Source organism: Prevotella veroralis DSM 19559 = JCM 6290 (genome assembly GCF_000377625.1).
GTDB classification, from domain to species: domain Bacteria; phylum Bacteroidota; class Bacteroidia; order Bacteroidales; family Bacteroidaceae; genus Prevotella; species Prevotella veroralis.
On record NZ_KB898334.1, the window covers coordinates 46,662 to 97,268 of the forward strand.

Genomic DNA, 50,607 nt, shown 5'->3' on the forward strand with positions numbered 1-50,607 from the left:
TTCTCAAAAGGTTACATAATAGTTCTCAAAAGGTTACATAATAGTTCTCAAAAGGTTACATAATAACAAATAAACAAAATGATAATCAAGGAATTACAATCCTCTAAAATAAAGCTTATAAATAAAATATATAAATAAAGCTTATAATGTGCGTGCGAAAGGAAACTTTAACTAAAGGGAAAAGAACATTAAGGTTTACATTTCCTTTATCTATGTATATCGAGCAAAAACAAAGATGAACCTGATAGAATAAGAATTTGAGACATTCTTAATAATAAGATTTGCTCTACCATCTCTTACCTTTTTACCTTTTATCCATATATTAACACTTTAATATTACAACACATTTTCTATATCGTTTCTGGTTGAATTTCTGCACACGGAAGGCATAACTATGACTTTCCCTTTAGTTTTTTCTCAAAAGGTTACATGAATATAATCCTTTTTCCCCTATAATGTTTTGTTATATCTATAATAAAGAAATAATATCATATTTTATTATTCTAATCGTGTATTATAGTAATCATATAATCGTATTATGAAAGCATAAAATATGCTTACTTTATAGATGTATTTTATTATTGTCATATTTTAATAGTGTGATAAAGGAATAAATTCATAAAGGTATATTATAAAAGTGTAATATAGCTATTTATAGAATATCGGATAATAGGTATAAAGTAATAATAGAATAAAGCTATATAATAATATTAGCATAGTTTATTATTATCACATTATAATCATAAACTACTTATCATTTTAGTATATTAGTATAATGTAATACAATTATACTGATAATAAATATTATTATCATGATGTTATATAGAAAAGAAAAATCATTTAAATGGTTTATTAGTATGGTTTATACTTGGTAAAAGTGTTGATTTCAATCGGAAGCAAGTTGTACCTTTATGCACCTATTTTTCAAATTGGAGCATAAAGGTTACTTGCCCACAGAAGTGGGAAAATATACTGTCGCAACTCCAGTATAAGAACAAAGAGGAATAAGAATTTTATAGTTTGAGCAATTTTTTAAAGATTGCTGATTGCTGTTTTTTCACATCATTTGTTAGCTCCTGCAATACTTTTACTTGAGGGAGAAATACATTTTCATAATAATCCTTGTCTAATTCGCCAATATAAATAAGTTCATTTGCACGCTTAGTTATTTGATTTAAGTTACCTCCTTGCTTAGAAAGTTCAGTAGAAAATTTGGATATAAGTATAGATAATTCGGTCAAAGATTTAATCCATCCTTTTGTTTTTGTGTCATCTAATTGAGATACGGCAGCTCTAATCATTGCAGACATATTGCTATAATTAGTGGCTTTCTTCTTAAATAATTCTAACTCACTATCATTTAGATTGAGAGGAACTCTGTTAATTCTTTTATCTTTCTTCATTGTTATTTCTTTGATAATTACATAAGTAAAGATACAAAATTCCATCCAAATTAAATTATTTTCTTTACCTTTGTATCATCACTTCAAGAGGCTTTAATATAATTGCTGATATTGCTGACAGTAGTCTTCACAGTACCCTTTAACATATGTCTTTAAGTGAGTATAAGTATAATCAAAGGGTAATTATGATTGCAACTATTTTAAGGTCAAGTTCAAGTTTTAATGCAGTAGAATATAATGAGGCAAAAGTCTCAAAGGGAGTGGCAGAGCTTATTGAAATTAAGAATTTCGATCTTCTTCAAAATACAGGTAATGTAACAGCTTCTAATTTACAGGAATATCTTATTAATTATTCTTCGCAAAACGACAACATAAAAAAGCCACAATTTCATCTTGCAATATCATGTAAGAAAGATGAATGTGATTATGATGAGTTGGTTAGGATTGCACACCAATATCTCAAAGAAATGGGTTATGGTGAAGAGGGGCAACCTCTTTTAATCTATGCACATTATGATACAAGTAATCACCATATCCACATTGTGACAAGTAGAATTAATCCCCAAGGAAAGAAGATAGATCATGATAATGAAAGATTAAGGTCACAAGCTGTTATAAATAAAATAATGGGGGTTAAGCCCAAGCAAGATGTAAAAAGCATAGTACAACGGTCTTTAGGTTACTCATACGAGAACCTGGGACAGTTTCAGGCAATTCTTGAATCGAATGGATACGAGAGCTATACAGAGGGAGACAATTTGAATATAAAGAAGGGAGGAACTGTAATCGAAAATATATTGATTGCAGAGATAGAAAAACATACACAGAAACGTTCTAAAGAGGAAACGCAAAAGAGACGTATGCAATTAAAAGCTATATTGCTTAAATATAGAGATATTACATCAAATAAGGAAGAACTCAATGCTGTTCTTAAAAAGAAGTTTGGTGTTAGTTTAGTTTTCATGGGGAAGAAGGATACACCTTATGGATATATCATAGTAGATCATAAAGAAAAAGCCACCTATAAGGGTAAAGACGTATTAGGTATAAAGGATTTACTTCGCTTTAAGAAAGAGGCTGTAACAGAAGAAAATAAGGACGAAATAGCAACTTTCATACATAATCTTCTGGAGGAAAACAAGAAGCAAACAATAGCTGAGCTGAATAAGAAATTATGGAGAAAATATAAAGTTAATGTTTATCATGATGGTTTTGTGCGAGATAGACATTACAAGATGGTTTCACAAGTAAATGCTAAGGACTTTGAAACTTTAAGATATAATTTTAAAGTACAATGGATTCAGTCGTTTAATCCTTCAACCGAGGAAGAACGAGCTATTCTATGTAAGTTTGGGCATATTGAAGATGTAAATGACATTCTAATAAAGGAAAATAATGATGTGGATAAGATAAACTCAACAATTAACCATATCAAGAGTATCGTAGATTCAGAGAAAACAGATTCTATATACAAGGAACTTAATAGGACAAAGATAGTTATTATTAGAAAAGAAGATACTTTACACGCAATTGATATAGGAGCTTCTACTATCGTAAATCTAAATGAAACAGATATTGATATAACTAATCTTAAACGGCATAGTTCTGTTGGAGTAAATGCTTCTGTTGGCATTATAACAAATAGAGACAGTGGGCAAACGCAGATAGCGAAAGTTGAGAGCTTGTTAAACTCTAAAGATACTGGACATCATTCTAATAGAGAGTGGGAAGTTGGTGGCTCTGATAATTGGGACGATATAGATGATGAAAGAAAATTGCATCAATAAGTTATCACCATGTGGTGATTTTTTGTTCTCTCTCTGTCGGTTTGAAGTATTTTTCTAAATTTGAATATGACAACTCCTTTTCATTAAGAAAAGAGATAGATACTGTACCATTACTTGATATACCCAGAACTATTTCCATACCATTTGATTGCCATTTTGCTCTTGGAAGGGAAGCGCCTGAATTGCACAAGGAGTACCATTGTGCATTATACTTTTGAGACGTATTATTTTGCTTTTGAGAGAGTTTCTTAATTTCATATTCTTCGATTGGTTTCCCATATTTCTCAGAGAGATATATAAACAAATTGTTTGCTTGATTTATGAGCTTATTGTGAAGGGCTACATTTGATATATCAAACACAGCACGATTTTTAGGTAAATCCATAGTAGAAAGGAAATTAGGCATATAACACATCATACTCTCATCCGATGGGAGAGAGTTGATAGTTATAGACATCAGTTTACCATCAAGGAAGTATGAATCTCCTGTAAAAAACACAGGTGAACTGTTACTGCTGTATTGCTCGAAATCCATTGCACGTACATCATGACAAGATGAAACATCTGTACAATCCATATTGAACTTAATACCATTAATCAATATTAAGTGTCGAACAATTCCAATAGAGTCTTTCATGGAACACTCTTCTTTCATCTTGCTTGCCTGATTATAGTGTTCTTCATAGGTCATATCTAACCTATAATATCCTAAAATCGGATATTGAGAGAGGAGAGTATCTGTTTCCTGAGAATGTACAGATAAGGTAATAAATAATGAGAATACTATTAATAGACAACGCATATTCTTTATATTTTATGGTTTATTTAATAATAACGGCATGATAAACATTTTATTTCCTTCAATCAATTATTTCATTATTTTATGTATGACAAACAAGACTTTAACACAACTTTAACATATTTATTAATTAATGTTTGCAAATTTAGTTTTCTATCAGTTTTTGTGGTATTGGTCAAGCGTGTGCTTGGTGGTGGTCTTCCATAACATAGGGGTGCGTTCATTTAGCATAACATCTTTCCATTAACATACAAATGTAATCAGTATAATCACGCACGTCAGAGAACGTAATAGCATGCTTTTTACAATCACTATCAACATAGGACAATGTATAAACAAATCCTAATTCTGTGTGAGTAATTAAGAGGGAATACTCAACAGTACCAATTTTCATTGTTTCCATATTACAATATTTTAAATTACATTGCAAATATATAACTTATTAGATAATGGTTTATAATAACTTAGTCTGCCTTTACATTACCATTACTTTTGTATCCTGTATAAGTAGAAATTACACATATTAGTATAATCGTGCAATATAGAAAAATTAACCCTAATAAATATAATCTTTTCATATGCGCTTTATGTAAGTTGATATATTATATCATCATATGTCTGATGAACGATAGCAGATAAAACTGCTTCTTTTTCTTCACAAGAGGGCAATCTGAAATAATAGCCACCAAGGATACTTGATATTTGTTGCTCTGGGAGAGAATAACCATTGAAAATAGCAGAAATAGTAAAAATACCATTCATATGTTTGCGTATTATAGTATTTATATACGATATTTCTTTCTTATATCTAATATTTAGAAAACTTTCTTTAAGTCCCAGGCAATACAATGGCTCGGCTTCCGAATAAGAGATGATAGAGATATTACTTTGTCTTTTGAAAAGGTTGATAATCTGTGTTGGACGAATTACAGCACATATATTTCCTCTTACTCCAAAAGTTCTAATATCATATAGAAAGATGTCGCTTAACAAGCTATGTACAACAATTGCATCATCATCGAACGTCAAGTAATAATCCTTACATCTTACACAGACAATATTTTCGTTATGATTTTCAGCCTTCTTCTTTAAAAAAAAATTATGCAATATTGAATTTTTTGACTGCTGAGTTTTCACTGCAATATTATAATGTTGTACCATATATAGAATATATGTATATTGCTCTTGAAATAAAACCTTTAAAGATTCCAATATAGTTTTCTCAGTTTTACTAAAATTCCATTCATATTCATTCGCTAAGGTGACTGTCTCATAGTTATCTATTAATACAGAAATATTATTCCTATCTATGTGGAGTGAAGAAAGGCGAAGTGTCCTTATAAAGCTCATGCCCTCCACAGAAAGATTTTTAGCAACAATAGGGTAGTCTATACTCTTCTCTGTGGAATTAATTCGCAAATAGTCCAACGATTGTTGTAACTCGGCAACTGTTGAAAGTATATCATTATGATAGATAATACTATCATATTTCACTATGTTATATTTCATGGACTCCAATACCTTTATACCATACTGATTAATAATCATAAAGGAATATATAGTATTATCGTCCTCGAAGTCAATTAACTCCCAACCCATCTTTATATACAACATGTCAGCCTCATTATTGATAGCGACACAGCATACACCAATATTAAAAAGCACAAGTGCCTTCTGCTCTTTAATCAGATTAGAATGGCACTTGTATAAACTTTTAATAAGATTTGTAATATCTTTCTTTAACTCCATTATGGCAAAGGTATCTCAAAAGTTTTAATTACATTCTTACCATCTTTATCAAAAAAGACCCATCGTTCAGCACGATATTTTAGTCCGTCTTTATCGACGCATTCATAATCAATTTTGACCTTCCACCCTGACCATTGTCCTTTTGGTACATTCTTGAAAATCATGTTTTGCACTTCTGTTGCAGCATTCATTTGGCGACGCATTAATCCAACAGTATATGCATCGCTATTAGAAATATCACTAATATCTTTTGTCTTAGCCATAAGTTGTTTAGTAACAACAGCCATAACCTTCAGCATACCAGTAATTTCATTGCGAGTGAAATAGGTAACTCCAAAAGCAGAGTCAGGTTGTGAGTGGGCAATTATCTTTAATTGCTTTGGATAATCAAGCGATGCTTCAAGATTCTCTTTGGCTCTGTGTGTCATTTCGGACTTAGAAGACCGACACGAAGCAATCATCAATGCAGCCAGAAAGATAAAAATTATTGGTAACTTTCTCATTGAAATTAGTATTTTATGTGATATAAAAAAATGTTCTTAGAGGGCTTAAAACGAACTATCTGATGCTTTGGAACGATAACAGGTGTATTGTGTGGAGGAGGAGGAGTAACAGTACGTTCCTCTATTGTTCTTACACAAAAACTACCGAAATTATCTAAAGATACTCTTTTACCTTCATCTAATGCTTCACTTGTTGCTCCTAAAAGCGCTTGTAAACTCTTTCGTAAAGTTTCTTGTGATAAACCTGAACGTGTCTTTGCAAGACGAATAAGTTCATTTAATGTAATAGTTCTTTCTTCCATGTCTTATCTTTATTTATTTGAAACTATTTGTATCTCGTTGTGACTTCCCAACTGTAAATTAAGTGCAAGAATGTGACCATACTTATCAAAAGCCGTGAAAGGCTTTTGTAAGTGACCATTGGAGAGAAGTTCTTTTGCATCTTGCAAATTAACTTTGTGTCCATAATAATGCTTCCATATTTTGAAGTTACAACCATGTTTATAGTTTGAACAGTTGAAAGCAGTTGTACCAACAAGAATATCACCTCCACATTCTGGACACTTGCCAACAAATGATGTCAGTTCAACCTCTCCATGTGAGCCTCTCGACAAATAGGCACAAAACCACTTTCCTTGCTTATTATAAAACCCATCAAGTATGTCTCCTCTTCCATTGCAGAAGGCTTCTGCTTCGTCTGGAGATATAAATCTATTACAGATGAAATTTGAAATATGAAAGGTACAAGTCGGATTTATATTAATACTATTCTCACACGCATATCCAAAGCGAGTTAATACAATCTTACCACCACAGTCAGGACACACAGCATTGAGTGTTATCTTTTTTGTTTCTACACTATATCCTTTATCCTTAACAATAATAAGGTGTCCCCTATATGAAAAACCTCTTTGATCAGATAATGTCAGTTCCTCTGTTCTACCATTCTGTATCAGTTGGTGTATTATCGAATCTGTAATTTCGACACCATGCAAATGTAATGGCAGCGAAAAGCGACAAGATTTTCCATTACCTGATGGCTTTAGTTTGTTCGTACACACATAATCCTTGTTAGTCTTAATAATATGTCCTTTACCACACACAGGACACAATCCTAAACCTCTTTCTATTTTTTCCATTTAAAGTACCATTAAATAGGATATGATTATTCTAAATTGAAATTATATTTTCGCAAGTTGTAGTTCCAATCAGAAACGACACCTTCTACAATGTTTCTTCCTGACATTACAGCAGCCCATCCTTCTGGGTCAAGTTTGAAAAACAAATCTCTCCAACGCATAGTTTGGATTTCCCATGCAAGAAGATATAGCGATGTGTTGATATTTTCTAACTTGCTTAATACAGTATTACAGATGTAATAGCGTTCTGCTGAGTTAAGTAGGTTTACCTTATGTTTCTTATCTATTATATTTCCATTCTCATCAAACTCTTTAGTATTGTACGTACCACTGGTAACGAGCTGCTCTAAGAAAGGATATAAACTCATCATTTCTGTTGTCATGTTAGTAAGTTCACTACCAACCACAGTAGAAAGGAAAGTTCCTTGAAAGCCACCAATGCGAATAGCCTTACGAACATTCCCAATATTAGCAGGAATATCTTTCGCTACTAATTCACCGGCTCGTTTGATTTGGTAAAGGTTTTGAAAAGCTCCTTGTACATTTGCCATATATCCAAGTACTTTATCTTCTACCTTATGCATTTTGTCTAATGCTACTGTCACAGCTGCTTCTGCTGCTATAATCTTCTTTTGAGTTTTATCACGTTTAGAATAAATACTTTGAAGAGTTGTCATTTGAAGGGTTATAGCACTTGTTAAAGCTGGATCTACTTGTATTACAGAAGCAGATATAGTTGTTCTATTGAGACATAGAAAAATAGCAATAATAGCTATTGTTTTATTGATTTGTAATTTCATATATTCTTTTGTCTTGTTTACATTTTTCTACTCGATTACGAATTATCTGTACCAAAGGGAGAGTAGTCTTTACTCCATATATGCTCATTAAACTATCAGTTTTGTCTGTTGAGATTATGCTGATAGTCTTAACTTTCCATATCTTTTGCCAGAAAGTTTGTGACTCTCTATAATCCACAACACGGTAAAGTTCAATATAGTCCGTATGTCGTGAGAAAACACCTTGAATACGGCTCAAAGTAGAATTACCAACAATCCATATAACAGCTGTAAGCATAATGTATCTGACTATGAGAACAACTGCCAATATCAAAGAACAAAAAGAAATACCTATTTGAATATATTGGCTATCTATTACCCTTGACAAAGGCATAGCAACAATACTTATGAAGAAAAGACAGCATATCCCTAAGTTTTCTGCAAGGAACTCTCTATAGTTTGGCTTTATTGATATATCCATAATACATTTACATCTTAATTCCTCCAGTCCTTCTTTCACGAAGATTTTCGTCTCTCTCATACTTATTTTTTGAAAGTATTATAGTGGAGGGCTTATTCTGAATAACATCATTCCAGTCTTTGAAGGCTGCAGGAGCCTTTTCTATTCCGTATTCTCGTTTGAAAGGAATAATAGGGCGCAAACTATGTAAGTTGGCAGTTTCTGCATCAAGGATATGAGTTACTCCATTATAGTTTACATCTATCATTTTATCATGCTGATTGATTGAAAGAGGTACTTTCTCAACAACACCAACCATTCGCATTCCATAAATACGACCAGGAATGTCATTGTCAAAGCAATCTACAGCACGGGCATGTGAATAATAGTTCATTATTCCTGCAACCTGTTGATTAGAGAATGTTCCACCAATAGATACAAAGACAGACTTGTCTAATTCGCCCTGTAGTTTTGCTTTGTTTGCTTGATAGAAAGCCATGATATCATAAGCACTTTCTGCAAAAAATACGTGTTTTATATCTTGAGGATTATTGTTTTTGGAGAAATCAACAATCCATGCAGCCGTAGTAGAGTTTGTTCCAGTTGCTTTTCGTTTGAAACTCCCATAACCACGTATCTCATAGCCTTCAATTTTATCACCTCCTGGTTGTTTATAAGGAAAACCTATATTGAAAAAATCCTTCTCAATTCGATTGTCCTTAATCTGCTGAATCCAAGGAGCAAATGTTTCTACAGTTTCTCGCTTTATACTTCGTTGTTTGAAGATGTATTGAGTCTTATCAAGATTCTGCATGATAGGTTCTGTCTGATAAAGTTTAGGGTCAAATTTCTTACTATCATTACTTAATTGTGCATAAGGACGAGGGACTCTTTCTTCAATAGGCTCGTTTGCAAACTTTGCCATTACCTTACTGATTAAATCCCAGTTGTTACGTCCCGATATGCCAAAAGAACCAGCATTCTCTTGAATGAAATTAATTACATCGCCACGTTGCCCATTACGACGAAAGAATGTTTGTTGTGCCTTGTCATTTAAATGACTAACAATAATCGTATCTTTCTTTCCGCCAGTACCATCAGGAAGAACAAACTCTACATATCTTCCGAGTCCAGCCTTCCTATCCACTTGATAACCTAAGCTGTAAGCTACGTCATCAACTCCAACCTTTGACTTCAAAGATTTGAAGTCTACTTGATATTCCTTCATAAGCTTATCTTATCTTTAATCCTTGTGAAACATGCTGTGATACTCTTGGCATGGATAATTCTTCTCCATAATGCTTTTTTACAATATCAGAAAGCATCTTATCTTTTTGAGAATTATCATCGATTTTGAGGTAGGTAACAGCTGTTTTGTTATCTATAGGCTTAGGCTCTAATTCTTGACCATCTACAGATGCACGAACGACATAATTACCTGCTGGTTGCTTATATATCCCTGCTGTAATTGAAGACTTTTCGGAATTGCTACGATCTATATGCTGTGAGTTGATATCAGCATAGACGAGTGAAGCTATAAGATTAACATTTTCACCTTTATGCAGTATACTTGGATAACCATTGTTGCGTAAAGTTTCTTTTTCCGTTGAAACATTACTTAACCATGTTTGCAAGGTAGCAGGAATATCCTTTTGGTTCAATTCGCTCATTTTATCATTATTCTTGAAAAGAAAACGATACCCATTTTCGTCCTCTAATATGCGAGCATCAGTAATGTGGGAAGTTAATTTAGAGGCAGCCTCATGTAGACGCTCAGTATATGCTTTTACGTCTTTATCTGTGTATGCTCTATCTGTTTCCATAATATCCCACTTGGGAATTATGGATTCAGTGGGAACCTGCTCTAACTGCTTTTCTTCTTGCTTATTATTCAATATAGGTTTTTCGCCTAAGGCAAGTTTTTGCTCATCAATTTTTTCAAGAATAAGATTTGAAGCCTTATTCACGTCTGCCATCACAGACATGATAAATCGAGGCTCTTCACGAAGTGTATGAAGCCAACCGTCAATATAAGCTGCACTATTATCAGTAATTCGTTTATCAAAGCCCATAGTATTACCAACCATTGCCGCTGACAGCTCTGCAACAAGCTCTTCTTTTGCATATTTAGGATCTCCATAGCGTCCTTCCATATTTCTATTCAGACGCTCAGCTGTTCCTGTAGAGTGTGTCATTTCATGCAAAGCAGTAGAGTAATACTCCATACCATCCTTGTAAATATCACTTTCTGTTTTTCCTATCTTGAATTGCTCTTTTTGTGGAATTACAATAAAATCATGAGTGGGGTTAAAGAAAGCTCCAGCTGATGGTTTATCGCAGTGAATTTTACATAACCATTCCTGATGCTCAAACATTCTATCAAGTGCAGCATTCTTATACATTCCTTGTGTGTCTGCAACTTTAGGGGACTGGAACTGTGCGACAAGTTTATCGTATTTTTCTTTATTGACCTCTTTCATGTTAGTTTGGTCAATATTGTAGACACGGAAGGAGCGAAGGAAGGGACGAGCTTCGCAGTGCTCTCGTTCTTCTTTCGACATACTTCTATAATCAGTCAAAGAGACTTTCTTCCCTTCTGCATCTTTGATATTCCAGTCCCAATACACTACAGGCATAGCTTTCGCACCTTTATTAAGGCGCAAACCTTCTTTTTCTTTCTGTAGAAAAGTAAGATATATAGGAGCTGCATAGTTATTCATTGCGGTGTGCATGAATAGGAATAAAGAATTTGTACCCGAATAAGTTCTACCATTCATATTCTGTGGCATTCCTTGGTATCCATTTCCTCCAATCCACCCTTTCTTCCATTCACTTGCCTTAACCTCTTCAAGACGAGAGATAATCATTGCTGCAAATGCTTCTACAGCCTTATCACTGGAGCTTTGCGAATTGCTTTTATTGTATTGGTATGCCATAGTCCTTACATAAGAAATTCTTGATTATCAAAGAAAGAGGCATCTGTTTGTTCAAGGAATAACTCTGCATTATCCTCATCAGCTTCTGCACCTCTGTCATTAAGCCAAAGCTTGTAGCTCTCTCCATACTCACTTTGCAGGAGAAACTCTACCCATCCTATTCGTCCTTCCTGCTTAAGCTGTTCTAACTCTTCAAAAGATTTTATTTCCATATTGTTTATTGTAATTTTGAAGTTTGCCACACCTCACTTTATAGTGAGGTTGTGGCAATTTGATTTTAAGTTTCTTTGCGATTGCTTACGTTTATATTTTTAAGCCTTGTGATCGTTCTAAGGGCTTACTTCGAGACAAGTCCTTAATATCCTCGGTCAAATACTTTGCAGCCAGTTGTTCTCTTGTAGCTGTTTTAGACTTAAAAAGAGAGTAGAGGTCATTACTTGAAACTTTACGTTCAGGAGTCTGACCTTTATCTCCTAAATAGGCAGAAATAAGCCAGTCTTGATCAGGTACTTTTCGAATACGAACTTCCTGTACTGATATATTCTCTGGTAATTTGTATTTCTCATATGCTGACTTTAAATGTAGTTGTTCACCAATTACCTTTTCTGCTATTTGTCCTTTACTTTGAGTTTTATCAAAGTAGGCATCTAATAGGTCATGACTTAAAGGAGTAGCATGGAAACGCTTATTACCCATTTCGGCATACAAGAGATATTCTCCGAAATGCGATTTATTTTTATCACGTTGTTTATATACTCTAACCTTTGTTAGTTCGTTCCCATCGGAAAGTCTGAGACTATCAAAGTCTTCTTTACTCAACTGCTTTGCCATCTTAGTTGGATAATATTTTTCAAACATATCCTTTACAGATAGTTCTTGCTTCATAAAGGCTTCTACATCCTGTGACTTAACTGCTTTTGGATGTAAACCAACACCATCAAGGCGAGCATAGAAGAAGTATTTGCCTTCCTGTTTCGGTGATTCATAAAGATTTGCAGATGTAACTTTCTGACCATTCTCTGTAATAAGCTGTGGAGCAGTAGCTTTCTTTACTTCGTTAACAAGATAGTCATAAAATTCAGGACGTATATTTTCGGGATGATAGTATCTACGCTTTTGAGCATCATCACCTGGAACTGAACCTGCAAAAGAAATGTTGTCATTCCAAGCATATACACGACTTAGAGATATACCCTTATCTTCTCCAGTACCTGCAACAACACCCTTTTGAGTTCCAAAATCAGGAAGAACCACCATTCTTGTGGTGCCCATGGCAGCTTTAATATCATCTATAAATTTTTGTTGCTGAGCCGATGTCGCACTTATTGTATCTGATACTTTTTGAGAACTTTGTTGTCTATCGAGCTTTATATCTTCCTCATGTCTTTTACTTGGATTTTCTTGCTTTCTCTGTACCATTTCTAAATGATCGACAATTGCAACACGTTCACCAGCTTTAATCAACATTGGAAGATATTTATCGAGGGCATTGTTAGGGAAGCCTATTACTTGTGTTCCATTTTTCTGCATTGTTAAGTCAATGCCAAGGTATTTCGAGGCTTTCACAGCATCTTCTTTGTATGATTCATAAAAATCACCAACTCGGAAAAGAAGTAAAGCGTCTGGGTGTTGCTCTTTCAGTGAATTATACTGCTTTATGATAGGTGACACCGAGGCGTTATCAGATAGCTTTTGTGCATGATGTTCATTTGACTGATAGAGTAGTTTTACATCATTGGTTGCGTTTTCGGGCAATCCATGACGTTCTATGTTTTTCTTTACTTCCTGTTCTTGAACTTTTCGGAAAACCTCATAAGAACCTCCTTCTGTGTTGTTGTACACAACTGCATATTTTTTATTTTCACGCAAAAGCTCGTCTCCTTTTTTCTGTAATGGAGACTTAAAGATGTTATCTAATGTTATGGCATTGCCTTGGTCATAACTTGTAACTGTAGTAAGCAGTTTGTTTAAATGACCTCTTTTGTGCATTGCACTGATGTCCTTCGCATCCTCTCCAGCTTGTAGATGTACAACCGAGAAATAAAAGACTTCTGATTTCTTTGCAGTCTTTTTATCAGAAAGACTCTCTGAATCTCTCCGAACGGCTTTTTCCTGCTCCACCAACGGTTTTACTTTTTCTTCCATAAGAATGATTGTTTATTATGTGTAGTTGAAAGAATCCTCCATTCGCAGCGCACAAGTATATCTATCATATCCTGCCAGTTCAGCCACGATGTGGACATATTCTTCCCATTCTGTTTCTTTGAAATTTTGAAAAGCCCAGTATTAGAATCATAGCTTTCAATAGAAAGCAAATAGTTGCCGTTTTGAATATTTACATTAGCATACAAATTACCAACAAGTGCTTGTAAACCACTATCAGGTCTTAACTTATAATTACGGCACTGTGCTGGAGAAAGTAAATGATCAAAAACGACTTGCCCAAATATAGTTCCTGAGTCTTGATGACGTACGAAACCAAATTCGGGCTGTGTATCTCTACCATATGGACGTGCCATAAGGGTATAGATATATTCTTGCTTATCAGAAAAACCTTTAAACTTCTGATAAGACTTTAATTTATATAATGATTGTTCCCCTGCGACAGGAGATAAGTCTTCTCTGGGCATAAAACAAAATCTTATGCTCCTTGAACAACAGTCTTTAAAACTGGGGAAATATATTAAAGACTACCGAGAAGACTACTGTCAGCTAATTCGGTAATTGTATTAAAGTGTCCCTATCAAGGGTGAATTAATTATTATCTTAATCCTTAATAAAATATAGGACTATACTTGTGTTAGTAACAGGATATTTAGTGCTAAATCTTAATACCTGCTGGCTTTTTTTGTCCTTCTTTGATTTCCAACTTATTTTCTTTATGTTGGAGTTTATCAACAACCTTTTGATATTCCCATCGGTTTTGATCGGTGAGAACATAACCCATAAAGCCCTCATTCGCCATATCGTATTTAATCTTTTGTTGGCGTTCCCATTCCGTCATGTCTCCTTTTACAATTTTGAAACCTTGTGGTTCTTTCAAATCAACACCAACGGAGACTTTCTCATGACCAATCTCCAGTTCGATAGGCTTCCCCTCTTTAATGGCATTTTTCTGATTCTGACCAAGCTGAATATCATTAATCTTCTCCATTTGTGCAATCTGCTCAGGAAGGCGTAAATTACTCACATTCCGTTTAATAAGGGATTTTGTCTCATTATCCATTTGAATGAATTGCATTCGACGAACTCCATTCTCCTTTATCTCCTTGCGAATGGTATCACCCTGTTGCAGTCTCTCTCTCTCATTTTCAGAAAGAGAAATATCACTCATTAAACTCTTTCTGACAGGGTAAGTCATCAAATCTATCTTTCCCTCTCGATCTCTTATAAGTTGCAGTTTAAGTGGAACTTCATAAGTTATTCCACTTTCTGAACGAACATGAGCTTGAACGAGGGGAGTAACTTTACCACTCATCAAACTCTCTAATAAATCTTTTGGCATAGATAAAGTCTTTTCTCTATCAATACCAAGATTGGCTAATTTGCCGTATGGAATGTCTTTTTCCAAAAAACGATTTACCATTGCCATATCCATATATTTGTATTAATTTTGATTCAAAATTAAAAAAAAACATTGTAAGATGAAAGTAAAATCGTTGATAATTGGTACGACCTCTTTAGTGCTATTTCCATTAACAATGAAAGCACAATTCTACACTATCATGAGGGAAAAAGAAATTAAAATTACTAATAACACTGCTACGAAAAAGAAAGCTGTACGTGGTAGTCATGAAGAGTATTTCTATGCTTATCAAGACTCTATGAAATCAGTAAAAGCATCTACGAAAGAAGATGATTATCTAATCGACTTCTTTTCGACTACAGAAGGGCATGAAATCTCTATAGAAAAAGATGTTCCAGTATTTGTCAATGTTAAAGATAGTCTATTATTTGGTTTGATAAAGCAACGTATGGACGTCTGTCTTCCTTTAGATTTTATTAGTGTTACGTCTAAATATGGCTATAGAAAAGACCCTTTTAAAAAGTGTTCTGCCTTCCACGATGGAATTGACCTTGAATGTAATATGAAACATGTTTATTCGATGCTTCCTGGTAGGGTCTTAAAGGTCGTGTATAGTAAAAAAGGATATGGTAATCATGTTATCCTTGATTATGGGCATATACAATGTCTTTATGGTCATCTTTCCACAATAACGGTAAGGCAAGGTGATGAAGTATATGCAGGGACTATTGTAGGAATATCAGGAAGTACAGGACACTCTACGGGTCCTCATTTACACATTAAAATTTCTTCTAATGGTAAAAGTCTTAATCCAGCTCCTTTCATAGCATATCTGAATAAATATATTACAAGTTTACGTGATAAAATTGCATATGTTAGATTTGGAACAAGACCACCTAAAGAGCTTAATATCAATAATTTATATCAGATGTTAGATAAATATGGTATTCTATATCCAAAGATTGTAGTAGCACAAGCGATACTTGAAACAGGGTACTTTACTTCTAATATATGTCTTAATTATAATAACTTGTTTGGTTTACGTCACCCATCAGATGGCTCTTATTATAGATTTAATAACTGGGAAGAATCTGTAAAGGCATACAGGGATTATGTTCAGTATAAGTATAAGGGTGGAGATTATTTCGGTTTTCTTAATAGAATAGGCTATGCTTCTGACCCAAATTATTTGTCTAAAGTAAGAAGTATCAGTAGCTCATTATAATATGTTTTAGTTGTTGCCATAAATGAGTGATGGGGAGTAGTTTTTGTGCTACTTCCCATCTTTTTTACCTTAAAAAAATATACCAGTCAAGTCCACAAAAGGAACCAGATAATAATAATATCTACTTATTGACCTTCTTAAACTACCATATTATTGAGGGCTAAAAGTACTTATTTTTGCTATTCCAAATTTATTTTTTTGATAATATTGGTAAACCTTACTATATATAAATCTTATTATACGAAGAGCAATCTTACTTATAGCCAAAACGCTTTTTAATAGCATTTTTGCTATAGAAACTAACAATAGTATCATAAAAACAATGACTTGGACGATGAATTTACCAAGACAAAAACCAACTATACAAGCAAGAAGAACTATCATAATATTCTTTTTTAAGTGCAACGATTGGCTTTTAGAGCCACGATGTGATATATTTGTCTATCAAATATACAAATATATTTCAGTAAATACTACTGTTTCCCCTTAAAGTAAATTAGCTGTTTCTGTGAGCTTCTGTATATATTCAGACTTTAACTTAGATAATTCCTTTTCAAATTCTTCTCTTATCACTTCTATTTTTGCTTTAACAATAGTGTTTAAGGAAAAAGATTTAGTATAATTATCAGCATCTGCAACATTGAAATCTTTTGCAAATAGGAAATCCGCTGATATGTAATTAGAGTAAAAAAGTAGTAAACGCAGGAATGAGTCTGAATTAACTACCTTATCGTGTTCTATCTTAGATATTGTGATAACAGATATATCAGTTTGTTCAGCAACTTCCTGCTGCGTCATCATTAAATACCTGCGCACATTCTTTAAACGATTACCTAATTTCTCTTGCAGCAAATCACTTACATTTTGTGTCATATGTTTCTTCATTATTTTACAGGTTTACCAGGCGGTAAAAGTTCATTAATCATGTTTTCTATTTCAGACTCTATTCTATTAAAGTTACGACTAAGTATAACTTTCATATTTCGGTCAGAGCCAAAGTCATAAATAGGTGGAATCTCCTCATATTTTTCTTCCTCTGTCTTTATCCTCTTCATGTCGAAGTCTGTCTTACAGAAATACTTTGAAGTTTTAAACTCTTCTGAGTTTTCTATCTCAAAAGTGTTCATAGCTCCATTAGGAGTAGGGGTAAAATCTCGAGCAACTTGCCCTGCCAACCACCCAGTAGCCATATCTGCTATTTTTGCAGCAGGAAGTAGGTGATCCATTTTTTCAGATATAGAAGTAGAAACCTTTTGGTCATTAATAGAAATTGATTTACTTGTCTGTTTTACTTTTCCAAACACATCATTCTGTGCCCATTCAAGCGTTTCTTTGTTGCGTGCAGCACCCATAAATATATTACCACATGTAGCTATGATAGTTTGCATACCATTCTTTCCATAATCAGCTTCGAGTTGAGGTAGTTCCTGGAAGCCGAGTGTAACAGATACTTTGTTACTTCGTGCTGTACCTATTAATCGATCTATCTTATGAAAATAAAGTGTTGGCAACTCATCTATTATCAGACTACAGGGATAGTTGTTCTTACTATTAATCTTAACCACAAGGCGGTTTAGAATTAAAGCATTTAATGAACCTATAACCTGTTCCTTTTCAGGGTCATTAGCAATGACAAGATAACTTGGATTTGTCTTATCTGATATTTTTAAGTCAAAGTCATCACCTGTAAAAACCCAGTAGGCTTCCTCTGTAGCAAGGCGACCAGCAGCAACACGAAGTGTTCCTACCATACCTTCCAACTGATCCATAGCTTTATTTTTAAAAGCTGATTCAAAAGGAGCCATAAGGGGCTTGATAGCATTATCGCTCATCAATATCTTGAACACACTATCATATGATTTATTTAGGAATTGAAGCACGTGAGCCATATCAGAATATTCTCCTGTTATAGTGTCAGGCGTAACTCTATTCCCTTTACTATCTTCATACCATGCTTCAGTAATGGTAACAAGACAATTATCACTGTCTTTGTAAGAAAATCCCTCAAGTTCTACGAAGATTCCATCTTTGTCTAATGACATATTGACAAACTCTTCATTGTTAAAATCAAGTATAACTTCTCCCTTTTCGTTAATACCAGCATAATCCGTCCATTGTTTATACACAAGTTGCAATGTACCTTCTTCAACTTGGTCAATATTGATTATTCGTGTATAGTGGAAGAAGCGTTTTAGCTTTTTTCCTTTCAGATAACCTGTAGGATGAAAATTAACAAAGAAGTATATGATAGCTGCAAGAAAGTTTTCAGAAGCATTCTTAAAGAAAGCCTCTGAACCACCTTTTTTATCTCCACCTCCTTTGTTGAGAGACTCTAAAAGCGTTGCTGCTGTTTCTGATGCTGCTGCAATATCAGGTATGTATTTCTTTTGAATAGGATTGATACGATTCGAATATCTTACATTTGCAAAATTGATGATGCGGAATCCACAATTCTCAGGTAAATGACCATACTTCTTGTTCTTACAGTACTGATATAGTAGGTTCTTTGCAAGAGTTGGAAATTTGAAATCATATACCATCATTGTAAACCCTTTAGCTGAATGTTGACGAATAAAGGGGTCTATGATTCCAAATGACTTACCTGATCCAGGAGTTCCTAATACAAGAGTTGCACGAAAGGGGTTAATAATATTTATCCAACCATGGCGCATACGCTTCTTAAAGTAGAAAATCATTGGTATGTTTACAGAATATGGATTATCAACCTTATTCTCCATCTGTTGAAAGCTCTCATTTTCAAAGTTGAAACGGTCATCTCCAAGTTTGTGATTGAAGTACTTACTTATAGCATCCAATCCCTGATGAACAAGCATGATACCAATGACAGAACAAAAGGCATATATTATCCTATTGGTAGGTAAACCTAATATTGTTCCACCCCAGTTATCCTTATGTACCAATACACTTGTTAGTAGGAGATAAAAGCCAATACCTAATGGTATGACAACCATTGTCTTCATATTGAATTTCAACTCCTTCTTTGCCCTTGTTCCTGTACACGTAACTGCTATGCATACCAATTCCATAAACTTACAGCCAATAACACTATTAAAGAGCTTTAGCTTGTATAAGAAGGATAAAAGAAATTTTGTTATCGGATCACCTGTAAGAATTGGTAAATTCATAACAAGTTCAAGGATAAGGATAATATAGATACAACTTCTAAAAATATTGTATATCTGCTGCTGTTCCTTAGTTTCTTCTATTGCCATAGGTTAAAGTGTGTGTTTATTTATCTTACTTTTATTCTCAACACAGGACGTATTTGTGCCGCATCTGTTTTAAGGATAGACGAAACATAACCTGATTGAAGTGTTATACACTTTGCGTATAATTCTTCTGTCTGCGAAGAAGATCCGTCTGGTGTAGAACTTAAATAAGGAGAAGTTGAGAAAACATCTCCTTTGATAGTCTGCATAGATTTTCTAATAGTCTCTAAATTAGCTGATAGAGGTTCGATAATCATACTCATCTTTCTTACAAAGGAATTTTAATTCCTACAGTTAGTCCATTTCGGAAGGTATCTCCATGCATGAAGCATACATTGTTTTTCTGTTTGAGAACGAGTTTTACTCCACTACGTAAAGTATAGCTATATTCAAAACTACCTTCTGCACCAAAGAAATAATCACCACGTACAGCTCCTGCTATGGGACCGACATTGAGACGCAATGTTGAATTACGCCAACGGACGAGACTTTTCTTATAAACTATGCCACCATTCCAGTAGTAGTTTTTCCAAAAAGACTTACTACACACCTTACCACATTCGGGGTCCCTTTCCCAACGGTTTCCAGCTTCACCAAATATCTCGAAGGCGTTGTCATAACTCAATTCTTTTTCATAGCCAAAACTGGCGTTCAGAGTGTTTCTAAACATAATACCAGTGTTTAATGTAAAGAACTGGTCTCCATCACCTGCATAGGTATTTAATGTTACGGTGAGTAGTAACATTAGGGGTAATAGTATTTTTTTCATGTTCATATATTTTTCTCCTAAATTATCTATTACGTGAAAGACTCTTCATTAGATGTTCGTCAAACCCATCAGCATGTAATATATCTGAATATTCTATTGGAATATACAATACACGCCCTGATATTTGATTTTCAGAAATTTCCAAATTGAGTATCTTTTCATCAGGGAAAGTTAGCTTGTTCAACACAATAACATTACGATACCCTTTTTTGAAAGAAGTTGCTTTGTTAAGTTCATATACAGGAGTTAGCTCTATAGTTTGAGTATTAGTAGCTTTACTTTCTTTCTTATCTGTTAGCTTAACTCTTATCTCATCAATATCAAACTTAATGTTAGTGTTATTATACAAAGAGAAGTCTATGAAGAAATAATCATCTATAGAGTAGATATTATTAACAACAGCCTTTATCCCATATTTTTTATAATGGATATTATGGAAACGAGCAGATGTCCCATAGATAGCCCATGCAAGACGTGCCATATCAGCCTCTGGCATCATCACATCGGGATTAGTGTAGCGTTTAGTATCATATAAATCTATATTATAGATAGAATTTGCAAGTGCCGGACCTTTCACATAGACAATATTTAATTGTGCTATATGGCGTTCTCCAATAACAGTCATTGTACCTACAAGTTCATAGTTATACATTTTCCCTGCAGGTTTAATTCTTACAATATTATCTGCACATTGGTTGCCAATAATATTATTTGTTGATATATCTACGAGCTTAATATTTTCGGGCATGATAATGTGAGTCGTAACTTGCTCATTTACATATACAGTATTTTTGCGAAGATCGCTATCAAAGATATAAGCATCTTCTACACTCCCACGTTGGATATAATGCACCTTTGCAGTATCAGGTACAATTTCTTTATATCTCTTTTGCGCCCATACTGTTATTGTACTAAGGCACACTAATGATAATAGCATTATTTTTCTCATTACTTTTTCTTTTATTAAGTTATTCTTCATTTGATGTATTGATAAGATAAACGATAGTATTGTACTTAATACGTGCTTTGTTCTTACGCATATTGGAAGAAAGAGCACTGCTTGCCGACTGATAAATATTCTGTAGGGCTTGTAAAGCTACAGATTCTCCATTTACAGTACTTCCTGTATTATTGCCAAATTGCATATTCTGTTGAATAGCCTGCGCACCAGCTTCTTTCATCATGTCTCTAAAAGCAGACTCAGGAACATAAAATCCCTCCATACCATCATTGTCATATACTGATAAATTCACTTTAATGAATTTATTACCTACAAGAACACTTGTGATGCTTGCAAGTACACGTTGCTGACCAAAGCCTGTAACAAGTCCATACAAATATGTACCTTTTTTTAAAAGGATTTTATTAATCGTTACATCATCAAGGAGTTTGAAACGTAATCGAGTTCCCTCATGTGCTTTAGTAGTCTTATCTATCATTGCTTTGATTAGAGGGGAATCAATACTTTTGTTTGCAGTAACAGTATTGAACTTATCTGCATTTTGACTCTGTACCTTTTCTACCGTTTGTGGTTTTTCCTCTTTCTTAGTCTTTTTATTCTTTGAGGAATGTGAAGGACGTTGTGATTGCCCATTTCTATATCCATAGCTTGGAACATCATAATCATCATAGCTACCTCCATTATAACCATTATCTTCTCTAAAGTTATCCTCTACGGCTTTCTGTGCAGCACGACTTCGTTTCTGAATATATTCAAGTTCCTTTGCATAATCATCTAATTCGTCTTGACGACTACGAGTGCTATTCCTGCTTGATACTCTTCCTCCTCTATTATAACTATTATACCCTCCGTTAGCATAAGAGTTAATATGCTTACGGGATTCAGCAAGACTTCGCTCCATTTCCTCCTGAGCCTTCTGTTGTGCTTGTCGTTCAGCATTATCTTTGTCTATCTGATTCATTTCGTCCTCAGAATAGGCATTGCCAAGAGAATCTTTCTGCTCTACATCTTCTCCAAATCCTCCAATCGCAGAATAGCCATCGGCACCCATATTTAAATCTTCCATACCTGCCATCTTATTTTTCATCTCACTATTCTCTGCATCAGGAAGAGCCATGTTCAGAGAATCGGTAGCTACTTTCCCTGTTGTTGTATTTCCTCCATCAAATACTGATGAAATCTCATAGGCAAAGAACGTTAAAGGGAGAAATATTACCAGAGGAAAAATATACTTAGGCTGTTTTAAATTTAGCTTTCTCATTATTTTCCTTTCTTTAAAAAATTGACAATACGTTGTAATTGACGATAATCCTGTACTATACGTATAGAATCTTCATGACTTTTATCTTTAATCACCAAAAGAGAATCAAGTTCTCGATGAATAGATACTCCTTTATCAGTAACTTGCTTAAACTCTAATTTGGTTGTCTTCTTTGTTTCTTCAATCTGTCTAAGCCCATTCATCATAGGAGATATATCTTCGATAGAGTTCTCTTGCTTACTCATTTTCATCTCTATATTATCAGAAGACTTATCTCTTGTCATATCATAGACAATAGAAATAGCAGTTGTCACAAAAGCAAAACTAAGAGTACCTACAACTAAGGCAAAGAAAGTCTTTCGATTTTCTAATGCCCATTGGTTGCCTTGGTCTATTCTATCTCGTAGTTTCCAGCCATTGGACGCTTGCCTGCAAAGATACCGCAGCTGACGTTTGTATCTTGGCATATTCTTTTCGTTTTCTTTTCCTGTCATAGCTTTAATATTCAAGATCTGTATTCTTTAAAGTTCTCCAATGTGTTATGAGTAGTCCATGTGGATTATTCTGAGTGCGTGGTACAGTTTCTATATCACCTGTAGTAATGAGCGAACGTCTTATACTCTTTGTACGTCTCTTGATATTTTGGGTCCCATAATATGTGAATCTTCGTGTTCTTTCATCCAATTTTATACTATCACACATAATTGTACAGGTCGCAGAGGAAGATACAATATCAGAGAAGAAACCATTTTCTTCCATAGCTTGCTTCTGCTTCATAGCTGTGCCATCAGCCATATACATCGCTTTCCCTAATGTCCATTTGATGTAGTCATCATCAGGGGGGAGCGTGAAGAAATATTGGTGAAAGAGCTGTATATGGGCTTTTGCTTCCATAACGAAATTAGCTTCCTGTTTACTACGTTCAGCAAGGAATGGTATATCGCCATCAAGCACATATACTTGATTACGTTCATCTGACAAGACCTTAGCTCCATATATAATAAGCATAGCGCAGATAACTACGTTGCCGGCAATAGTCAGCAACACAGTCATCAAGGCAAGTTTTGTCTTCTTTTCTAAACTTTGTATTAACATATTCAATTAATAATCTACAATTCTATTTTTTCTTTCCACTATTATTAAGTTTTTCTGCTCGTTCTGATCCTGATATGAAACTCTTACCAATACTTGAATTACTAATTGCACTATTGACAAGAGAACCAGTAACAGAACCGCCACTTGAACGGCTTTGGTTATAGGCTCCAGCAACACTTGCAGCAGTACTTGCACCACCTGTTGCAGCTCCAACAGCGACACCGACTGCTGCACCAGCAGCACCAGCAGCTCCACCTGATGTACCGGCAGCCATAGAACCAGCACCAGAAGAAACACCTCCAGGAATGAGCCAAGAACATACCTCAGGTACCATACTTAGAATCTTGGCACCTGCTAACATTCCGACAACATACATGCAAGTCGTTCCAATCGCTTGCATACCAAGTGCACCTATATTATTCCAGCCAGCTGCGTTATGAAGAAGTTGATTATACGCTGTTAAATCTGACTTTAAATAGTACATTATTAGGAAGTCTATATAATAGACTATCAAATAAACAAGAAATCCCCATAGAGAAATTGTTAGATACTTTGAAATCCATTGTGACCATGCACTTCTCCAGGGTGGGACTATTGAAAGCGCAAACATAACAGGGCAGAAGAGTTTTAATACACTTAGAAATATACGTTGTCCAACCAACATTCCATAGTAAGTCATTTGGAATATTATTTCTCCTATAAAACGAATGATGTCATTTGCCCACTCGCTTATCTTCGTTTCAAGTAATACAGCAGCTTGTTTTGCAAAGTTCTGTATACTTATACCAATATTTTCTACTCCATGCTGAATTTTATCCCAAATCCCATCTTCTGTTGCAGCATCTTGGGCAGCCTTTTGCTCCTCTTGCTTTGACATTTGACTTCGAAGAGAATCCATGTATTCTTGTTGTTTTGTTGCAACAGCTCTTTCTAAAGTTGCAACCTGCTTATTTGCAGCTTTTGCCATTCCTTGCGTTCTACTTTCAAGCCAATTGCCTGGGACATCTAAAGCACTACAAATCAAAGGAGAAAATTGAATACAAATAGCAAGACCTAAAATACGGAGTATCTTTAGTACGTCCATAGCACGTCTTCCAAGAATCATCACCCAGCATTCGTATGAGCCAACGCACAAAGCAAGAGTTATTCCTAAGCCTCTTGCCATACTTTGCATTTCTCCAAACAATCCATTTGTCGGAGCAGACTTCATAACACTCATAAGTTCAGCCAAACTTTCATCTATGACAGGTAAGCCCATTGTTAGAAGCTGATTAACAAAGGCTGTCATCATCATATTTATGCTCAATAATTGGTCTATCATAATCATCATTCTTATGAATTAATAAAAAGCTTTTGCGAAACGTGCAAGAGTTGTTACCTTCTTTACAAGTTCTTCCATATCTTTCTTTGCTTTAGCAAACCCTCTTTCTCTTTTTGCATTTTCAAGTTCATATCCAACTCCTGTTTTGCGAAGGTAGGCTATGTTTGAAGTTATCACTTCATTTCTATCTGTGAGTTCTTTAATACTTCCAGCCATCTTACCTTTACTTTTTATCATACAATAAGTCAATCCTTCTGTAATGGACGATTGCATGTCCGTGAATAACTCCTTATATTTCCCATATACCAGGTCAGAGTTTCGGTCAGCTGCACGTGCTATTTCTTCATTATGGAGTTCTTCTATCTTTTTACGTTCTTTTTCTATAATTTGTTGTTTTAAAGCTTGAACAGCGACCTGCTTTTCTCGACGTGGGGCAACAGTTTTAACGTTAGAATCACTTTCCTTGAAGACAACACGCCAGCCTGATTTAAAGCCTCTCCATTCCCATTTTTTGCTTGCGCCACTATAATTTTTATGGAAAAGAAGGTACCACCAATCGGGAGAGAAATCCCAATGTCCTTGTTCCATAGAGCGAATCTGATGCTCTTTCTGTGAATCGTGAACAGGCTGCTGAGCTGTTACAGTTAAAGTCACAGTTAAGAAGATTATAAAGAAAAGTATTCTTTTCATATCTCTGTAAGATTTTTATTCCATGAGTTTATTATATCGTTTGCTATGCCTGTATAGACTTCGCTGTTGAGAATGTCCCATATATAATCGTATTTAAATCCTCCAATGGCAACACAACGACTCCAAAAAAGTGCTTGGTTGATAATACCACGTATGATTGCTACCTGCTCCTGAATATTAAAGATAATCTCCATACGCTCATCCATTGATGCTTTAAGAATGTTTGTTTCAGAAGCAACGAGTAAAGCTACAGATTTTTTTAAGAGCGACACTCTCTTACTTACATTGTAGTTCGCCTCTGCAAAATACCATGCTACCTGTGGTTTACGTAGTAGATTCTTTCCCATTAATTTTGTGAATTGTATATATTCCTTTACTGTACTTCCTACATCAAGTGTTGTCTTTGACATAGCAGCAGCAAGAACTATCCATTGATGTGCATTATTGAGCTTTGTATTTAGGGTGGTTCTAACATCATTAAACTTAGTAGCATTATCTGTTACAAGTTGCTGTTCTATATAACTTGTGTTCACTTGATTTACAGAAGCATCCTCGGCTTTAGCCATTTTCTTATGTAGATTTATAAGTGCTGTTATTGTAGGCATATCAGCAGGAAACTCGATTCCAGCATGACTATATGTAAAGGAGCCAACTATAAAAAGTAGTATAAGCAGAATCTTTTTCATTCTTTACAGGATAAAATGAGAGTGATAAACTTTATTAACCTTGCATTTCATACTTCCAATCATTGATAACACCTTGAACCATGTTTGCTCCCTGGAAATATGTAGCCCAAGTCAAAGGGTCTATATTGTACATGAAATTACTGAATGTACGACAATATTCGCATATGTAGACGATTTGGTTAAGCCGTGTGTTAATATCAACGATATGAGCTAACAATTCATTAGCTAATGTAAGGCGTTGATACCGATCAAGGAAGTTATATCCATCTCCTTTCCCTAAGTGAGCATTTTGTAACAGGGTGGATATCTTGTCGTTACTTTTCCCACTTGTAAATGCGGAAAAATCAACTTTACCATTATTTACTATGTCTACAAATTTTTCTACTAAACCTACAACATCTGTCTGAATATTAACTATTTCATTTAAACTATTGACGTAGTTAATACCAGGACAACGATTAATAGCCTTTACAGCTCTTGCAGTGTTACCAGGTACTTGTAAGAAGTTGTCAACCATTTGTCTATAATAGGCTGATTCTTCTCCAAATCCGCTAATATTCTGCATTGACATGCGATAAAGTTCTTTTATGGACTCCATCGAAGCTGTATAGGACATAATCTTTTCTTGCTTCTTACGTATTTCCTCCAATGTCTTATTATGGATAATTTCTATGGAACTCTGAATAGCAGTATTAGCCGTTACTGCTGCTACACTTTTCTTATCAATTACTAATCGCACTACAGTAGCATTACTTGAAACGCAGTATAATAATAAGACAATTAAACTCAATAATATTTTTTTTATTGATTCCATAAGCTCATAATATTTTGATGTTTATTAACGAGGACTGCAAAGTCAAAGTACCTACTAATTTTCATAGCTTTCCTGTCAGCCTCTATATGGGCAATTGCTTGCTCAATATCATCATTGAAAACTCTTTCATAGACTTTTAAAGCCTCTTTCTCAACACGTTCTGTGGTAAAAGCCCAGTACCATTCTGGAGGGACTTCTACAGAGTACACATCAGAGTATTGCCCACGGCTTATCCATACTTCTTTATGATAAGGGATACCTTCTTTGGGAGGTAAAGCATTAACAGTAAAAATCTGTTGTCGTTGGACATCTGTTAATCCAAGGATTGCTGAAATATCCTCATATCTATCCTTAAATTTACTTTGATCCAAAAGTATTTTTACATCAGAGTTATTGATGATTGCCTCCTTAACAATAGGAGAATCTATCACATCATTGAGTTCCTGTGTAACGACACCTGCAATACCATTGAACTTACGAACTGTTTTGTAGAGATACTTAATATATCCTGCCATTGTAGGGGAAGATATTGCTTTCCACGCTTCTTCAATGATGAGAGCCTTTCGACCTTTCTTTAGACGCATTTTCTGTAAAAACACATCCATAATAATCAAGACGACAATAGGGAAAAGAATAGGGTCATCTTTTATCTTATCTATCTCAAAGACAATAAACTTTTCATCAAAAAGAGACTTATCAAGGTCATTATTTAGAGTATGCTCCAATTCTCCACCTTTATAGAATTGCTCCAAGATAGCTGCAAAGTCATCTATATCGAAGTCTATTTTCTTTTCAGCCATTATTTGAGGTATACGCTCTAAAGCAAATTCATAATATGTATTGAATGATAGGTTGGTTACGTGTAGTTTACGACGTTTCTTTTCCATTCTATCAATCTTCTTTTCAATACGCATCAGATATTTTCCCTCGATAAGCTCTGGCATTAGGCGAATTAGTTGTCTATTAGCATTCTGCTTTTCACCATCAGATGCAGCCTTATCATTAACTATATTGCGCAGCTTATTAACTTGACGTTCTACTTTTGCGTGATGATTCTTTTCTTCCGTAGTAAAGTCAAAGTCATCAGCGTTATTTTCAGAATTAGTTTCTTCTGAAATATTATCATTGTTCACATCGTCTATATTTCCCTCCAGCTCATCAATACGATAATCATCACCGTACTTTTCCTCTAATTTCTGCTCATATTTATCAAATTCTCCATTCTTTTTTTCTTCAAGCAAAAGACGTTCACGTAGACGTTCCCTTTCTTTTTCAGAGAATTTTTCAAATGGGTGAAAGTACTCTTCATAATACTCAACAAGAGTTTGATTGATAATTTTATCTTCAATCTTTGTTGGTTCTTCATTTCCTTTGAATATAAGGAAGATTAGAGACTTTAAGAACTGCTTTTTCTCACCAAAATTTAGATTATACTCATCAGTTGTAATACTGAATGGATTCATTGAGATTGGTTTTTCTTTACTATAAGTTATGTAAGTGCCATGGAAATAATGGCTTATACCTTCATAACTATCTCCTGTATCAATCATAACGACATCAGTATCTTGCATGAGAAGCTGTGCAACAACTGAATTCATATGGAAACTCTTTCCACTTCCACTCGGACCCAGGCAGAAAAAGTTAGCATTGTCTGTCATCTTAATCTTTCCTTCCTTTCCTGTGATATCTATAGAAACAGGTATTCCTTGTCTATCTGTATAATAGACATTCAGCCGAGACTCTTCGCTATGTTTCATATGTTCTTTATAGAACAAACATATTGCTGCATCTGCAAGGGTAAGAAATAAATCATACTCCTTATTGAGAGAATAGGACATGCCAGGGAAAGAGTTTGCAAACAACTCTAACTGGTTATAACAAGCCTTTGATGGCATAATACCACAATCATATAGTTTTGTCTCTAAAAATGAACTTACGTCGTTTATTTTGGCAAGCGGACAAGATGTTATAATATTAAAGTTACAATATACAAGCAGCTTGCTTTCTTTGGCAAGTAGGTCAAGAACGAGGTCTATATCTGCTTTTGCAATCTTGTTACTTGGGTCAGGCATCGAATCATGACGTTTTGCCTTACTTTGTAACTTGCGCATTAGTGGACGCTGTTGGGGTATCTGTATAACCTGATTATAGATAACACAGTCAGTAGATGGTATATCTGCAAGAAATGATAGTAGGTCAGTTGCTATATTAAAGCCATTGACAGGCATTGTATTAAATGGACGAATGAATGTAGGTAAATCTATAGTGTCTATATTAACCAAAGAAAAAGATTTGATGGCTCTTTCTCCTGATTTAATATATTCATCAGTTACATTCATATTATTCAAAGAGAAAGGCTGTGGTTTAAAATCGAAAGCAAGAAAACGGTGTACATATTCTGCAACCTCCTTTTTATTGAGTTTGTAATGTGGTATGTTTTTTTCGGATAAGATATTAATGACCTTACCGACTTTTGAATGAAAATCAAGCCATGCTTTAGGGTCGTACTTCACGAAGGAACTCTGCTTGAATTCCTGTGTAATGATTAGGAATGTGCGAATATTAGTATATTCACGTCCCTTGAAGTAATTAAAATATGATTTATAGAGAAAGCTCATGTCATCAGTGATAGCATGATTATATCCCTGCTTGCAGAAAACATCTTGCTTTTGTATACAATAGCCTTCTCCTAATGTTTGGATTATGTTGCTTAATATATCAGCATAGCTATAATAAAGCTCAGCATCCGTACAATATTGTTGGATGGGGTTCTCTATCTCGATAATAACAGACCAATTACCATTCTTTGAAAAAAGAACGGTATTCATGACTTCTCCACGTGCATCCTTGATTTCTTCAAGTTCTGCATACAGCTTATCAAATGGTCTCTCTTTTTTCTTTGCCATAGCTAATAATCAAATAATCCTGTGTAATGTACAATTCCTTTATAACGTTTCTTTGCGTGTAATCCAAGTTTTTGCTTGATAAAGATGATGATAATTCCAGTACCAGCAATAACTGCAAGGGCAATAGCACCGGCAAAGAAATTAATTATAATGTTAAATACAAGAAAGCCAATAAAACCTAATAAGAATGTACCAGCAGCATAATAAATAAACTTTCCACGAATTCCCATCAACTCTAATGGCTTTTGTAGCCCCTTAAAGACAGGATAACTATTGAACTCTTCCATATCAAACAAATAAATATAGATTGATGAGATATACACCGATATAGCTTAACAATTTCTATATCGGGTATATCCTGCTCAACCTATTTGAAGAACATTGGGAGTGCTGTAGCCATAGCTACCATAGCAACACAACCTCCAATAGTCATCATAATGGTCTTCTTCACATCTTGGTCACCATTCTGCATCTTAAAGTAGACATTAAACGCACCTACCAAAACAATGACAGCAGAGATGGCATACATCAGCTTTTTCACGGGTTCAGCATAGCTACTGATCTCTGTAGTAGCTGACGTAAAACCACCAGCACCTCTACTCTGTGCAAAAGCTTGTACACCGCCCATGAAGCCGAGCATGAAAAGGGCGAATCCACGATTGAGAGAACTCTTTGATTTTCCTGCCATCTTCTTGGCAGAGTTAAAATAATGCTTTAATTGAAACATTTAAATTATATTTTTTGATATTTCGAATTAAAGTACCGATAAAAGAAGCCTTTTAACAATTACCGCATAGTGATAAATCGTCTGGACGGCTTAGAACCTATTGTGTATTTTAAATGAAGATATTATATAGAGGAGGGTGTCATAGCTTTTACTACAATATCAAAGTTAGAGCCTTCCTCTTTGTTTTCTAACGAAGTTATCAGAGTAGAGAGGGTGTCAGCTTTAATACCTCCTGACATTGCAAAGGTAGTCCCACCTTCATCATTATTAGAATTTTCTGTAGCTTGTTCTACAGTCTTACCCTGAATGACATTTGAAGGAGAAGTCAATACAGACTTATCTTCTTCACTCCTGTCTTCATCAGCATTAAACTGGGTGAAGTCTCCTAATTCATCTTTAATATCTACTTCCTGCTCATCAACAGCAGCAGTGGTCACCACTTCACCTGACTTGTCGAAGTAGAGGTCATAAACGATATTGTAACCATAATAGCCAATATAGCCAATTATGATAATGGTCATGAATGTACCAAACATAAATTTAAATCTTTTAAATATCTTCGTTTTCTACAAAATTTTAAAGTTCAGGTGAAGTGCTTTGCAGAAACTTTCACAAAAGTATAGCTTAATTTACAACTACACGTTTCCCAATGAAAAATACAACAATGAGGGAAATGAATTAGCTATAAAATAACATTTCACATAGTTTAGAATGCAATAATAACCACTTATAGATACAAAAGAAAAACGGACTACTTTTCAGTAGTCCGCTTAAATTAATTAACCATCTGGTTATTGCTGCTTCTTGACAACTTCCCATGGACGATTAGAGGGATAATAGTTACCACTCTTTTCTGTAGAACGCGCTGTATATTTTACAGTCACGACATCACCAACATGTACGTCGAACTTACTAATATTTTCTTCTCCAAAGGTTTCAAGTACCCAATGCTCGGGATACTGTTGCCCCTGTTCTTCAACAACCCATTGTTGAGAAGACCATTTCCCTCTCTGACTCTCACCAGTTTTTACTTCACCGATGGCAATTACCTTTCCATTACATTGTGACATAATTTTCTATATTTAAAGTGTTTATTGATAAAGTTAGTTCCTTATAAGCTCTTCTGCTATTTGATTTTCAGCCTCTCCATTCTCAAAAACAAAATCTATAGGATAGTATTCTTTGATTGGAGTAATGATATTGAAACCCAGCTTTTGAGCTTCATTTTCAATGTTATCGTGGCGACGTGTTTCGTCATCTATATAGACATTGATATCATTTCTTTCTACATCATATCTACATCGCTTTAAGCGGTCACGCATACGATATTTCTGTTTATTAGGGAATACTTTTAAGTTTGTCTTAGGGTTTAAACCAAAGATTGCACGAGCACGTTCCTTCTTGATAAGACGAATACGAGCTTCTGACATTATTTTTTTTGTTGCTTCCTTGCTACGTTTCTTATAGCCCTTATTGGTCGCTTTGTTAATAATACTCTTTACTGATGACAATGATATATCCAATTTATCTGCAATGGATCTATAAGAGTTTAGTTCAGACATTTTAAGTACATTTGCTTCCAAAGCAGAATGTATCTTGCGTTTGGCACACACTTTCTTTAATCCTAACTCGTAAGCCTTCTTTTTCACCGAGGGAACTGAAATACCGAGGTGCTTTGCTAAATTTCCATTAGTTTTAAAAGCATAGTTCTCTTTCAAGAACTGCTCCTTCTCTTCATTCCATATTGTTGTAGTCTTGCTCATTTTTCTTCTTTCTCAATTATGTTTATGATAGAACTGTCACTATTCTCTTGATAAAACATGGTAGAAGGACTTGGAGCTTTTTCCTCATTATAGAATAGCTTTCCTTGTTCATAAAGTTGCTCTCCTCTTTTGTACATAGACGGTGAAATGGCTACAACCCATGTCACACCAGCAATTAATAGTACTAAAATGTATTTTGCCATTTTTGATACTATCTTTGTTCCATATTTTTGAAAATAGTTCTTAATCATAGAACGTACATTTATAGCAATGATTTTTCAGACTTCCTATACTCGTTAAAATTCTTCTTATAATGAAGTATAAAACTTCGAAGAATAGCATTAACTACTGTCTGAGTAGTATAGCCTCCAACTACGTACTTCTTGAAAGTTGCAAGAATATCTTTGTCTACTTTGCAGAAACTTACATTTCCATCTTTCCCTACAGTTTTAGGCTGTTGGCTCTCTGTGGCACATTGTTCCCAAAAGGCTGTCCATAAGGCATCACCATTAACTATTTTTGGTTGCTCAAGCACCTTGGCTGATGTCTTGGAACTGTTCTTTTTTTTAGCTTCTGTAGGGGATGTTGATGATGCAATAGAAGGAACTGCTGCTGGTGATACTTCTACTTGACCATGAATGTCATGTAACATTCCCTCGAGTGTTCCCGGAAGTTCCATCATTGAAGATGCTGCTGCTGCGATATCTGTTTTATACTTAGTCATTGTCGTTTACTTTATAAATGGTTTTAAAGATAAAATCAAAGCACTGTTTTGTGAGTTTATCAGCTTTATCACTATTACTGATAGTATTGTAGCGTTCCAAATCGGCATAATTACCAATGCGAGGAGCAAGAATACCATATTTTTTGAAAAACTCATCTACAATCTTCCATGCTTGTAATTCACTTCCTTTACCTACTCGTACATCATACTTATTGCATACAAAGATAAATTGTGCTTTAATCTGTGGATAAGCTTGTTTTAAACGCAAGACTGCAAGAATAAATGCACGTGTCGAATCTATCGTATTCAAGTCATAGTGATAAGGACAAACAATATAATCCGCATTAGCAAGTAATTCTTTCATTCCCTCCTGTGTCAAACTTCCTGGGGTGTCTATGATTGTTGTTCCTGCTAATCCTCTTAAAGTTAGCATGATGTTTCGTGTGCTGGAAGGGTCTTTTATCGTAACAGACTGTACGTTATAAGGTATATCTTTCTGTCTACGACTATCATCTTTACGACGACTGGCAAAAGTTTGCTGGGGATCTGCATCAATGACAAGTAGAGACACGTTGCGTGTGTCTGATAGATAATTAGAAAACAAACCACATATAGTAGTCTTACCAACTCCGCCTTTTTGATTGGCAAAGAGGATAATCTTATTATCTCTGATTTGATTAGAATTGTCTACTTCCATATCAATTCCTCCTATTTTACTTTTGTAAAGCCATTCTCTGGGATAAAGCTGACACTAACGATATTATCTGTTGGCTTTATACTAATGTTAAGATTTTCGTTTCGGATTAACTTATCATCCTTGAAAACCTTTGCATGAACAGATACCTCTCCACTTTCTTCCATTGAATTAGTGAGAACAAGTGCTGCTGAGAATGATGAATACGCACCCTTTATTTGAGCTGATGCATACGAAAAAGGAGTATTCTCATAGACTTGCTTCCAAATCATATTCACGTCCTGTCCAGTAGAGGTGTGCATAGTCATGCCTTTCCCCTTTAAGTCCCATACATGAAACTCAAGAACTGGATTAAACTTAGCATAGTCGCCCGATAAAGACAATTCCATTTTCATGACAGAATTGCTGTTGTTGATAACTTCCTGCTCATCGTCTGATTTTGAACTACACGATGTTAGAGCTATTGGCAAAGATGTACATACTACCAACGCTGCAATAATAAAATAAGATTTCTTCATTTTTATCATATTTAAAATACACATTACTTTACTATGAGTTCTTAAAGAACTTGATTGTTGCGGTTTTAATGAAAAACCTGCTAAAACAACAATCTCCATAGTTTGGTAGGTCACTTGAACAAATGTTCAGAGGAGCGGGACCCCATAACATGTAATTCGCTGACAACAGTACAAGTCTGCCTTTACACCTTAACAATAGGGGTCAGCAATGAAATATGATACTGCAAATATAGGTATAATATATGAAACCTGCAAGAGATTACACGATTATTTTATGATTGAATTAAATTATTATGTTTTTATGAATATTCTGTTATACTGTCATATTATTATAACATCATCAAGGCATATTATAATTGTTTATGACTTGATGATGATTGTAATTTCTACTATCTTTTAAAGCCAACTCTGCCAGTATTAAGGTCTTCTTTTGTCTGTCGCTCATTTCCTTCCACAATACTGTAATCGTTTTCTTTAAGCTTTGCAAGAAGTAACTGACCTATTGGTTTTACCTCATCTATTATATCAGAGCAAAGTTTATGAGACATTTGTACAGATGAACCAGCCTCAATGAAGTCCTTTTCTGTCGGATTTGCTTTATACCCAACGCTTGTTGCATGCTGTCCTAAAGGACTATCATGAGTCATATCGTAAGCTGGTGAGAGCTTCCACTTTCCATCTACATAAAGGAAAGAGAAATTTCTTGCATGATCGTCAAAATTTTCAGCATAATAGTTGAACACCATTCTACGAAACTGTTGTTCCACTTCAATATGATCTTGCGTAATGTAGCCTGTCAATGCCAAAAGAGTTTTGTAATCCATTTTGGGAGGATTTATACCCTCATCAAGAAGTCCACTGGCTGTGACCATGTGTATACGCTCACCATCGGGAGAAAGATCGAAACGTTCTACTCCGAAGTATCGGTCATTGAAAAGCTTAAAACGAGGAACAATAATACCAGCTTCCTTTGCTGCATGACTGTACATGTATTCTATCTTACCTGATTCTATTGGATCATTTAGATGCCGGAATTTCACAATCCAATGAGACCCGTTCTCTTGTAGCAGTATTTTAGGACGGACACCACCAGAGTTACCGCTATCCACATACAATCTTCCTGCATTCTTATCGGTTTTCCCTGATAGTATATCCAATGCAGCTTGCTGTATTTTATCAAGATCTTTAAACTTGCTTGGAATCGTTATCTTATTATCAGGAATATAGCATAAAGCTCCCATACCAGATGAGCCGACAATACTTAGTTTCTGTAAAGGGGTGAGAGACTGATAGTTTATGCCTTCCTTATTCAGTTCTTTTTGTAGTACATACTCCCCATATCCTCCAGGCATACAATCTTCAAAGACACCGAAGTTACCCTGGAACGGTAGGTAAGGGGCTTCAAATAAGTCCCCTTTCAAAGGTAATTTCAATGGGGATATTGAAAAACCAGTGTGTAACCATTCGTTGCAGTATTGGAAAAGACAAGTATCATTGATTCCCATGGTAAGTTGTCCAACCAGTCGATCATGATACATGACTTTTAATGTTTCAAATCTTCCCATCTGTTCCTCTCTTTCTGTTCCTGTTTTTGTTAATCCTAACCATTTCATCAAGACTTGAATACTTTGGTTTTCCTATTAATTCCATCATATCCTCAGCATAACCAAGTACACGGGCTATCTTCACGAAGCTGGCAAGCGAAATTTCACCTATATGCTCAAATCGCTGTATTGTAGACAATGGAACACCACTTGTCTCAGATAGAGATTTCTGCGACAGGTTCTTCTCTAATCGACGTAGCCGGCAATTTCTTGATAGACGCCTTAAGATGTCCTCTGTGGATATAGGTTCAAATATATACATTTATAATAACTATAATATTGATTGTTATATTAAATAACATCACTTAATAACTAATATATAAGTTACTGCAAATATAATATATATTTTTTTATCCTGCAAGTTTTTGTGCCATATTTTACAACTGACTAATCAGTACACCAGCACCAAATTCCATCAAAGTTGCGTTGCCCATCATCCTTGAAAGCCAAATGCACTTCTTCTATATAAAAAGGGGAATCTAAATCGTTCCAATCTTTCCAATAGAATTTTTGACCTACTACTGGAATAAAAGGCATATCCTTATCAAAGAATATTTGGTGGGTACCAGTTGGATCATATACAAACCTGACATGAAACATTTTGGGTTTATTATTAAGAATCCCTTGAATATCCTCATAGTTCTTTATAGCCTCTATAGTCACCAAGTCTTCATTGATTTTATTCCACAGAAAGTTCTTAAGGAGCTTATAACCTTTTCCTTCTTGTTCTTGCAGGATCGCTTTGAAGTCCAAGACTGCCTGTTTGTAACCATCCATAAAACCTGGCATTTTCAGAGAACCATAATCCTGTTTTGATTGCGTATATTGATACAGCTTTTTTGTAAAATTCTTGCAGACCATCTTATTTTGTTCTATAATATTTATCTAAACATTTGAAGACTCCAAAAAGTATTTGGACAACAAAAAGTTTACATACTCGCTTCCATTTACGCAGAAACAGAGGTAGCCCCTTTGCTGGGTTACGATATTGTTTGTCGACCATCAGCAGCAGTAATAAACAGGTGGCAAGATAATAGAAAGTTGTACCACGGGAAGGGTCATTAACTTTCGGGACTATTGCTTTATTTTTTGAATTCATAAGATTCATCTTTATAATTGTTCTGTTGCTTCAACCAGTGCCGGACGGATACGCTCCAATAAATTTCTTGCGTGTTCGACACATGGGTCTTTCCTATCAGATGTATGTTGGGTATAGTCAGATAAGAGTTTCTCAACAATAGCAAGTTCACCCCATTCTGTTATTTCAACTTTTGTCATTGTCTTGTGATTTTTATATTGATTTCTATATTGCTATTGCTTTGGAAATAAGAGCTGCGCAAAGCGACTCGCAGAGTACCCTGCTCATGTTCACTTCAACGGCATTACCGATATACTTCTTCTGTTCGGTCTGGGTTCCCACAAGGATATAATTGTCAGGGAAACCCATGATGCGTTTCAGCTCATTTATATTCAACATGCGCATCTTGATGTCTATGATTCCGTACATGGTCATGAACTCCTTTATCTTGCAAGTCATTTCACTGTCCGTTTCAAATATCCTTATACCGATACCTTTTTCTGTGGAGATAAGGTAAGGGGGCATCTTATCCATCCGGGCAATCAAAGTGAAGCACGGCTTATTGATATCTCCACCTGCAGAGTTGAACTGTGGGTTCATCAAGAAACAGTCAACTACTTTTTGCTTCGGTGTTGTCAATACTGCAGGGCAAGGTGCATCAATGCTGGAAAGTTGACCACCAGCGGAGTATTCATTTGCCAAGAAACGACTTGAAACCAATCCCAGCCTGTCTTTTGCGGTAAGCGTAGGGCATGGCGATTCAGTAGAATGGTTCCCTCCATTGCCATAGTAAGCAGTAACAAAGAAATGGTGATCCTTAGTGGTGACAGTTCCGGCAGGAATGTCTATCGATTGGTTCTTGGAATACGGATCTCCACTGAATGCTTTGGACATGAAGCTGACATTGGCAATACCCAGACGATTTTGGCAAGCAACAGTTGGGCAAGGCTCGTCAATTCCAGGAGCGGTGTATTTTCCTGTCTGGTTCATTGAATTATACTTAACAAGAAAGGTTTCCTTTCCACCGGCGACGAATTTGATTAGCCCTGCGTAAATTCGCTTTAAGGTTTTCTCGCATAGTGGCTTCTTCCTGTCAAAGATACTTTGACCTGAATCATCCATGTCAAGCACTTCTCGAACAGGCTTCCATTTCTTGTAGGTATGAAACATGCCACTATCACCATTCTTAGAAAAGGTAGGTACAGGAAATGCTATGGGAAGTCCTTTCTTCGCAAATTGACCGAAAAACCTCTTGCGTGAGGTATATGCGCCGAAATCGGCGGCATTCAGCAAACGCCAGTCATAATGATAGCCGTAAGAGATAACTTTATTTGTCCAACGAATATAGCTGCATCCTTTTAACTTCGAGATAGGGTGTCCTTTATCGTCCATGTCCCCCCAGCTCATAAACTCTTCCACATTTTCAATCTGTATGTAGTCAGGGTTTAGCTGCTCGATATAACGGAAAAGATGTTCTGCAAGCGTCCGACTGTCTGCATCGCGTGGTTGACCGCCTTTGGCTTTACTGAAGTTGGTACATTCAAGGGAAGCCCATAAGACAACTAAAGCTGATGGATATTTCATTCTCATTCGATTTAAGTGAGCTGTAAGACCGATAAGGTCAAGTGTGCGAATATCCTCGGTGAAGTGTAATGTGTCAGGGTGGTTTGCCTGATGCGATGCGATTGCATTCGCATCATGGTTGACACAGGCGATCACCCTCGCACACTTTGTTCCATCTAACTTTGCATGTTCAACACCGGTGGATGTTCCACCGGCTCCGCAGAACAAGTCTATATAGAGTAATTTGATGTTTTCCATTTGCTATTCTATATTACCTTCTACCTTGTAACCTTTATTCCGAAGATATGTAGCAATATACTCATCATCGTCAACATCTTTAAGTACGTCAAAAAGATAACCTTTTACATACTTCGCAATAGCTTCAGGAGAGGCTAAGTCTACGTGTTGTGATATAAACTCACATTTCTTTGTCCTACCTAATTGCTCAAACTCGTATTCTAATCCTTTAGAATTGGTGTCTTCAAACAATTTAGATATATCACCTTGATGATATAGCTTCCCATTAATATCCATTGCTGTACCATCACTGTAGTATTGCTTTAGCTCTACCACTTCACCTGTCTTTCTAAGTTTTGCTTTCATAATTTACTTTTTCAAATCAAGATAACTTCCGTCACATAATGTTGTCTCCAATTTTCTTATACCCTGAAACAGAATCCTGTTATCATGCTTGTCGAGGTAAAACATCTTACCTCCGCAACAGATATCAAGGAATGGACTTTTTATCATATTTGTTTTCTTTTGTATTTAATATTTCTTTACAGACTTCTTCTGCTATTTCCCGAGCTTTGTCCTTGGTTACATACTGGTTTTCCTCGTTACCTGTCTTCTCAATATCGAAAATCAGAAAAAGAATGAAACTTAGGAAAACATATAACGGTATTACTGCTATCCATATCCTAAAATCTGCATTCATAAACCATGCGAAATCCAGTGTCGTCAGTGATGCAGACAGATATGTGATGACCGCTGCGCTTGTAAATGGAAATGAATCTTTCATCTTTTTCAGCTATTCTTAATTTTGCTATTGTTCTTATTACTTAATCTCGTTTCTTTCCGATGTTCTGCATCATAACGATTGTGACATCGTTGACACAAGGCACGCAGATTATCGGGATCGCAATGTTCTGGAGTATGATCAAGATGTGCTATTGTCAGAACAATATATGCTAACTTCCCAGTAAATTCATTCGTCCGATATGTATGGTTCTCAACTCCACAGAACTCACAACAATTATTCGCTCGTTCAAGAATTGAAATTCTGATTTGTTTCCAATTCTTTGGATATCGTGCTTTATTTTCTGGTTTAATCGGCATACTATTGTCCTTTCGTTATTACTAATTTTACAGATTAGAACTTACAATCTGGTCTACAGACTCAAACTGTTGCTCGCCTAATAGTTCCTGGCACACATTGATTATATCAAAAGCCATGTCAGCAGCTTCTTTACTATGCTCGTTGCCAATTTTTTCTATCATTGACTCTTTGATGTATTTTAGTTCCTTATTACTAAACTCATCATCAAATTTAGCCTCAGTCTGTCGTGCTGTTACCTCAATAGTATAGCCATCCTCTCGTTTGAATGACATACTAAATTTACCAGCATTCATTCTTTGACATTGACTAACCATTATATCAAATTGGTTTGACAAATCTGTATTTTCTTTCATATCAAATATTATTTACCGAGTATTATCTAACTAATTGTTCTATAAAAATATTCCCTTTTTCAAGGGTCTATTTTTCTTCTATGTTTCCATCTTGTCGAATATGTTTGTTTTTCTCTTCATTTTTTCTATCTGCGTCAAGCATTAGTATGTCAATTTTATTTTCAACTCTAATTAGCCATTTCAAAATATTATAGAGGATGATTAATAATGATATACCAATTAAGAGTAAAGAAATTATTCCTACAGCATCTTGAATCGTTACACTTCCAGAAGTACTCACATAGTTTAATAATCTTTTTTCCATCTTATTGAAGTATTAATTGTACATGAAAATTATAATCATTGCATAAAGCTGAAATCTGTTTAACCAGTAATGGATCTTGATCACCATATGGGAAGAATATCATTCTTTCTTTGGTCAAACATCTTATTCCTTTCTTTCTTAGGCTATAGAGTAAATTAGCTCTTCGTCTCAAAGATTTGTTCATAGTCTAATATGTCTTAGCCTTATGGCTCTATTCGAGTATTACTCAGACTTGGCATTTACCTTTAATAAGGTTCCTACCATATTCTTATTAAACCAATACGTTCCACCAACCTTTCTCATGGCACTATCAATTTTGCCACTCTTTACAATACGACACACCGTAGGTACACTACATTTTAGAAATTTTGCAAGAGATTTATAGCCTGATAGCCAGCTATCTTCGTCAAAAAGCTCATTAGAAGTATTACCTTCATAGCTTTTATTATATGTGTTCATAAGCTCAACAAAATCCTTCACTGACAACTGTGCCAGTGGAGTCTCTAACAAACTTTGTGTTAATTCCATATTCTTCACTTTAATACATAAATTAATAATACCTGGCAAAATGCCAAATCTCTGTCGCCTTGATAATTGTATTAAAGGATATTGGAGAGACTACTGTCTGATAAACCAATAATTGTATTAAAGTGTCTCGAAACGACGATACAAAGATAATAAAATCTATTTCATACTCCTTACTTTTTACTCATCAAATTGCTTCATATAAGAAGACTTCACTTCATCAGCTATATCAATATAAGGTTTCATAGCTTTGTAATCACTATGTCCTGTCCACTTCATAACAACACTGGGAGGAATTCCTTTTGCAAGAGCAGTACATATAAATGTACGACGACCGCAGTGAGTTCCTACAAGTTCATATTTAGGCTTTACCTCATCTATTCGCTTGTTACCTTCATAATGGGTGCTTTTTATAGGTTCATCTATTCCTGCTAATTTGCATAATGTATGAAGCCTCTTATTCATCTTCTGATTACTTATAATAGGCAGTACTTTTTTATCAGGAAAATGAATATCAGAATACTTGTCCAGGATAGCCTGTGATTTACTGTTTATCTCTATGGTTATTCTATCTGCTGTTTTTACAGTAACAATTTCAATCTTTCTATTGTGAATATCTTCCCATGTCAGATTATAGGCATCAGAATATCTTAATCCTGTATAGCAGCAGAATAGGAATACATCACGCACTGCTTCAAGTGATGTATATTTCTCTGGGATTTTAAGGTTTTCTACTTTCTCCAATTCCTCTTGTGTTAAGAATATGACACGCTTACTTGCACTCTTCAATTTAGGCTTGAAGTGTTCAAAAGTATGATTAGTATGATAGTCTTTCTCATAACACCAACGAAGATACCAACGTAAGAATCCAAGCTGTTTATTAATCGTGCTATTCTTCATACCTTTCTTTCCCATATAGTTTATGAAGTCGGCGATACCGTCTTCATTAAAATCTTCAAAGTTCAGTTTTTTATTAAACTCTTGTAAATGGTTACGTAAAGCTGCAAATTTTTCATAGGTCGCTGGAGTCCAATCATTGAGTTTGCCATTAACTTTCACAAACTCATCAAAACACTTCCAAAAATCGTTTTTCTTCTTTTTAGGTTTATTAATATCCACTTGATGCACATTTATAGTACTATCTTTTTTAAATGATTCTTCCGTGGTTAGAGGCTGTGGATTGGTCTTAGCATGAAAGGCATTACGCAATTCTTTAGGCGATGGTATGACCTGTCGTAACTCAAATTCACGAAAAACAGTAACCATACATGCACTCATCTGGGACAAATGCTCATTAAACTCATTAGTTACAGTTGTATTGCTATTTAGGGACATTATACGCTGTTGTCTATCGTCCCAATTCTCTTTTTGAATTACAAGTCCTGTCTGGAAATCCAGTCGATTCCCATTATATGATACACGCATACGAATCCTGTAACCAGCGTCTCTATAATTACGTATTGAAAATTTTATAGTTCTTTTTATAATCATATTTGATAACCTTTATTTCAAAGTTAATCAAATATACAGTTTTGCCCCACTTTTTGCCCCAATATTTCCCATTTGTAAAATAAAAACACTTTGTTGGTGAAGAACAGTTTTTTTATTGGTATTTTTGAACCCCCTTTATTTTGCCCCAAAGTTGCCCTACTTTTTGCCCCTCACTTTTTCAAAAAGTATTCGAACTATTACTATCAAGAAATAAAGTATCATATCAAATCATATCAGTAACTTTTTGTTGTTCAATGATTTTTGATATTATTTGATATAATTCTTTAATTATTTTGCATAGAAGTCCGTTTCCCTCTCTCTCCGCTTTAGGTACTCTGAACAGACCAACAGAGAAATCCTAACAAAAACGTAAGTATCATAGCTACAAGTAGTTATGATACTTTTCTTTTATATACATTCTTCTTCTTAGAGTACGTACAGAGGGCGTAAATACTCCCTAAATACTCTACAATGGCTACAATCTGGCTACACTTTTTGAGGCAAAATAAAAATTGTAGCCAAGAGTTCGTACAGAGTACGCATAGAGTACACGCAAATTGCTGTTATTCAAATAAATATGTCGAACTTTGCAGCGTGGTTACAGAAGTTTATCCTGCTAATAATTCAATCTTTTGGCTACAATTTTATTAGAAGCTGGCTACAATTATTGAATTTTGGCTACAACTTTCCTTTCCATGGCTACAATTAAACAACAGCAGCGCAAATGAAAACCATTTTCAGAGCAGTCTTCTATCTAAGAAGCAACTATGTGAACAAGGAGGGTAAAACACCCGTGATGTTGAGAATCTATCTCAACAACGAACGACTTTCCATTGGGTCAACAGGTATTGCCGTTCAGCAGTCGCAATGGGATAGTGAAAAAGAACGACTGAAGGGAAGGACTACAGAGGTCCTTTCTACTAATCTCGAGTTGGATAACATCCAAAGCGGATTGCAGACCATCTTCAAAAAGTTGGAAATGACAGATGCCATTTCTTTGGAGCGTATCAAGTCGGAGTATCTGGGCAAGAAAGAAGAGGTAGAGACTATGATGACACTCTTCGATAAGCATAACAAAGATATTGCCAAGCAAGTGGGCATATCTGTAAGTGCTGCCACTTTTCAGAAATATAATGTCTGCAAACGACACTTCATGACTTTTTTGCAGGATAAGTACAAACGTTCGGACATACGCTTGTCTGAACTCACCTATATTATCATACACGATTTTGATATTTATCTTCGCACAGTAGTTGGTCAGAACCCGAACACAGCTACCAAGACAATGAAAACTTTCAAGACAATTACGATTTTAGGAAGAAAAATGGGCGTAATCCATCACGATCCTTTTCTTAATCATCGCTTTCACCTTGAGCCGGTCAATCGTGGTTTCTTGACAGATGAAGAGATTTTGAAGATAGCCAATAAGGATCTGGGCATACAACGCTTAGAATTGGTTCGTGACTTATTCGTATTCTCATGCTTTACAGGTTTGGCGTACATTGATGTGGCCAACCTTACTCCCGAGAACATTGTTACCCTTGATGACAAACAATGGATAATGACAAAACGACAAAAGACGAGTGTTGCAACAAATGTTCTTTTATTGGATATTCCAAAGAATATTATCGAAAAGTATAATGTCAAGACCTATCGTGATGGTAAACTCTTCCCAATGCTAACCAATCAGCGAACCAATTCATATCTGAAGGAAATTGCAGATATTTGTGGTATTAAAAAGGACCTAACCTTTCACATGGCTCGCCACACATTTGCAACAATGTCATTGAGTAAAGGTGTTTCTATGGAATCAGTTTCTAAGATGTTGGGACATACTAACATTAAAACGACACAAATTTATGCCCGTATTACCAATAAGAAAATAGAACACGATATGGAACAATTGGCTGGCAAGTTAGACAAGTTCAATGTTGCTATGGGCATCAACTCAAAATAATGTACAACCCTAAACCAAGAAGATTATGACAACAACAAAGAAAGAGCTTTCTTACTTCGGTTTGAAGTTGGAAGCGTATCTCAGAGAGCATTATCCAGAGAGAGTGAATGAAAATACGTTTGTAACTGCTCGCGCAGACGAAGCATTGACAACTTACTGCGATGCTATAGCACAAGGTTTTTCTTACCCAGAGGCAGAGGTAATGGCAAGCGAAGTGTTATACCAAGGTTTGCACTTTTCCAAGTATGACACGCTTGTATCTGTCTTAGAGAATGAGTTCGAGAAAGAACTCCCTTCTCCTCTTCCAGAAAGATTAACACCTATGCTTCTGAAGAATAAGGCTGTGCAAAGCGTTTTCGACAAGTACGAACTGACAGACGACTTTGGTGCAAGCTCAGATTATGAGAAACTCTACACCGAACTGACAGGGACAATCGTTCTGCTCATTGAGGTTAATGGTCTGCCAACAGTCGATAGTGAGAACATGACTTGATGTAACACCATCGGGAGCTTTTGTAGTGTCAAGAGCCAAGATAAACGCTCCACTCCACACGACAAGAGTTTTGCAAACACTTGTCTTTTTTCGAGCATAGCTCTCAACAACTCGTGTGTAGTCTGCGCATCTTGTTATTGCTCTTGAACTATTAAAAGCTCCGATTATGAATACAATCATCATGAATCAAGACGTTCACACACCTGCCTTCATCAAGGCAGACGCATCGAACAAAACCGATAAAATCAAGCAGCAGTCGATTTCTCCCAAGCAAGTCCGCCGCTTCGGTTGGACACGCTTCATCGAACTCACTATCCTGCTTTCCGTCGTTATCGGTGTCATTTGGCTTATCTCGAAGATAGTAACGCCACAAGTCGTAACTGTCGTGTCAGTCATTGCAGGTTTTCTGATACTACGCTTTATAGTCAGGGTAATTCTAAAAGTAACATTTGCGCTGCTGAGCATTCTATTTTGGTTGGCTATTCTCTGTGCCATCCTGCTATGCGTGCTTTGAGAAGCACAGCTCTGTAAAACCTTTCATGTTATTTCATCAGGTGGTTATCTCGCATTTTGAGATAGCCACCTTTTCTATTTCCCACTACGAGCGTTGCACTTTTGCTTCTTTTCCAATGCTCCACGATATGCGATGACAAGAAGACGGATGCTGTTCCCTTTTTATCCGCAAAGGTAGTACGGGGCTTGTGGCTTTCAAAAGGTCTGTGCCGCTTGGTTTGTCTGGAAAATCTCCACACCTACGGGTTGTATTTTCCGCCAAAACCTTGTGCAAGCCCACCCCGCTACCTCTTTTTTGCTACAAAAAGGAATCAGCATACTCCGATCTTTGGACGCATAAAAAAAATGTCGCTATGGATAAGCAAAAAGTAAATACAACATCTTCGATGAACAGCAAAGGATATAGCTCCTCCTCTCATTACCGCATTAACCCTGTGGCTGAAAAAAGTGAGCAAGTGTTGGCAATTAAGTTTGTACAATGGGACGTTCCCCCATTGGAGAGCCTTTGTAATAGCAAAGTATATCTCCTACGTATGAAACTCAATCGTGGCGAGTGTATGAGCCGTGAGGAAAAGAATTGGCTATGTGAAGCGGTGAACTCAAACACCTATTTCCGAACAGCCGTCCCACTGCAAGGCTATCGCTTTGACTTCTTTGACGTGCTGAAGAAATACCTTGTCAATCAGTACGGACAATGGACAGAGTATTACGCACCCGACAGAACAAGCCTAAGAGCCTACCTATATGGACGCATCAATCAAATAGTAGAAATCCCAAAATACTAAGCAATATGAAAGGAACAGAACATTTCACACGGACAATAGCCGAGTATCTTAATCAGCGTGCTATGACAGACCCATTGTTTGCCCCTAACTTGATGAAGCCGAACAAGAATATCGAGGAGTGCATCACCTACATTCTTAATGAAGTGCAGAAAAGCGGTTGCAACGGCTTTGATGATGATGACGAGTTGTTGAGAGCTTAGCTCGAAAAAATCTTCTCTATGGCTGTTCACTACTATGATGAGGACGATGTAGAGGTGGGTAAGGCTATTTCTTGCCAAGTTGCCGTTAATCACATTGTAGAACTCACGGAGGAAGAAAAAGCCGAAGCAAGGCAGGAAGCCATTAAGCAATATCAGCGTGAGGAACTTGCCAAGTTACAGAGCCGTAACGCACGAGTGAAGAAGACCGAGAACATAGCTACCCAAGTACAACCATCACTATTCGATTTTTAAGCCTATGAAACCGAGAAACAAATTTGAAAAGGCGGTTTTGGAACAAAGCAAGTATCTTCGCCCGATAACCAAGACACAAAGCAAGTGGGCATTCCGTGAGTGTATTGACCACTTCGCCTACCACTTGCCAAAAGGTCGCACCACTTGTATGGATTGTGGGCATAGTTGGATAATGAACAAACATAGAGAAACTTGCACTTGCCCTCATTGCAGGGCAAAGTTGCAGGTCAAGGAAACCTACGAGCGCAAGTTGCAGCAGAAGCAGTATTACACTATACTTACCACTTGTGGAGAGTTTCAAGTATTACGTATGTTCCTACTTATTGTGGGTATGGAGAAAGGTTACAAAGCACAGACTTCTATAATTGAGATTGGGCAATATTGGTGGAATATGCAGGGACGAAAAGCCGTGGTTGCCATACAGAGGGTATTGGGACACTATGTTGATACATTTTCCTATTATAGTCCTATGGCGATACGCAACGATAATGAAGCCTATCAGCATATTGCCTACTCACCGATATATCCGAAGTTCAAGGTTACAGACATACTTCGTAGAAATGGTTTTAAGGATAATTTCTATGGTATCGTGCCTACCCAACTTATTCCTGCATTACTTACAGACAGCCGAGTGGAAACATTACTAAAAGCAGGTAGCACAGACCATTTACGTTACTTTCTTGGCAACAAGAGAACTTTTGAAGAACTATGGCAATCCTACAAAATTGCAGTCCGTAACGGCTATGAGATAGCAGACATTTCCCTTTGGAGTGATTATGTAGATACACTTAGAAGATTAGGAAAGGATATTCATAATCCAAAATATTTATGCCCAACAGACCTTAAAGGCGAACACGACCGCAGACACGAGGAACTTCTCAAACTGCGTGAAAGGGAGGAGATAGAACAGAAGCAAAAGAAGGCAATCGAAGACGAAAAACGCTTCAAGGAACTCAAATCCAAGTTTTTCGGTATCTGTTTTACAGACGGCACAATCCAAGTCCACGTATTAGAGAGCGTGCAGGAACATTTGGAAGAAGGTGTATCAATGCACCATTGCGTATTTTCTAATGCATACTACCTTAAGGAAGACTCCCTTATCCTTTCGGCTACCATTGAAGGCAAGCGAATAGAAACCATTGAAGTATCATTACGAACTTTGGAAGTGGTGCAAAGTCGTGGGGTATGCAACAAGAATACGGAATATCACGAGCAAATTGTAAACCTTGTCAATGCCAATCGAGGTCTTATAAGCCGAAGAATGAAAGCAACAGCATAAAGTATGAACCATTAAATTATCAGAGATATGAAGACAGAGATTGAGGACATCATCTACAACTATGCGGATGAATTGAAAATTGGCGGACAAGGTGAAAGCCAAATACTGCATATTCTCATTAGGGTTATTAATTAACCATATCCAAATCTACAGAAGAGGTTTGTCAGTTTCTTCAAAAAGGGTCTACCTTTTCGGCAAAAAAGGTAGACCTTTTTAATTGAAAAGGTAGACCCTTTTGACGAAAAAGGTAGACCCTTTTCTGATAATAGGTAGATAGTTTTACTCATTTAGGTGAACCCCTTTGCGAAAAAGGGTTGATAAGTGTCAAAAGAAATATGTGCTTTTCTTGGAGATAATCAAGAAATTTCTTACCTTTGTGATATAAATCTATTAACAAGTTGAGGAGGATAAAGCCCCAGCCTCCAAAGGCTTAACAATCGGGGGCAACACTAATGACTATGGCGAACAGACCCATTGCTTATACGCTAAAGGAGCGTAAAGGAACAGTTGGAAATTTGAAAGGGAAAATCGTTCTGCAGGCACATCCTACAGGACGAAAGAGAGTTGATCATCGTAGTTTCTGTGATGAAGTGGCACATGCTACAACGTTCACAGGTGCAGAAGTCGAGGCTGTTCTCAGACTTGCAGCTGAGATAGCAAAGAAGCACGTTGAGAACGGAGACATTGTAGACTTCGGAGACATCGGGACACTTACACCTTCTTTCCAGAGTAAATTGGTTGAGAAGGGAAAAACGGAGTTCAACCCAAAGGTTCATATTACGAAACCTGTGGTACACCTCACTCCCTCAAAGAAGTATTTTACACTTACTGGCGTGAGCTACGAGCGTGTTTCTGCACCTGAAAAGGAAACTAGGAAGCCAGTTGAGAATCATTCTCAATCGGGACCAGAGATTGCAGAGCCATAAGGGGGACGAACGAGCGTGACTTTCTAATATTTACATTGATGCGTGGAGCACATTGTCTCCACGCATCAATTTTATTTGTTAGTATAACTACTGTTTTACAAATCCATTCTTATAAAAGTCATACCAAGCTGCAATCTTTTCCGAGGTATTGGCTTTCAGAAGTAAGAGCATTTCACGAGTGAACTCCAAATGACCAGTAATATTTGCTGTAACGATATTCTTATCACTCACAGCCTGTGCGTTTGCATATCCTGTTTCGTTCGTGTATCTTTCACCACCCCATTGTTTAAGTTGGTCGAGACCATTACCCGTATGTTTTACGTTGTTCAAGAAGCCATGAGCACACAGAAACGATGCTCCGTTGCATATCGCTCCTACTATTTTACCCTTATCCAATGCTTCTTGTACCAATGGCGCAACAAGTTCTGCTTCAGGAGAATTCCATCGATTGCCACCGATAAGGACTAAGGCTGCATAGTCTTTGGGCATATTCTCAAAAGAATAATCAGGTAACGTTTTGAATCCACCAATGGAACAGACTGCATCTAATGTCGGAGCAACTGTATGCACTCTGTACTTGATTTCACTACCTGGTATTACGCCAACATGAAGGGCTGTAGAGAGAAAAGCACCTTCCCAATCTGTGTACTCATTCAATAAGACGAAGAGTACCTTTTTTGTTTCTTTATTCATTGCTTATCCTATTTAATCGTAATACAAAGTTACAATTTTTCAGCAAAATAGAAACAACATCATAGGAATAATTCTTGGTTTAATATAGTCAGATGATAAAGAACAACGCAAACTCAACCTTTCGGCGTTTGACTAACCCATTCAAAACCTTTCCCTTGTATCGGCAGAACGAAACATACTCCTGATAGAAGTTCCTGTCTCCCGACTCTATCTTTCGCAACAGTCTACTCTTAGGGTACTTGCCATATCCAAGCAATCTCCCCACACCCACATTATAGGCAAGCAAGGTCAGCAGCAGCGCATCCTTGCCATACCCTTTGAAGTGTTCAAAGCATTTCCAAAGGTCGGCACGGAGCAGGGAGTCTGCCTGCCGTTCCGTCATATCCGCTGTGAAACGCTCTCCCCGTTGCAGCTGATGCCCATAGCCAACATACGGATAATTCTTCCAGCCGTGCAGTCCCTCAAAGTATTTCACTACGACAATTATGAATACAACTTTATTATGGAAAGTCTTTTTCTAATTCCAATTGAAAATACGAATATCCACGTAATATGAATTTCTCTACTTTACATTATAACTTTCCATAATAAATACGGTCTAATAATATAACGTGAGTTCGACGAATTATAAATGTCTATAAATTTGGTGATTAGCGAAATTTGTTGTAACTTTAAGGAGCTAATATACAAACAGTTACAAACAAAAATCGCTATGATCACCGAGGACAAAGTTACTGAAATATTTTGTATGGCAGATGACTTCTGCAAGTTTTTTGATGCAATGACA

The 50,607-nt window shown here is 35.9% G+C and carries 58 protein-coding genes and 2 pseudogenes; 10 read left to right on the top strand and 50 right to left on the bottom strand.

What is annotated here, in order from left to right; translation table 11 throughout:
- Window positions 1-1,013: 1,013 nt before the first annotated feature.
- Complete coding sequence (locus tag D464_RS0109380; RefSeq protein WP_018911175.1) at window positions 1,014-1,403, bottom strand: plasmid mobilization relaxosome protein MobC; 390 nt, start codon at window positions 1,401-1,403, stop codon at window positions 1,014-1,016.
- Window positions 1,404-1,588: 185 nt separating this feature from the next.
- Between D464_RS0109380 and D464_RS0109385 the strand changes: the two genes are divergently transcribed.
- Window positions 1,589-3,190 carry a relaxase/mobilization nuclease domain-containing protein gene (locus D464_RS0109385; protein ID WP_024985815.1) on the top strand — a complete coding sequence of 534 codons (1,602 nt, stop codon included), beginning with the start codon at window positions 1,589-1,591 and terminating at the stop codon, window positions 3,188-3,190.
- A gap of 4 nt (window positions 3,191-3,194) precedes the next feature.
- On the opposite strand, the gene D464_RS0109390 is transcribed toward D464_RS0109385, so the two are convergent.
- From D464_RS0109390 to D464_RS0109450, 13 genes are all read right to left on the bottom strand, one after another.
- Window positions 3,195-3,992, bottom strand: coding sequence for a hypothetical protein (locus D464_RS0109390; protein WP_232212636.1), 798 nt, complete (start codon window positions 3,990-3,992; stop codon window positions 3,195-3,197).
- 582 nt (window positions 3,993-4,574) lie between these two features.
- Window positions 4,575-5,738, bottom strand: coding sequence for a hypothetical protein (locus D464_RS0109395; protein ID WP_018911178.1), 1,164 nt, complete (start codon window positions 5,736-5,738; stop codon window positions 4,575-4,577).
- Entirely contained in the window at window positions 5,738-6,241 is a 504-nt protein-coding gene (locus D464_RS0109400; RefSeq protein WP_024985816.1) for a hypothetical protein, read from the bottom strand. Before D464_RS0109400 ends, D464_RS0109395 begins: the two co-directional genes overlap by 1 nt.
- 5 nt (window positions 6,242-6,246) lie before the next feature.
- Window positions 6,247-6,543, bottom strand: a complete 297-nt coding sequence (locus D464_RS0109405; protein WP_024985817.1) for an HU family DNA-binding protein — start codon at window positions 6,541-6,543, stop codon at window positions 6,247-6,249.
- 9 nt (window positions 6,544-6,552) lie between these two features.
- Complete coding sequence (locus D464_RS0109410; protein ID WP_018911180.1) at window positions 6,553-7,380, bottom strand: topoisomerase; 828 nt, start codon at window positions 7,378-7,380, stop codon at window positions 6,553-6,555.
- Between the two features lie 26 nt (window positions 7,381-7,406).
- Entirely contained in the window at window positions 7,407-8,180 is a 774-nt protein-coding gene (locus D464_RS0109415) for a hypothetical protein (protein WP_024985818.1), read from the bottom strand.
- Window positions 8,161-8,640, bottom strand: a complete 480-nt coding sequence (locus tag D464_RS0109420; protein WP_024985819.1) for a PH domain-containing protein — start codon at window positions 8,638-8,640, stop codon at window positions 8,161-8,163. The genes D464_RS0109415 and D464_RS0109420 overlap by 20 nt, the downstream gene beginning before the upstream one ends.
- 7 nt (window positions 8,641-8,647) lie before the next feature.
- Window positions 8,648-9,847 carry a DUF3991 domain-containing protein gene (locus D464_RS0109425; RefSeq protein ID WP_018911183.1) on the bottom strand — a complete coding sequence of 400 codons (1,200 nt, stop codon included), beginning with the start codon at window positions 9,845-9,847 and terminating at the stop codon, window positions 8,648-8,650.
- Between the two features lie 4 nt (window positions 9,848-9,851).
- Complete coding sequence (locus D464_RS0109430; RefSeq protein WP_018911184.1) at window positions 9,852-11,555, bottom strand: ArdC family protein; 1,704 nt, start codon at window positions 11,553-11,555, stop codon at window positions 9,852-9,854.
- Between the two features lie 5 nt (window positions 11,556-11,560).
- Complete coding sequence (locus D464_RS0109435; RefSeq protein WP_009434277.1) at window positions 11,561-11,767, bottom strand: hypothetical protein; 207 nt, start codon at window positions 11,765-11,767, stop codon at window positions 11,561-11,563.
- A gap of 91 nt (window positions 11,768-11,858) precedes the next feature.
- The gene (locus D464_RS0109440; RefSeq protein ID WP_018911186.1) at window positions 11,859-13,700 is read right to left on the bottom strand and encodes a MutS N-terminal domain-containing protein; all 1,842 of its coding nucleotides are present in this window, start codon (window positions 13,698-13,700) and stop codon (window positions 11,859-11,861) included.
- Entirely contained in the window at window positions 13,685-14,185 is a 501-nt protein-coding gene (locus D464_RS0109445; protein ID WP_018911187.1) for a hypothetical protein, read from the bottom strand. Before D464_RS0109445 ends, D464_RS0109440 begins: the two co-directional genes overlap by 16 nt.
- A gap of 191 nt (window positions 14,186-14,376) precedes the next feature.
- Window positions 14,377-15,147, bottom strand: a complete 771-nt coding sequence (locus tag D464_RS0109450; protein ID WP_024985820.1) for a DUF4099 domain-containing protein — start codon at window positions 15,145-15,147, stop codon at window positions 14,377-14,379.
- Between the two features lie 52 nt (window positions 15,148-15,199).
- Between D464_RS0109450 and D464_RS0109455 the strand changes: the two genes are divergently transcribed.
- Window positions 15,200-16,306 (top strand): peptidoglycan DD-metalloendopeptidase family protein, encoded by a 1,107-nt coding sequence (locus tag D464_RS0109455; RefSeq protein WP_018911189.1) that lies wholly within the window; start codon window positions 15,200-15,202, stop codon window positions 16,304-16,306.
- 486 nt (window positions 16,307-16,792) lie between these two features.
- On the opposite strand, the gene D464_RS0109465 is transcribed toward D464_RS0109455, so the two are convergent.
- From D464_RS0109465 to D464_RS0109635, 34 genes are all read right to left on the bottom strand, one after another.
- Window positions 16,793-17,191, bottom strand: a complete 399-nt coding sequence (locus D464_RS0109465) for a helix-turn-helix domain-containing protein (RefSeq protein ID WP_018911191.1) — start codon at window positions 17,189-17,191, stop codon at window positions 16,793-16,795.
- Window positions 17,191-19,539 (bottom strand): type IV secretory system conjugative DNA transfer family protein, encoded by a 2,349-nt coding sequence (locus D464_RS0109470; RefSeq protein ID WP_018911192.1) that lies wholly within the window; start codon window positions 19,537-19,539, stop codon window positions 17,191-17,193. Before D464_RS0109470 ends, D464_RS0109465 begins: the two co-directional genes overlap by 1 nt.
- Before the next feature lie 20 nt (window positions 19,540-19,559).
- Entirely contained in the window at window positions 19,560-19,799 is a 240-nt protein-coding gene (locus D464_RS12655; protein ID WP_232527468.1) for a hypothetical protein, read from the bottom strand.
- A gap of 5 nt (window positions 19,800-19,804) precedes the next feature.
- Complete coding sequence (locus D464_RS0109475) at window positions 19,805-20,305, bottom strand: hypothetical protein (protein ID WP_024985821.1); 501 nt, start codon at window positions 20,303-20,305, stop codon at window positions 19,805-19,807.
- A 22-nt stretch (window positions 20,306-20,327) separates the two neighbouring features.
- On the bottom strand, window positions 20,328-21,254 hold the full coding sequence (gene traN, locus D464_RS0109480; protein ID WP_024985822.1) for a conjugative transposon protein TraN: 927 nt from the start codon (window positions 21,252-21,254) through the stop codon (window positions 20,328-20,330).
- Window positions 21,255-21,273: 19 nt separating this feature from the next.
- Window positions 21,274-22,527 (bottom strand): conjugative transposon protein TraM, encoded by a 1,254-nt coding sequence (traM, locus tag D464_RS0109485; RefSeq protein ID WP_018911194.1) that lies wholly within the window; start codon window positions 22,525-22,527, stop codon window positions 21,274-21,276.
- A complete protein-coding gene (locus tag D464_RS0109490) occupies window positions 22,527-23,021 on the bottom strand; it encodes a hypothetical protein (RefSeq protein WP_238309086.1) in 495 nt (164 codons plus the stop codon). The genes traM and D464_RS0109490 overlap by 1 nt, the downstream gene beginning before the upstream one ends.
- 4 nt (window positions 23,022-23,025) lie before the next feature.
- On the bottom strand, window positions 23,026-23,622 hold the full coding sequence (gene traK / locus D464_RS0109495; protein WP_018911195.1) for a conjugative transposon protein TraK: 597 nt from the start codon (window positions 23,620-23,622) through the stop codon (window positions 23,026-23,028).
- 22 nt (window positions 23,623-23,644) lie between these two features.
- On the bottom strand, window positions 23,645-24,943 hold the full coding sequence (locus tag D464_RS0109500; RefSeq protein ID WP_051076971.1) for a hypothetical protein: 1,299 nt from the start codon (window positions 24,941-24,943) through the stop codon (window positions 23,645-23,647).
- A gap of 18 nt (window positions 24,944-24,961) precedes the next feature.
- The gene (locus tag D464_RS0109505; protein ID WP_018911197.1) at window positions 24,962-25,633 is read right to left on the bottom strand and encodes a DUF5045 domain-containing protein; all 672 of its coding nucleotides are present in this window, start codon (window positions 25,631-25,633) and stop codon (window positions 24,962-24,964) included.
- Window positions 25,630-26,319: a hypothetical protein gene (locus D464_RS0109510; protein WP_018911198.1), complete on the bottom strand. Its 690-nt coding sequence runs from the start codon at window positions 26,317-26,319 to the stop codon at window positions 25,630-25,632. Before D464_RS0109510 ends, D464_RS0109505 begins: the two co-directional genes overlap by 4 nt.
- Window positions 26,320-26,353: 34 nt before the next feature.
- A complete protein-coding gene (locus D464_RS0109515) occupies window positions 26,354-27,058 on the bottom strand; it encodes a hypothetical protein (RefSeq protein WP_232212638.1) in 705 nt (234 codons plus the stop codon).
- A 62-nt stretch (window positions 27,059-27,120) separates the two neighbouring features.
- On the bottom strand, window positions 27,121-30,039 hold the full coding sequence (locus D464_RS0109520) for a TraG family conjugative transposon ATPase (RefSeq protein WP_018911200.1): 2,919 nt from the start codon (window positions 30,037-30,039) through the stop codon (window positions 27,121-27,123).
- Between the two features lie 2 nt (window positions 30,040-30,041).
- A complete protein-coding gene (locus tag D464_RS0109525) occupies window positions 30,042-30,326 on the bottom strand; it encodes a hypothetical protein (protein WP_009434256.1) in 285 nt (94 codons plus the stop codon).
- Between the two features lie 80 nt (window positions 30,327-30,406).
- Window positions 30,407-30,766, bottom strand: a complete 360-nt coding sequence (locus D464_RS0109530) for a DUF4134 domain-containing protein (RefSeq protein ID WP_018911201.1) — start codon at window positions 30,764-30,766, stop codon at window positions 30,407-30,409.
- 122 nt (window positions 30,767-30,888) lie between these two features.
- The gene (locus D464_RS0109535; RefSeq protein WP_018911202.1) at window positions 30,889-31,302 is read right to left on the bottom strand and encodes a hypothetical protein; all 414 of its coding nucleotides are present in this window, start codon (window positions 31,300-31,302) and stop codon (window positions 30,889-30,891) included.
- A 255-nt stretch (window positions 31,303-31,557) separates the two neighbouring features.
- A complete protein-coding gene (locus D464_RS0109540) occupies window positions 31,558-31,836 on the bottom strand; it encodes a DUF3127 domain-containing protein (protein ID WP_018911203.1) in 279 nt (92 codons plus the stop codon).
- A 33-nt stretch (window positions 31,837-31,869) separates the two neighbouring features.
- A complete protein-coding gene (locus D464_RS0109545; RefSeq protein WP_018911204.1) occupies window positions 31,870-32,529 on the bottom strand; it encodes a hypothetical protein in 660 nt (219 codons plus the stop codon).
- Complete coding sequence (locus tag D464_RS0109550; protein WP_018911205.1) at window positions 32,526-32,780, bottom strand: hypothetical protein; 255 nt, start codon at window positions 32,778-32,780, stop codon at window positions 32,526-32,528. Before D464_RS0109550 ends, D464_RS0109545 begins: the two co-directional genes overlap by 4 nt.
- Window positions 32,781-32,791: 11 nt before the next feature.
- The gene (locus D464_RS0109555) at window positions 32,792-33,253 is read right to left on the bottom strand and encodes a hypothetical protein (RefSeq protein ID WP_009434260.1); all 462 of its coding nucleotides are present in this window, start codon (window positions 33,251-33,253) and stop codon (window positions 32,792-32,794) included.
- Complete coding sequence (locus D464_RS0109560) at window positions 33,246-33,950, bottom strand: ParA family protein (protein ID WP_018911206.1); 705 nt, start codon at window positions 33,948-33,950, stop codon at window positions 33,246-33,248. The genes D464_RS0109555 and D464_RS0109560 overlap by 8 nt, the downstream gene beginning before the upstream one ends.
- Before the next feature lie 11 nt (window positions 33,951-33,961).
- Entirely contained in the window at window positions 33,962-34,465 is a 504-nt protein-coding gene (locus D464_RS0109565; protein WP_238309090.1) for a hypothetical protein, read from the bottom strand.
- Between the two features lie 389 nt (window positions 34,466-34,854).
- Window positions 34,855-36,030: a type II toxin-antitoxin system HipA family toxin gene (locus D464_RS0109570; RefSeq protein ID WP_036908893.1), complete on the bottom strand. Its 1,176-nt coding sequence runs from the start codon at window positions 36,028-36,030 to the stop codon at window positions 34,855-34,857.
- A complete protein-coding gene (locus D464_RS0109575; RefSeq protein ID WP_018911210.1) occupies window positions 36,017-36,331 on the bottom strand; it encodes a helix-turn-helix domain-containing protein in 315 nt (104 codons plus the stop codon). The genes D464_RS0109570 and D464_RS0109575 overlap by 14 nt, the downstream gene beginning before the upstream one ends.
- Before the next feature lie 125 nt (window positions 36,332-36,456).
- The gene (locus D464_RS0109580) at window positions 36,457-36,930 is read right to left on the bottom strand and encodes a hypothetical protein (protein WP_018911211.1); all 474 of its coding nucleotides are present in this window, start codon (window positions 36,928-36,930) and stop codon (window positions 36,457-36,459) included.
- 249 nt (window positions 36,931-37,179) lie between these two features.
- On the bottom strand, window positions 37,180-37,347 hold the full coding sequence (locus D464_RS13755) for a hypothetical protein (protein WP_018911212.1): 168 nt from the start codon (window positions 37,345-37,347) through the stop codon (window positions 37,180-37,182).
- Window positions 37,348-37,372: 25 nt separating this feature from the next.
- Window positions 37,373-38,968 carry a DNA cytosine methyltransferase gene (locus tag D464_RS0109595; RefSeq protein WP_018911213.1) on the bottom strand — a complete coding sequence of 532 codons (1,596 nt, stop codon included), beginning with the start codon at window positions 38,966-38,968 and terminating at the stop codon, window positions 37,373-37,375.
- 3 nt (window positions 38,969-38,971) lie between these two features.
- Window positions 38,972-39,313 carry a hypothetical protein gene (locus tag D464_RS0109600; protein WP_018911214.1) on the bottom strand — a complete coding sequence of 114 codons (342 nt, stop codon included), beginning with the start codon at window positions 39,311-39,313 and terminating at the stop codon, window positions 38,972-38,974.
- A 124-nt stretch (window positions 39,314-39,437) separates the two neighbouring features.
- Window positions 39,438-39,731: a hypothetical protein gene (locus D464_RS0109610; protein WP_018911215.1), complete on the bottom strand. Its 294-nt coding sequence runs from the start codon at window positions 39,729-39,731 to the stop codon at window positions 39,438-39,440.
- Window positions 39,732-39,736: 5 nt separating this feature from the next.
- Window positions 39,737-40,048 carry an HNH endonuclease gene (locus D464_RS13760; protein ID WP_024985825.1) on the bottom strand — a complete coding sequence of 104 codons (312 nt, stop codon included), beginning with the start codon at window positions 40,046-40,048 and terminating at the stop codon, window positions 39,737-39,739.
- A gap of 27 nt (window positions 40,049-40,075) precedes the next feature.
- Entirely contained in the window at window positions 40,076-40,363 is a 288-nt protein-coding gene (locus D464_RS0109620) for a hypothetical protein (RefSeq protein WP_244264090.1), read from the bottom strand.
- Between the two features lie 106 nt (window positions 40,364-40,469).
- Window positions 40,470-40,706, bottom strand: coding sequence for a hypothetical protein (locus tag D464_RS0109625; protein WP_018911217.1), 237 nt, complete (start codon window positions 40,704-40,706; stop codon window positions 40,470-40,472).
- A gap of 222 nt (window positions 40,707-40,928) precedes the next feature.
- Window positions 40,929-41,234, bottom strand: a complete 306-nt coding sequence (locus D464_RS0109630) for a DUF3853 family protein (RefSeq protein WP_024985827.1) — start codon at window positions 41,232-41,234, stop codon at window positions 40,929-40,931.
- A 177-nt stretch (window positions 41,235-41,411) separates the two neighbouring features.
- Window positions 41,412-42,722: a site-specific integrase gene (locus D464_RS0109635; protein WP_018911219.1), complete on the bottom strand. Its 1,311-nt coding sequence runs from the start codon at window positions 42,720-42,722 to the stop codon at window positions 41,412-41,414.
- 724 nt (window positions 42,723-43,446) lie between these two features.
- Here D464_RS0109635 and D464_RS0109640 point away from each other — a divergent pair.
- From D464_RS0109640 to D464_RS0109680, 7 genes and pseudogenes are all read left to right on the top strand, one after another.
- Window positions 43,447-44,679: a site-specific integrase gene (locus D464_RS0109640; protein WP_018911220.1), complete on the top strand. Its 1,233-nt coding sequence runs from the start codon at window positions 43,447-43,449 to the stop codon at window positions 44,677-44,679.
- Between the two features lie 25 nt (window positions 44,680-44,704).
- Entirely contained in the window at window positions 44,705-45,172 is a 468-nt protein-coding gene (locus tag D464_RS0109645) for a DUF1896 domain-containing protein (RefSeq protein WP_018911221.1), read from the top strand.
- Between the two features lie 166 nt (window positions 45,173-45,338).
- On the top strand, window positions 45,339-45,686 hold the full coding sequence (locus D464_RS0109650; protein WP_018911222.1) for a hypothetical protein: 348 nt from the start codon (window positions 45,339-45,341) through the stop codon (window positions 45,684-45,686).
- Between the two features lie 352 nt (window positions 45,687-46,038).
- Entirely contained in the window at window positions 46,039-46,470 is a 432-nt protein-coding gene (locus tag D464_RS0109660; protein WP_018911223.1) for a hypothetical protein, read from the top strand.
- A gap of 5 nt (window positions 46,471-46,475) precedes the next feature.
- Window positions 46,476-46,922, top strand: a pseudogene (locus tag D464_RS13960) (PcfK-like family protein).
- Window positions 46,923-46,926: 4 nt separating this feature from the next.
- Window positions 46,927-48,201 (top strand): PcfJ domain-containing protein, encoded by a 1,275-nt coding sequence (locus D464_RS0109670; RefSeq protein ID WP_018911224.1) that lies wholly within the window; start codon window positions 46,927-46,929, stop codon window positions 48,199-48,201.
- Between the two features lie 458 nt (window positions 48,202-48,659).
- A complete protein-coding gene (locus tag D464_RS0109680; RefSeq protein ID WP_018911225.1) occupies window positions 48,660-49,127 on the top strand; it encodes an HU family DNA-binding protein in 468 nt (155 codons plus the stop codon).
- Window positions 49,128-49,214: 87 nt separating this feature from the next.
- Here D464_RS0109680 and D464_RS0109685 read toward each other — a convergent pair whose 3' ends face one another.
- Together D464_RS0109685 and D464_RS12670 are read right to left on the bottom strand one after the other, a co-directional pair.
- A complete protein-coding gene (locus tag D464_RS0109685; protein ID WP_018911226.1) occupies window positions 49,215-49,820 on the bottom strand; it encodes a type 1 glutamine amidotransferase family protein in 606 nt (201 codons plus the stop codon).
- A gap of 88 nt (window positions 49,821-49,908) precedes the next feature.
- Entirely contained in the window at window positions 49,909-50,307 is a 399-nt protein-coding gene (locus D464_RS12670) for a glycoside hydrolase family protein (RefSeq protein WP_154649597.1), read from the bottom strand.
- Between the two features lie 225 nt (window positions 50,308-50,532).
- On the opposite strand from D464_RS12670, the pseudogene D464_RS14195 reads away from it, so the two are divergent.
- Window positions 50,533-50,607: pseudogene (locus D464_RS14195) on the top strand (transposase); the annotation flags it as partial.

Excerpts from the sequence above, each read along its gene's own strand:
- D464_RS0109380 (WP_018911175.1), bottom strand. The coding sequence starts at position 1,403 with ATGAAGAAAGATAAAAGAATTAACAGAGTTCCTCTCAATCTAAATGAT.
- D464_RS0109385 (WP_024985815.1), top strand. The coding sequence starts at position 1,589 with ATGATTGCAACTATTTTAAGGTCAAGTTCAAGTTTTAATGCAGTAGAA.
- D464_RS0109390 (WP_232212636.1), bottom strand. The coding sequence starts at position 3,992 with ATGCGTTGTCTATTAATAGTATTCTCATTATTTATTACCTTATCTGTA.
- D464_RS0109395 (WP_018911178.1), bottom strand. The coding sequence starts at position 5,738 with ATGGAGTTAAAGAAAGATATTACAAATCTTATTAAAAGTTTATACAAG.
- D464_RS0109400 (WP_024985816.1), bottom strand. The coding sequence starts at position 6,241 with ATGAGAAAGTTACCAATAATTTTTATCTTTCTGGCTGCATTGATGATT.
- D464_RS0109405 (WP_024985817.1), bottom strand. The coding sequence starts at position 6,543 with ATGGAAGAAAGAACTATTACATTAAATGAACTTATTCGTCTTGCAAAG.
- D464_RS0109410 (WP_018911180.1), bottom strand. The coding sequence starts at position 7,380 with ATGGAAAAAATAGAAAGAGGTTTAGGATTGTGTCCTGTGTGTGGTAAA.
- D464_RS0109415 (WP_024985818.1), bottom strand. The coding sequence starts at position 8,180 with ATGAAATTACAAATCAATAAAACAATAGCTATTATTGCTATTTTTCTA.
- D464_RS0109420 (WP_024985819.1), bottom strand. The coding sequence starts at position 8,640 with ATGGATATATCAATAAAGCCAAACTATAGAGAGTTCCTTGCAGAAAAC.
- D464_RS0109425 (WP_018911183.1), bottom strand. The coding sequence starts at position 9,847 with ATGAAGGAATATCAAGTAGACTTCAAATCTTTGAAGTCAAAGGTTGGA.
- D464_RS0109430 (WP_018911184.1), bottom strand. The coding sequence starts at position 11,555 with ATGGCATACCAATACAATAAAAGCAATTCGCAAAGCTCCAGTGATAAG.
- D464_RS0109435 (WP_009434277.1), bottom strand. The coding sequence starts at position 11,767 with ATGGAAATAAAATCTTTTGAAGAGTTAGAACAGCTTAAGCAGGAAGGA.
- D464_RS0109440 (WP_018911186.1), bottom strand. The coding sequence starts at position 13,700 with ATGGAAGAAAAAGTAAAACCGTTGGTGGAGCAGGAAAAAGCCGTTCGG.
- D464_RS0109445 (WP_018911187.1), bottom strand. The coding sequence starts at position 14,185 with ATGCCCAGAGAAGACTTATCTCCTGTCGCAGGGGAACAATCATTATAT.
- D464_RS0109450 (WP_024985820.1), bottom strand. The coding sequence starts at position 15,147 with ATGGCAATGGTAAATCGTTTTTTGGAAAAAGACATTCCATACGGCAAA.
- D464_RS0109455 (WP_018911189.1), top strand. The coding sequence starts at position 15,200 with ATGAAAGTAAAATCGTTGATAATTGGTACGACCTCTTTAGTGCTATTT.
- D464_RS0109465 (WP_018911191.1), bottom strand. The coding sequence starts at position 17,191 with ATGAAGAAACATATGACACAAAATGTAAGTGATTTGCTGCAAGAGAAA.
- D464_RS0109470 (WP_018911192.1), bottom strand. The coding sequence starts at position 19,539 with ATGGCAATAGAAGAAACTAAGGAACAGCAGCAGATATACAATATTTTT.
- D464_RS12655 (WP_232527468.1), bottom strand. The coding sequence starts at position 19,799 with ATGAGTATGATTATCGAACCTCTATCAGCTAATTTAGAGACTATTAGA.
- D464_RS0109475 (WP_024985821.1), bottom strand. The coding sequence starts at position 20,305 with ATGAAAAAAATACTATTACCCCTAATGTTACTACTCACCGTAACATTA.
- traN (WP_024985822.1), bottom strand. The coding sequence starts at position 21,254 with ATGAGAAAAATAATGCTATTATCATTAGTGTGCCTTAGTACAATAACA.
- traM (WP_018911194.1), bottom strand. The coding sequence starts at position 22,527 with ATGAGAAAGCTAAATTTAAAACAGCCTAAGTATATTTTTCCTCTGGTA.
- D464_RS0109490 (WP_238309086.1), bottom strand. The coding sequence starts at position 23,021 with ATGACAGGAAAAGAAAACGAAAAGAATATGCCAAGATACAAACGTCAG.
- traK (WP_018911195.1), bottom strand. The coding sequence starts at position 23,622 with ATGTTAATACAAAGTTTAGAAAAGAAGACAAAACTTGCCTTGATGACT.
- D464_RS0109500 (WP_051076971.1), bottom strand. The coding sequence starts at position 24,943 with ATGATAGACCAATTATTGAGCATAAATATGATGATGACAGCCTTTGTT.
- D464_RS0109505 (WP_018911197.1), bottom strand. The coding sequence starts at position 25,633 with ATGAAAAGAATACTTTTCTTTATAATCTTCTTAACTGTGACTTTAACT.
- D464_RS0109510 (WP_018911198.1), bottom strand. The coding sequence starts at position 26,319 with ATGAAAAAGATTCTGCTTATACTACTTTTTATAGTTGGCTCCTTTACA.
- D464_RS0109520 (WP_018911200.1), bottom strand. The coding sequence starts at position 30,039 with ATGGCAAAGAAAAAAGAGAGACCATTTGATAAGCTGTATGCAGAACTT.
- D464_RS0109525 (WP_009434256.1), bottom strand. The coding sequence starts at position 30,326 with ATGGAAGAGTTCAATAGTTATCCTGTCTTTAAGGGGCTACAAAAGCCA.
- D464_RS0109530 (WP_018911201.1), bottom strand. The coding sequence starts at position 30,766 with ATGTTTCAATTAAAGCATTATTTTAACTCTGCCAAGAAGATGGCAGGA.
- D464_RS0109535 (WP_018911202.1), bottom strand. The coding sequence starts at position 31,302 with ATGTTTGGTACATTCATGACCATTATCATAATTGGCTATATTGGCTAT.
- D464_RS0109540 (WP_018911203.1), bottom strand. The coding sequence starts at position 31,836 with ATGTCACAATGTAATGGAAAGGTAATTGCCATCGGTGAAGTAAAAACT.
- D464_RS0109545 (WP_018911204.1), bottom strand. The coding sequence starts at position 32,529 with ATGAGCAAGACTACAACAATATGGAATGAAGAGAAGGAGCAGTTCTTG.
- D464_RS0109550 (WP_018911205.1), bottom strand. The coding sequence starts at position 32,780 with ATGATTAAGAACTATTTTCAAAAATATGGAACAAAGATAGTATCAAAA.
- D464_RS0109555 (WP_009434260.1), bottom strand. The coding sequence starts at position 33,253 with ATGACTAAGTATAAAACAGATATCGCAGCAGCAGCATCTTCAATGATG.
- D464_RS0109560 (WP_018911206.1), bottom strand. The coding sequence starts at position 33,950 with ATGGAAGTAGACAATTCTAATCAAATCAGAGATAATAAGATTATCCTC.
- D464_RS0109565 (WP_238309090.1), bottom strand. The coding sequence starts at position 34,465 with ATGAAGAAATCTTATTTTATTATTGCAGCGTTGGTAGTATGTACATCT.
- D464_RS0109570 (WP_036908893.1), bottom strand. The coding sequence starts at position 36,030 with ATGGGAAGATTTGAAACATTAAAAGTCATGTATCATGATCGACTGGTT.
- D464_RS0109575 (WP_018911210.1), bottom strand. The coding sequence starts at position 36,331 with ATGTATATATTTGAACCTATATCCACAGAGGACATCTTAAGGCGTCTA.
- D464_RS0109580 (WP_018911211.1), bottom strand. The coding sequence starts at position 36,930 with ATGGTCTGCAAGAATTTTACAAAAAAGCTGTATCAATATACGCAATCA.
- D464_RS13755 (WP_018911212.1), bottom strand. The coding sequence starts at position 37,347 with ATGACAAAAGTTGAAATAACAGAATGGGGTGAACTTGCTATTGTTGAG.
- D464_RS0109595 (WP_018911213.1), bottom strand. The coding sequence starts at position 38,968 with ATGGAAAACATCAAATTACTCTATATAGACTTGTTCTGCGGAGCCGGT.
- D464_RS0109600 (WP_018911214.1), bottom strand. The coding sequence starts at position 39,313 with ATGAAAGCAAAACTTAGAAAGACAGGTGAAGTGGTAGAGCTAAAGCAA.
- D464_RS0109610 (WP_018911215.1), bottom strand. The coding sequence starts at position 39,731 with ATGAAAGATTCATTTCCATTTACAAGCGCAGCGGTCATCACATATCTG.
- D464_RS13760 (WP_024985825.1), bottom strand. The coding sequence starts at position 40,048 with ATGCCGATTAAACCAGAAAATAAAGCACGATATCCAAAGAATTGGAAA.
- D464_RS0109620 (WP_244264090.1), bottom strand. The coding sequence starts at position 40,363 with ATGGTTAGTCAATGTCAAAGAATGAATGCTGGTAAATTTAGTATGTCA.
- D464_RS0109625 (WP_018911217.1), bottom strand. The coding sequence starts at position 40,706 with ATGGAAAAAAGATTATTAAACTATGTGAGTACTTCTGGAAGTGTAACG.
- D464_RS0109630 (WP_024985827.1), bottom strand. The coding sequence starts at position 41,234 with ATGGAATTAACACAAAGTTTGTTAGAGACTCCACTGGCACAGTTGTCA.
- D464_RS0109635 (WP_018911219.1), bottom strand. The coding sequence starts at position 42,722 with ATGATTATAAAAAGAACTATAAAATTTTCAATACGTAATTATAGAGAC.
- D464_RS0109640 (WP_018911220.1), top strand. The coding sequence starts at position 43,447 with ATGAAAACCATTTTCAGAGCAGTCTTCTATCTAAGAAGCAACTATGTG.
- D464_RS0109645 (WP_018911221.1), top strand. The coding sequence starts at position 44,705 with ATGACAACAACAAAGAAAGAGCTTTCTTACTTCGGTTTGAAGTTGGAA.
- D464_RS0109650 (WP_018911222.1), top strand. The coding sequence starts at position 45,339 with ATGAATACAATCATCATGAATCAAGACGTTCACACACCTGCCTTCATC.
- D464_RS0109660 (WP_018911223.1), top strand. The coding sequence starts at position 46,039 with ATGGATAAGCAAAAAGTAAATACAACATCTTCGATGAACAGCAAAGGA.
- D464_RS0109670 (WP_018911224.1), top strand. The coding sequence starts at position 46,927 with ATGAAACCGAGAAACAAATTTGAAAAGGCGGTTTTGGAACAAAGCAAG.
- D464_RS0109680 (WP_018911225.1), top strand. The coding sequence starts at position 48,660 with ATGGCGAACAGACCCATTGCTTATACGCTAAAGGAGCGTAAAGGAACA.
- D464_RS0109685 (WP_018911226.1), bottom strand. The coding sequence starts at position 49,820 with ATGAATAAAGAAACAAAAAAGGTACTCTTCGTCTTATTGAATGAGTAC.